The organism is Microbulbifer mixtoriginis (SeqCode) (assembly GCF_052466765.1).
Map to the genome: position 1 here is coordinate 3,534,901 of NZ_CP174289.1, position 57,671 is coordinate 3,592,571.

Annotated in this window: 49 protein-coding genes (2 of these 49 only partly in view); 33 read left to right on the top strand and 16 right to left on the bottom strand. The window is 50.5% G+C overall.

From position 1 onward, the window contains the following. Both ACJJIV_RS15410 and ACJJIV_RS15415 read right to left on the bottom strand, forming a co-directional pair. Positions 1-423, bottom strand: partial view of a hypothetical protein gene (locus ACJJIV_RS15410; protein ID WP_444889543.1) — the 5' portion only. 1,389 nt of this gene lie to the left of the window's left edge; the window shows 423 of its 1,812 coding nt (coding positions 1-423); the start codon lies at positions 421-423; the stop codon falls past the left edge of the window. A 707-nt stretch (positions 424-1,130) separates the two neighbouring features. Then, positions 1,131-2,393 (bottom strand): 6-phosphofructokinase, encoded by a 1,263-nt coding sequence (locus ACJJIV_RS15415; RefSeq protein WP_444889544.1) that lies wholly within the window; start codon positions 2,391-2,393, stop codon positions 1,131-1,133. Between the two features lie 280 nt (positions 2,394-2,673). Here ACJJIV_RS15415 and mpl point away from each other — a divergent pair, with 280 nt between their 5' ends. The 4 genes from mpl (at position 2,674) to ACJJIV_RS15435 (ending at position 7,689) form a co-directional block, all read left to right on the top strand. Continuing rightward, the gene (gene mpl, locus ACJJIV_RS15420; protein ID WP_444887055.1) at positions 2,674-4,062 is read left to right on the top strand and encodes a UDP-N-acetylmuramate:L-alanyl-gamma-D-glutamyl-meso-diaminopimelate ligase; all 1,389 of its coding nucleotides are present in this window, start codon (positions 2,674-2,676) and stop codon (positions 4,060-4,062) included. Between the two features lie 29 nt (positions 4,063-4,091). Continuing rightward, positions 4,092-4,718: a flavin prenyltransferase UbiX gene (locus tag ACJJIV_RS15425; protein ID WP_444891720.1), complete on the top strand. Its 627-nt coding sequence runs from the start codon at positions 4,092-4,094 to the stop codon at positions 4,716-4,718. A 21-nt stretch (positions 4,719-4,739) separates the two neighbouring features. Further along, entirely contained in the window at positions 4,740-5,015 is a 276-nt protein-coding gene (locus tag ACJJIV_RS15430) for an Rdx family protein (protein WP_286036977.1), read from the top strand. 118 nt (positions 5,016-5,133) lie between these two features. Further along, complete coding sequence (locus ACJJIV_RS15435) at positions 5,134-7,689, top strand: efflux RND transporter permease subunit (RefSeq protein ID WP_444889545.1); 2,556 nt, start codon at positions 5,134-5,136, stop codon at positions 7,687-7,689. A 77-nt stretch (positions 7,690-7,766) separates the two neighbouring features. Here ACJJIV_RS15435 and ACJJIV_RS15440 read toward each other — a convergent pair whose 3' ends face one another. Then, a complete protein-coding gene (locus tag ACJJIV_RS15440) occupies positions 7,767-8,069 on the bottom strand; it encodes a peptidylprolyl isomerase (protein WP_286037026.1) in 303 nt (100 codons plus the stop codon). Positions 8,070-8,243: 174 nt separating this feature from the next. Here ACJJIV_RS15440 and ACJJIV_RS15445 point away from each other — a divergent pair, with 174 nt between their 5' ends. The 14 genes from ACJJIV_RS15445 (at position 8,244) to ACJJIV_RS15510 (ending at position 23,161) form a co-directional block, all read left to right on the top strand. Continuing rightward, positions 8,244-8,819: an LON peptidase substrate-binding domain-containing protein gene (locus ACJJIV_RS15445; RefSeq protein WP_444887053.1), complete on the top strand. Its 576-nt coding sequence runs from the start codon at positions 8,244-8,246 to the stop codon at positions 8,817-8,819. An 88-nt stretch (positions 8,820-8,907) separates the two neighbouring features. Further along, positions 8,908-10,191 (top strand): glutamate-5-semialdehyde dehydrogenase, encoded by a 1,284-nt coding sequence (locus tag ACJJIV_RS15450; protein WP_444889546.1) that lies wholly within the window; start codon positions 8,908-8,910, stop codon positions 10,189-10,191. After that, positions 10,169-10,912 carry a nicotinate-nucleotide adenylyltransferase gene (nadD, locus tag ACJJIV_RS15455; RefSeq protein WP_444889547.1) on the top strand — a complete coding sequence of 248 codons (744 nt, stop codon included), beginning with the start codon at positions 10,169-10,171 and terminating at the stop codon, positions 10,910-10,912. Before ACJJIV_RS15450 ends, nadD begins: the two co-directional genes overlap by 23 nt. Beyond that, a complete protein-coding gene (gene rsfS / locus ACJJIV_RS15460; protein ID WP_252083125.1) occupies positions 10,912-11,289 on the top strand; it encodes a ribosome silencing factor in 378 nt (125 codons plus the stop codon). Before nadD ends, rsfS begins: the two co-directional genes overlap by 1 nt. Before the next feature lie 4 nt (positions 11,290-11,293). Next, a complete protein-coding gene (gene rlmH / locus ACJJIV_RS15465) occupies positions 11,294-11,770 on the top strand; it encodes a 23S rRNA (pseudouridine(1915)-N(3))-methyltransferase RlmH (RefSeq protein WP_252083124.1) in 477 nt (158 codons plus the stop codon). Positions 11,771-11,892: 122 nt separating this feature from the next. Next, positions 11,893-13,785, top strand: coding sequence for a penicillin-binding protein 2 (gene mrdA, locus ACJJIV_RS15470; protein ID WP_252083123.1), 1,893 nt, complete (start codon positions 11,893-11,895; stop codon positions 13,783-13,785). Then, a complete protein-coding gene (gene rodA, locus ACJJIV_RS15475) occupies positions 13,778-14,923 on the top strand; it encodes a rod shape-determining protein RodA (protein WP_444889548.1) in 1,146 nt (381 codons plus the stop codon). The genes mrdA and rodA overlap by 8 nt, the downstream gene beginning before the upstream one ends. Before the next feature lie 43 nt (positions 14,924-14,966). Continuing rightward, complete coding sequence (gene mltB, locus ACJJIV_RS15480) at positions 14,967-15,977, top strand: lytic murein transglycosylase B (RefSeq protein ID WP_252083121.1); 1,011 nt, start codon at positions 14,967-14,969, stop codon at positions 15,975-15,977. Positions 15,978-16,125: 148 nt separating this feature from the next. Beyond that, complete coding sequence (locus ACJJIV_RS15485) at positions 16,126-16,992, top strand: septal ring lytic transglycosylase RlpA family protein (RefSeq protein ID WP_444889549.1); 867 nt, start codon at positions 16,126-16,128, stop codon at positions 16,990-16,992. Between the two features lie 363 nt (positions 16,993-17,355). Next, complete coding sequence (locus tag ACJJIV_RS15490; RefSeq protein ID WP_252083120.1) at positions 17,356-18,501, top strand: D-alanyl-D-alanine carboxypeptidase family protein; 1,146 nt, start codon at positions 17,356-17,358, stop codon at positions 18,499-18,501. 176 nt (positions 18,502-18,677) lie between these two features. Further along, positions 18,678-18,959 carry an HP0495 family protein gene (locus tag ACJJIV_RS15495; protein ID WP_444889550.1) on the top strand — a complete coding sequence of 94 codons (282 nt, stop codon included), beginning with the start codon at positions 18,678-18,680 and terminating at the stop codon, positions 18,957-18,959. Beyond that, the gene (gene lipB, locus ACJJIV_RS15500; protein WP_444889551.1) at positions 18,959-19,660 is read left to right on the top strand and encodes a lipoyl(octanoyl) transferase LipB; all 702 of its coding nucleotides are present in this window, start codon (positions 18,959-18,961) and stop codon (positions 19,658-19,660) included. The genes ACJJIV_RS15495 and lipB overlap by 1 nt, the downstream gene beginning before the upstream one ends. Beyond that, positions 19,653-20,636: a lipoyl synthase gene (gene lipA, locus ACJJIV_RS15505; RefSeq protein WP_444883942.1), complete on the top strand. Its 984-nt coding sequence runs from the start codon at positions 19,653-19,655 to the stop codon at positions 20,634-20,636. The genes lipB and lipA overlap by 8 nt, the downstream gene beginning before the upstream one ends. A gap of 815 nt (positions 20,637-21,451) precedes the next feature. Further along, the gene (locus ACJJIV_RS15510; protein WP_444887049.1) at positions 21,452-23,161 is read left to right on the top strand and encodes an AMP-binding protein; all 1,710 of its coding nucleotides are present in this window, start codon (positions 21,452-21,454) and stop codon (positions 23,159-23,161) included. A gap of 88 nt (positions 23,162-23,249) precedes the next feature. Here the strand turns inward: ACJJIV_RS15510 and ACJJIV_RS15515 are convergent, their stop codons facing one another. Continuing rightward, the gene (locus ACJJIV_RS15515) at positions 23,250-23,540 is read right to left on the bottom strand and encodes a DUF1540 domain-containing protein (RefSeq protein ID WP_252083115.1); all 291 of its coding nucleotides are present in this window, start codon (positions 23,538-23,540) and stop codon (positions 23,250-23,252) included. A 611-nt stretch (positions 23,541-24,151) separates the two neighbouring features. Here ACJJIV_RS15515 and ACJJIV_RS15520 point away from each other — a divergent pair. Continuing rightward, positions 24,152-24,670, top strand: a complete 519-nt coding sequence (locus ACJJIV_RS15520) for a hypothetical protein (RefSeq protein WP_252083114.1) — start codon at positions 24,152-24,154, stop codon at positions 24,668-24,670. Between the two features lie 126 nt (positions 24,671-24,796). Here the strand turns inward: ACJJIV_RS15520 and ACJJIV_RS15525 are convergent, their stop codons facing one another. Together ACJJIV_RS15525 and ACJJIV_RS15530 are read right to left on the bottom strand one after the other, a co-directional pair. After that, a complete protein-coding gene (locus tag ACJJIV_RS15525; RefSeq protein WP_444889552.1) occupies positions 24,797-25,318 on the bottom strand; it encodes a GNAT family N-acetyltransferase in 522 nt (173 codons plus the stop codon). 134 nt (positions 25,319-25,452) lie between these two features. Next, positions 25,453-27,789, bottom strand: coding sequence for an autotransporter outer membrane beta-barrel domain-containing protein (locus ACJJIV_RS15530; RefSeq protein WP_444889553.1), 2,337 nt, complete (start codon positions 27,787-27,789; stop codon positions 25,453-25,455). A 433-nt stretch (positions 27,790-28,222) separates the two neighbouring features. On the opposite strand from ACJJIV_RS15530, the gene arfB reads away from it, so the two are divergent. Next, entirely contained in the window at positions 28,223-28,630 is a 408-nt protein-coding gene (gene arfB / locus ACJJIV_RS15535) for an alternative ribosome rescue aminoacyl-tRNA hydrolase ArfB (RefSeq protein ID WP_444889554.1), read from the top strand. A gap of 316 nt (positions 28,631-28,946) precedes the next feature. On the opposite strand, the gene ACJJIV_RS15540 is transcribed toward arfB, so the two are convergent. Beyond that, positions 28,947-29,576 carry a DUF2799 domain-containing protein gene (locus ACJJIV_RS15540; RefSeq protein WP_444889555.1) on the bottom strand — a complete coding sequence of 210 codons (630 nt, stop codon included), beginning with the start codon at positions 29,574-29,576 and terminating at the stop codon, positions 28,947-28,949. Between the two features lie 685 nt (positions 29,577-30,261). Between ACJJIV_RS15540 and ACJJIV_RS15545 the strand changes: the two genes are divergently transcribed. Further along, positions 30,262-31,818, top strand: coding sequence for a M20/M25/M40 family metallo-hydrolase (locus ACJJIV_RS15545; protein ID WP_444889556.1), 1,557 nt, complete (start codon positions 30,262-30,264; stop codon positions 31,816-31,818). 383 nt (positions 31,819-32,201) lie between these two features. Then, positions 32,202-34,799: a TonB-dependent receptor plug domain-containing protein gene (locus tag ACJJIV_RS15550; RefSeq protein WP_444889557.1), complete on the top strand. Its 2,598-nt coding sequence runs from the start codon at positions 32,202-32,204 to the stop codon at positions 34,797-34,799. Positions 34,800-34,950: 151 nt separating this feature from the next. On the opposite strand, the gene ACJJIV_RS15555 is transcribed toward ACJJIV_RS15550, so the two are convergent. From ACJJIV_RS15555 to can, 4 genes are all read right to left on the bottom strand, one after another. Continuing rightward, complete coding sequence (locus ACJJIV_RS15555; RefSeq protein WP_444889558.1) at positions 34,951-35,682, bottom strand: glycerophosphodiester phosphodiesterase; 732 nt, start codon at positions 35,680-35,682, stop codon at positions 34,951-34,953. Positions 35,683-35,861: 179 nt separating this feature from the next. Next, positions 35,862-36,374: a flavin reductase family protein gene (locus ACJJIV_RS15560; RefSeq protein WP_444889559.1), complete on the bottom strand. Its 513-nt coding sequence runs from the start codon at positions 36,372-36,374 to the stop codon at positions 35,862-35,864. A gap of 105 nt (positions 36,375-36,479) precedes the next feature. Next, a complete protein-coding gene (locus ACJJIV_RS15565; RefSeq protein ID WP_444889560.1) occupies positions 36,480-38,138 on the bottom strand; it encodes an FAD-dependent oxidoreductase in 1,659 nt (552 codons plus the stop codon). An 85-nt stretch (positions 38,139-38,223) separates the two neighbouring features. Next, positions 38,224-38,880: a carbonate dehydratase gene (gene can, locus ACJJIV_RS15570; protein ID WP_252083105.1), complete on the bottom strand. Its 657-nt coding sequence runs from the start codon at positions 38,878-38,880 to the stop codon at positions 38,224-38,226. A gap of 136 nt (positions 38,881-39,016) precedes the next feature. On the opposite strand from can, the gene ACJJIV_RS15575 reads away from it, so the two are divergent. Both ACJJIV_RS15575 and ACJJIV_RS15580 read left to right on the top strand, forming a co-directional pair. Then, on the top strand, positions 39,017-39,238 hold the full coding sequence (locus ACJJIV_RS15575) for a hypothetical protein (protein ID WP_444883952.1): 222 nt from the start codon (positions 39,017-39,019) through the stop codon (positions 39,236-39,238). A gap of 163 nt (positions 39,239-39,401) precedes the next feature. Further along, positions 39,402-39,911 carry a GNAT family N-acetyltransferase gene (locus tag ACJJIV_RS15580; RefSeq protein ID WP_444883953.1) on the top strand — a complete coding sequence of 170 codons (510 nt, stop codon included), beginning with the start codon at positions 39,402-39,404 and terminating at the stop codon, positions 39,909-39,911. A gap of 51 nt (positions 39,912-39,962) precedes the next feature. On the opposite strand, the gene ACJJIV_RS15585 is transcribed toward ACJJIV_RS15580, so the two are convergent. After that, entirely contained in the window at positions 39,963-41,183 is a 1,221-nt protein-coding gene (locus ACJJIV_RS15585) for an MFS transporter (RefSeq protein WP_444889561.1), read from the bottom strand. Positions 41,184-41,360: 177 nt separating this feature from the next. Here ACJJIV_RS15585 and ACJJIV_RS15590 point away from each other — a divergent pair, with 177 nt between their 5' ends. The 4 genes from ACJJIV_RS15590 to ACJJIV_RS15605 are packed head-to-tail and all read left to right on the top strand — an operon-like array spanning position 41,361 to position 47,368. Continuing rightward, on the top strand, positions 41,361-43,226 hold the full coding sequence (locus tag ACJJIV_RS15590; protein WP_444889562.1) for an IucA/IucC family protein: 1,866 nt from the start codon (positions 41,361-41,363) through the stop codon (positions 43,224-43,226). Between the two features lie 34 nt (positions 43,227-43,260). Continuing rightward, on the top strand, positions 43,261-44,241 hold the full coding sequence (locus ACJJIV_RS15595; protein ID WP_444889563.1) for a GNAT family N-acetyltransferase: 981 nt from the start codon (positions 43,261-43,263) through the stop codon (positions 44,239-44,241). Beyond that, a complete protein-coding gene (locus tag ACJJIV_RS15600; RefSeq protein WP_444889564.1) occupies positions 44,238-46,052 on the top strand; it encodes an IucA/IucC family protein in 1,815 nt (604 codons plus the stop codon). Before ACJJIV_RS15595 ends, ACJJIV_RS15600 begins: the two co-directional genes overlap by 4 nt. A 2-nt stretch (positions 46,053-46,054) precedes the next feature. After that, a complete protein-coding gene (locus ACJJIV_RS15605; protein ID WP_444889565.1) occupies positions 46,055-47,368 on the top strand; it encodes a lysine N(6)-hydroxylase/L-ornithine N(5)-oxygenase family protein in 1,314 nt (437 codons plus the stop codon). A gap of 104 nt (positions 47,369-47,472) precedes the next feature. On the opposite strand, the gene ACJJIV_RS15610 is transcribed toward ACJJIV_RS15605, so the two are convergent. Next, positions 47,473-48,411 carry a hypothetical protein gene (locus ACJJIV_RS15610; RefSeq protein ID WP_252083097.1) on the bottom strand — a complete coding sequence of 313 codons (939 nt, stop codon included), beginning with the start codon at positions 48,409-48,411 and terminating at the stop codon, positions 47,473-47,475. A gap of 621 nt (positions 48,412-49,032) precedes the next feature. Here ACJJIV_RS15610 and ACJJIV_RS15615 point away from each other — a divergent pair. The 5 genes from ACJJIV_RS15615 (at position 49,033) to ACJJIV_RS15635 (ending at position 54,685) form a co-directional block, all read left to right on the top strand. After that, entirely contained in the window at positions 49,033-49,758 is a 726-nt protein-coding gene (locus tag ACJJIV_RS15615; RefSeq protein WP_444889566.1) for a hypothetical protein, read from the top strand. Positions 49,759-50,067: 309 nt separating this feature from the next. Then, entirely contained in the window at positions 50,068-51,183 is a 1,116-nt protein-coding gene (locus ACJJIV_RS15620) for a phospholipase A (RefSeq protein ID WP_444889567.1), read from the top strand. A gap of 33 nt (positions 51,184-51,216) precedes the next feature. After that, entirely contained in the window at positions 51,217-51,621 is a 405-nt protein-coding gene (locus ACJJIV_RS15625; RefSeq protein ID WP_252083094.1) for an NUDIX hydrolase, read from the top strand. A 227-nt stretch (positions 51,622-51,848) separates the two neighbouring features. Then, positions 51,849-53,912, top strand: a complete 2,064-nt coding sequence (locus ACJJIV_RS15630) for an aminotransferase class I/II-fold pyridoxal phosphate-dependent enzyme (RefSeq protein WP_444887032.1) — start codon at positions 51,849-51,851, stop codon at positions 53,910-53,912. Positions 53,913-53,944: 32 nt separating this feature from the next. After that, a complete protein-coding gene (locus ACJJIV_RS15635; RefSeq protein ID WP_444889568.1) occupies positions 53,945-54,685 on the top strand; it encodes an SDR family NAD(P)-dependent oxidoreductase in 741 nt (246 codons plus the stop codon). Between the two features lie 4 nt (positions 54,686-54,689). Here the strand turns inward: ACJJIV_RS15635 and ACJJIV_RS15640 are convergent, their stop codons facing one another. From ACJJIV_RS15640 to phnX, 3 genes are all read right to left on the bottom strand, one after another. Continuing rightward, positions 54,690-56,450 carry a hemopexin repeat-containing protein gene (locus ACJJIV_RS15640; protein ID WP_444889569.1) on the bottom strand — a complete coding sequence of 587 codons (1,761 nt, stop codon included), beginning with the start codon at positions 56,448-56,450 and terminating at the stop codon, positions 54,690-54,692. A gap of 200 nt (positions 56,451-56,650) precedes the next feature. Continuing rightward, positions 56,651-57,352 carry a UTRA domain-containing protein gene (locus ACJJIV_RS15645; RefSeq protein ID WP_444889570.1) on the bottom strand — a complete coding sequence of 234 codons (702 nt, stop codon included), beginning with the start codon at positions 57,350-57,352 and terminating at the stop codon, positions 56,651-56,653. A gap of 80 nt (positions 57,353-57,432) precedes the next feature. Further along, positions 57,433-57,671, bottom strand: the 3' end of a protein-coding gene (phnX, locus tag ACJJIV_RS15650) for a phosphonoacetaldehyde hydrolase (RefSeq protein WP_020412495.1). The gene runs 571 nt beyond the window's last position; only the last 239 of its 810 coding nucleotides appear in the window; its start codon lies beyond the right edge, outside the window; its stop codon occupies positions 57,433-57,435.

Sequence of the window (57,671 nt, forward strand, 5' to 3'; positions counted from 1 at the left end):
GCAGGCCTGTAGAATATATTGCGCATTAGTTCGGGAATAGAGTGCTGTTTCTAGTTTGAGTGTTAGGGATTCATTACCTTGGGGAATATATTCAGCAACCCGTCTAAAACCGGAAACCCCATCGGGATTTTCCAGTAAATGATAGTGGCTGGCATTTTCAGCATCAATCCACGCGAAGCGGAACTTCTTTATTGCCTCAAAACTTAAAGCAATTAGCTTTACTTGCTCTGGTGCAATAGAGGTGTCACCTCCATTTGAGGGATCTTCTGTTGCCGGTGGAGTACCGTCTCCTGTCGAAGGGGCACTTGCTACCGGTGAATTTTTTTCAGCAGTATCGCCGGTGCTACTGCTACCAGATCCGCCACCGCTACAACCGGATAGGAGTAAGGCAATTAGGGAGATCTTTATAATTTTTCTCTTCATAACTTTTGACTGGTTATCTTTGGCGCCTGATTATGCAGTTTGTATCTATGGGAGTTCAAATATTACTTTCTATAATTTTATTTTTTCATAAAATTTTTTTAATTGGCGGGCTTCTATAGATTATGTTTTCGAGAATTGAAAATTTTGCACTCTGGTGCTACTTGCTGTTTGGAAGTTTTGTTAAGAATTCTGTACCAAATGGAAGGGTATGTTTTTGTTGTTTTCAGGATTTTTGATTTTATTTTTGTTTGGTGGGTGAGCTGGAGAGGCGATTTCTGCGGTTGTGGCTGATTTTTTTTAGTGGGTTGTGTCTACATGCTAGGGCCTGATTGAGATGAGAGTAAATATAAAGTTACAACAAAGAAAAGAGCATCTTGTTAGATGTTTTCAGCGGTAATTTTAGAGGGTTTAGGATGATGGTTTTTTCTGGCTTTAGTGGCAGGTTGGAGGTGTCAATAAGATATTTTGGATTTTAAAATGAGAATAAAAGGGGGGATCTGGTGGTATTTCAGCTCCAGGCAGTCAGAGTTGAAGATAGTAAGAGTCATATCAGGAACAGACGTTTCATTTGGCTAAATTGTATAGTAATGATTTTTTATTTTGATTGGGTGTAGAGTAGCAATAACAAGCGCTTAAACAATATTCAATAAAAAAGCCCCCGGTTTTAGTTGGGGGCTTTTTTAAATCTGGATGAAAGAGTTTTAAGATTACACCTTAAACTCTGTATCCAGCTTCTTTTCCACCAGCTGCTTTTTTAATTTTGCATACTGGGGTACGCCGTTTTTGTAGGGGGGGTAGTCCTCGCCCTGAATTAACGGTAACAGGTACTCGCGTCCCGCCTCGGTAATGCCGAAGCCGTCTTCGCTAATATATTCTTTCGGCATAAATTTTTCGACGTTGGCCACTTCAGACAGCGGTGCTTCTGCGATAGACCAGCTGTACTCTTCACCTTCCGCACGAATAATTGCCGGCATAATCGCATTCTTGCCGGCTGCCGCCATTTCCACGGCGGCGCGACCGACTGCGTAGGCCTGCTCCACATCGGTGGCGGAGGCGATATGGCGGGCGGCGCGTTGCAGGTAGTCGGCCAGTGCCCAGTGGTATTTCAGGCCCAGTTCGCTTTTGATCATATTGGCGAGGGTCGGTGCCACACCGCCCAGCTGCTTGTGACCAAAGGCATCGGTAGTACCGGCATCGGCGAGGAAGGTGCCGTCTTCGTACTGGGCGCCCTCGGAGGCGACGATTACGCAGTAGCCTTTCTCGTCCACGGTCTTCTGCACCTTGGCCAAAAACTTCTCTTTATCGAAGGCCACTTCCGGGAACAGGATGATGTGCGGTGCATCCCCTTCCTCTTCCTGGGCCAGGGCGCCGGCGGCGGCAATCCAACCTGCGTGACGACCCATCACTTCGAGGATAAAGACCTTGGTGGAAGTAGCGCACATGGAGGCTACGTCCATGGCCGCTTCCTTGGTTGAGACTGCAACGTATTTTGCTACGGAGCCGAAGCCGGGGCAGTTGTCGGTTAGCGGCAGATCGTTGTCGACTGTTTTGGGAATATGGATGGCCTGAATTGGGTAACCCATGGTCTCAGACAGTTGCGAGACTTTCAGGCAGGTGTCAGCGGAGTCGCCGCCGCCGTTATAGAAGAAGTAGCCGATGTCGTGGGCCTTGAATACTTCGATCAGGCGCTCGTACTCTGCGCGGTTCTCTTCCAGGCTCTTCAGCTTGTAGCGGCAGGAGCCAAAGGCGCCGGAGGGGGTGTGACGCAGTGCGGCGATGTCTTCCACACTTTCCTGGCTCACGTCGATCAGTTCCTCACGCAATGCGCCGAGGATGCCGTTCAGCCCCGCATAGACTTTACCAATTTTGTCCTGGTTTTCACGGGCAGCTTCTATTACGCCGCAGGCGGAGGCATTGATTACGGCAGTCACACCACCGGACTGCGCGTAAAAGGCGTTCTTCTTCGACATGGTTATCCTGTTTTCATAGAGATCTTGGGAAGTGACCCGATCCGGTTGTCCGCCGGACGCTCTTCGGCGGCGCCAGTGGGGAACTCCGGGAGCTCGTATCGGGTGTCGGCCGTAGCTGGAAAACTCCTACCACCCTATCGGGGGTGAGGCCGATCTGTGCGGGGGCGGAGTCTAATGGAATAGCGAGTAAATTGCATGGCAAACGGGGCATTTGGCAATTACTGGTCTGTTTTGCCGTGGTAAGCTTGCGCCGCAACCCCCAGGAGTACAGATTTTCGCCATGCATATCCATATTCTCGGTATTTGCGGCACCTTTATGGGCAGCCTAGCCCAATTGGCGGTGGCCGAAGGACACCGGGTCACCGGTAGCGATGCCAATGTTTACCCCCCCATGAGCACTCAATTACAGCAGGCGGGTATCCAGATCACCGAGGGCTATGACCCGGCTCAGTTGGAGCCGGCCCCAGACCTGGTCATTATCGGCAATGCCATGTCCCGCGGTAATCCCGCCGTGGAAGCGGTACTTGAACAGGGGCTGGCCTATACCTCCGGTGCCCAGTGGCTCTGTGACCACTTCCTCGGTGGGCGCTGGGTACTGGCAGTAGCGGGCACTCACGGCAAGACCACAACTGCCAGCATGTTGGCTTGGATTCTGGAAGCGGCGGATATGCAGCCCGGCTTCCTGATTGGCGGTGTACCCGGTAACTTCGGTGTTTCGGCGCGCCTGGGGGAGTCCCCTTTCTTTGTGGTGGAGGCAGATGAATACGATACCGCCTTCTTCGATAAGCGCTCTAAGTTTGTGCATTACCGCCCACGCACAGTGATTATCAACAATCTGGAGTTCGATCACGCCGATATCTTCGACGATTTGGCGGCGATCCAGCGGCAGTTTCATCATCTAGTTCGCACGGTGCCCGGCAACGGCCTGATTGTCAGCGCCGCAGAAGATAATGTGGAGCAGGTATTGCAGCAGGGTTGCTGGAGTGAAGTTCAGCGCTTTGCCAGTGAGGATCAGCCGGGAATCAGTGCCGGCGACTGGCGAGCGGTGGATATCGCCGCGGATGGCAGCAGTTTTACCGTGCTATTCGAGAGTGCCGAAGTGGCGCGCGTGGAGTGGGATCTCACCGGTATGCACAATGTGCGCAACGGTCTCGCCGCTATGGCTGCAGCTCGTCATGTTGGCGTGGTACCAGAGCTAAGCGCCTCTGCCCTTGGGCGTTTTCAAGGCGTAAAGCGCCGTATGGAATGCCTGGGCGAAGTGGCTGGTATCCGCGTTTACGATGATTTTGCCCACCACCCAACTGCGATCGAATCCACGCTTACGGGCCTCAGGGCCAAAGTGGGCAAGGACAAGATCATCGCCTTGATTGAACCCCGTTCCAACACCATGCGTATGGGCGTGCATCAGGGCCAGTTGGCCAGTGCCTGTAGCGGTGCGGATATGGTGTTGTGGTATCAGCCCCAAGGGATGAATTGGTCTCTGAATGAAGTTACTCACCACTCTCCGGTGCCGGCCAAGATTTTTGACACTATCGAGAATGGTGTGGAATCGGCACTGCAGCTCGCCGGCGAGGGCAGTCATATCGTGGTGATGAGTAACGGCGGCTTCGGTGGTATCCATCAGCGTTTGATTGGAGCCCTGGAGCAAAAATATAACTATTCGACCTGAAAAGAGTCAGCATTTTAGTGATCGGGGAAGTGATCTTGCAGCAAGCCACATTTAATAAAACCGTTACCCTGGCCATGACTGGGGCTTCCGGGGCCCAATACGGCCTGCGTTTGTTGCAGTGCCTGCTCGCTTCTGGCGTGCGCGTCTGGCTGTTGATGTCTGAGGCGGCCCAGGTAGTGATCAATACAGAGACCGACCTGCAACTGCCGGAGGGCGACGATGACACACTGCAGGCTTTTCTCGCCGATCGCTTCGGCGCGCAGGAGGGCCAGTTGAAATTGTTTGGCAAGCGCGACTGGTTTTCGCCGGTGGCATCCGGCACTGGAGCGTCGGCTAGCATGGTGATCTGCCCGGCTAGCGGCGGTACTTTGTCGGCCGTTGCCTGTGGAGCCTCCAACAATCTGATTGAGCGCGCTGCAGATGTGGCATTGAAGGAGCGCCGCCAATTGATTTTGGTTCCGCGCGAGGCGCCTTACTCGGAGATTCACCTGGAAAATATGCTCAAACTCACCCGCATGGGCGCGATGATTCTGCCGGCTAGCCCCGGTTTTTATCAGAAGCCGCGCACGGTCGAAGACATAATCGATTTTGTGGTGGCGAGACTGCTCGATCAGTTGGGCGTGGAACAAAAGTTGTTGCCGGCTTGGGGTGAGTAGGTCACAGGGAGATAAAAAATAGTGAAAGCGAGCATAACCATCCACTACTGTGTGCAGTGCAATTGGATGTTGCGGGCTACCTGGATGGCCCAGGAGTTGCTTCACACTTTTGCGGATGATCTACAACAGGTTGCATTACAACCCGGAACTGGAGGAGTATTCGAAATCCGCATTGGTGAAAATTTGATCTGGGAGCGCAAGCGCGATGGCGGTTTTCCCGGAGCAAAGGAACTCAAGCGGCGCGTGCGGGACCTATTGTTTCCCGAGCGTGATCTGGGACATATCGATACTCCCTGAAAATATTTCCAATAGCGCCGTGTAAACGCAAATTTTGTATTTGCACCAGCACTGCCGGGGCGATCAAAATATGCGCCGTACTGCGGCCCACTGATTTATTGGATAGAAGCAAAAACCTATGCTGTCAGCTTTCAAGAACTCGTATGAATACCTGGTAACCAAGCGGCCACTGGCTGTGTTGGTAGTTATCGGCCTGCTCACCCTGCTGGCAGCGATGGGCTTGCCCCGCTTCAAGATCGATGCCTCGGCGGACTCCCTCACCCTGGAGGCCGATGAGTCCCTGGATTATTTTCGTGAGATCGCTGAGCGCTACGCTAGCGGGGACTTCCTGGTGGTCACCTATCGCTATAAGGATGGCGACCTGTTTAGCGATAAATCTCTACAAACTCTGGCCAAGTTACGCGATGAGCTGGCCGGAGTAGATGGCGTTTCCAGTGTACAGACCATCCTCGATGTCCCTTTGCTGTACAGCCCCAAGCTGTCTTTAACCGATATCACCGATGAGATTCGCACCCTTTCCCAGGCAGATACTGATCGAGACCTGGCCCGACAGGAGTTTCTCTCCAGCCCTATTTACCGCGAATTGATTCTGAGCCCGGATGGCCAGACCACCGCACTGCTCGCCAATCTGACGCTGGATAGCCACGGTATAGAATTGGTACGCGAGCGCGATGCCCTGCGCCGCAAGCGCAATAGTGAGGGCCTGAGCCCGGAAGAGGCTACGCGCTTGGAAGAGGTGAGTGCCGTCTATTTGGAGCACCGCACTGCTCAGGAGTTGGAAGCGCGGGCTCGAGTTGATGAGGTGCGGGGGATTCTCGCCGGTTACAAAGGCGAGGCAGAGTTGTTCCTCGGCGGTGTGACCATGATCACTTCGGACATGATCACTTTTATCAAAAGTGATCTGGTAGTGTTTGGTGTGGGCATCCTCGTCTTCATTATTCTGACTCTGTTGCTGATCTTCCGTCAGCCCCGTTGGGTGCTGTTACCGCTGCTCACCTGTGTCACCACCGCAGTGATGATCCTGGGTCTGCTCAGCTGGCTCGACTGGCGCATGACTGTGATTTCCGCAAACTTTGTCGCGCTGCTGCTGATTATTACCCTGGCGATCACCATCCACCTGGCGGTGCGTTACCGCGAATATATTGCGCAAAACCCCGACTGGAGCCGTGAAACACTGGTGCTGCAGACAGTGCGCTTTATGGCCAAGCCCTGTCTGTACACGGCCCTGACCACTATCGTTGCGTTTGTATCGCTGGTGGTGAGTGGTATTCGCCCGGTTATCGACTTTGGTTGGATGATGACGATGGGGGTAACTCTAGCCCTGATGTTGTCCTTCCTGATTATCCCCAGTTTTCTGATGATCCTGCCCAAGCGCCAGGGCAAAGTGAGTGCGGATAATTCCCATGCATTTACCCTGCGTTTCTCTAGCTTTGCCGAGCGCCATAAGTTTGTGGTGTTGGGGGTGTCCCTGGCCGCTGCGGTGATCAGTGTGGCAGGAATGCTGCAGCTTAAAGTGGAAAACCGCTTTATCGATTACTTCGATGATTCCACCGAAATTTACCAGGGTATGCTGGTGATTGACCGCCGCCTGGGCGGCACTGTGACCCTGGATATTATCCTCGACAAGCCTTTGGAAGAGGAGCCTGCCTTCGAGGGTGAGGAAGATCCTTTTGCCATGGAAGCGGAGGAAGATCCTTTTGCCTCAGATGACCCTTTCGGCGGAGAAGAGGAGTCTCAGGAACAGAGTTATTGGTTTACCGTAGCTGGTCTCAATACCTTGGAACAGTTGCACGATTACCTGGAGGAACAGCCAGAGATCGGCAAGGTGCAGTCCCTCGCCACTCTGTACAAAGTGGCTCGTGACCTGAAAGGTGGTCAGCTCAATGACTTTGAGTTGGCGGTGGCCAATACCAGCCTGCCGCCGGAAATCCGCGGCGTATTGGTAGATCCCTATCTCTCGGTTGAGAACAACCAGGCCCGCATTACCCTGCGGGTGATGGAGACTGATCCGAATCTGCGCCGTGGCGAATTGATCGAGCGCATTTACGATTACGCGCATAATGAAATGGGTATAGCGCCGGAAAACATCCACCAGACAGGACTGCTGGTGCTTTACAACAATATGCTGCAGAGCTTGTTTAAGTCCCAAATCCTGACTCTGGGGGCGGTATTTGTGGGCATCCTGTTAATGTTCCTGGTGTTGTTCCGTTCTCTGTCGATTGCCATTATCGCGCTGGTACCGAATATGCTGGCGGCCTGTGTGGTACTCGGTGGTATGGGGCTCGCCGGTATTCCATTGGATATGATGACCATCACCATTGCGGCGATTACCGTGGGTATTGGGGTGGATCACGCGATTCACTATTTGTACCGCTTCCGCGCCGAGTTTGCCAAAGACGGCAATTACCTGGCTACCATGCATCGCAGCCATGCAACTATCGGACGTGCCATGTTCTACACGGCGATCACCATTATTGCCGGCTTCTCGATCCTGGCGCTGTCCAAATTTGTGCCTTCTATTTACTTTGGCCTCTTGACCGCCTCGGCGATGTCCGCGGCACTGCTGGGCTCACTGACTTTGTTGCCACTGTTATTGGTGATATTCAAGCCTTTGGGTGCCGGTTCTGTAGATAGAAGTGAGGTGGAAATTCCAGAGGGTGCAGCCAAGGCCTGAGGGAATATTTTTTAGAGCTAGCAATAAAAAGCCGGGCAATTGCCCGGCTTTTTATTAGCAGATTAATTCACGGAGAATTAATCCTGGCGGCTGGTGATTTCAAGAAGGTGGTAACCAAACTGGGTTTTTACCGGGCCGTGTACCTTGTTCAGTTCCTCAGAGAAAACGACTTTGTCGAACTCCGGCACCATCATACCCTTGCTGAACTCACCCAGGTCACCGCCGGAACGGCCGGAAGGGCATTGAGAGAACTGCTCCGCGATTTTGCCGAAATCGGCGCCATTTTCGATCTGATCTTTCAGTTCCAGGCACTTGTCTTCGGTCTGTACCAGGATATGGCGGGCTGTTGCTTTAGGCATGAATAGTCTCCATTCGTTAATAAACCGCAGCAGCTTAATGGCTGTGGGTCGTGCTTGCCACCGACAATTACCGGGATTCCGTGGAATATTGCACTCAAACAATTGGATTGGCGCTTAAAGGCTTCGCCAGTAATCTCGGTGATCCTATTGGCAGTGGTATCTTTAGTACTTCAACCCACCCAACGAGAGAGCATTTTGCAACAGATCCCCCTTTTTCCCCTGAGCGTGCCCCTCTACCCAGGTGTTGCGCTACCTCTACGTATCTTTGAACAGCGTTATCTGCATTTGGTTAGCGAATCTCTGAAAAATGAGAGCGGCTTTGGTGTTGTTTTGATTCGCTCTGGCGGCGAGGTGGGCAACGCCTCGGTTTGGCCCCTTGGGGTCTATGTGCATATTGTCGATTGGAGTCAGGGGGAGGAGGGCTTGCTGCATGTGCAGGTAGTAGGGCGGCGGCGCTTCCGCATCAGTCACACCGAGCGGGCTGAAGACGGCCTGTTACTGGGGGATGTTGAGTGGTTGCCAGATAATGCCCCCCGGCCGATACCTGCAGATTGCGATGGCCTAATGGCAGTGCTGGAAGAGTTAAAGGAGCGTGCCAAGGATCTTTCACTCAAGTTCGATAATGTCGACTCCGCCGATGCCCTGTCCTGGCAACTGGCCCAGTTGTTACCCCTGGAGGATAAAGCGAGAGTGGATTTGCTAGCCCTGGAAGACCCCTTGGCCCGTCTCGCCAATATTGCTGAGAACCTGGATCGTTGGAGCAGGGAGTAACCCGGCAGTAGGAATCCATTTATGCCGTTTAAACCCCTGGCTGCTGGGGTATACTGCGCGGCCGACCGGATTTCGCACGGAGAGCCAAGTGACCACGACAGCCAGCACTGATCAGCAATCTACCCGCGACAAACTCGAACAGATGGGGCGAGCCGCTCGAGAAGCTTCTCGCACAATGGCGCGCGCAGATACTGAGGTCAAGAACCGTGCCCTTGCAGCAATTGCTGCCGAGTTGGAAGCCAATCGGATCGAACTGGCCAAGGCCAATGCGGCTGATATGCAGGCCGGACGCGAGCGCGGTCTGGATGCGGCACTGCTCGACCGATTGGAACTCAATGATGAGCGCATCGACGGTATGATCAAAGGGCTGATGCAGGTGGCCGATCTACCGGACCCGGTGGGGGAAATTGAGGATTTGTGCTATCGCCCCAGCGGAATTCAGGTGGGTAAGATGCGTGTGCCCCTGGGAGTAGTGGGCATTATTTACGAGTCCCGTCCTAATGTGACTATCGATGCGGCCAGTCTCTGCCTGAAATCCGGTAATGCGACTATTTTACGTGGCGGTAGTGAGGCGTTGCAGTCCAACCGGGCTATCGCCGCCTGCATCAGTGCAGGGCTGCGCGAGGCCGGCTTGCCGCAAACGGCAGTACAGGTAGTGGGTACTAGCGACCGCGCTGCAGTGGGCGCCCTGATCACCATGCCCGATTATGTGGATGTCATAGTGCCACGTGGTGGCACCGGCTTGATCGAAAGGGTCAGCCGCGAGGCCAGTGTGCCGGTGATCAAACACCTGCACGGCGTTTGTCACGTCTATATCGATGACCTGGCTGACGAGCAGAAGGCCTTTGAGATCGCCTTGAATGCCAAGACCCACCGCTACGGCGTTTGTAACGCTATGGAAACGCTGTTGGTGGCCGAGGCAATTGCCGGGAAAATTCTGCCGCGCTTGGCTGAGGCCTATACGCTGAAAGGCGTAGAATTGCGCGGGTGTGAACGCAGCAGAGAGATATTGCCTCAGATTAATGTGGCCAGTGACAGCGACTGGAGTGAGGAGTACCTTGCGCCCATTCTCGCTATCCGCGTCGTGGCGGATATGGATGGCGCAATGGATCATATTGCCCGCTATGGCTCAGGCCACACCGAGGCTATTGTGACTCAGGATTACAGTCGCAGTCGTCGCTTCCTTGCCGAGGTGGATGCCAGCTCGGTGATTATTAATGCCTCCACGCGCTTTGCCGACGGGTTTGAATACGGCCTGGGGGCGGAAATCGGTATCAGTACTGATAAAATCCACGCCCGTGGACCGGTGGGGCTCGAAGGGCTCACCTCGCAAAAGTGGATTGTGCTCGGTGACGGGCATATCCGCCGATAGTTTTTCGGGCCCGGCAGCCAGTAAAGAGGTAATTTTGGCAACTAAGCGGCAGACCATCGCCTTATTCGGCGGCACTTTCGACCCGGTGCACTTCGGCCATCTGCGCATGGCGCTAGAGCTGCGCCAGGCTCTGGGTTTCGATGAAATGCGTCTGCTACCCAGCCATCAGCCTCGCCACCGTCAGAGTCCGGGAGTTTCTTCACGCCAGCGCAGTGAAATGTTGGCACTGGCATTGGCTGGTTGTGATGAATTGCAGCTGGATGAGCGGGAACTGCAGCGCGGTGGTGACACTTATACGGTAGATACCCTCGAAGCGCTGCGTGAGGAATTGGGGCCACAAGTGTCCATCAGTTTCTGTATGGGTACTGACTCCTTGTTGACCTTGCATCGCTGGCATCGTTGGCAACGCCTGTTGGAGCTGGCTCACCTGGTCGTTGTGACCAGACCCGGCTGGCACTTGCCGGAAGCGAGCGCAGCCACCGGCAATGCCGAGCTAGCGAAATTGCTGCAGCAGCATCGCGGCACCCTGGCCGATTTACATGAATATGCCTCAGGTCGCCTGGTCTTGCGCGAGCAAACCCTGCTGCCAATTTCCGCTACACAGATTCGCCAGTTGCTGGCCAGCGGTCAGTCTCCGCGTTTCTTACTGCCAGCAACGGTGTTGCAATATATTGAAGACCATCAACTCTACACAGAATCGGTTGCCACTGGTGACCCGTAATGAATCAAGGTGTTATGACAAATATTAAAGATATCGCGCTAAATGCTCTGGAAGATCTGAAAGGCAAAGACATTGTCGCTCTGGATGTTTCCGAATTTTCTGATGTGATGGATAACCTGGTGATCTGCACCGGTACCTCCAGCCGCCAGGTAAAATCGCTGGCGGAAAATGTGGTGGACGAACTCAAGAAAGAGGGTGTGCGCCCGATTGGCGTTGAGGGCAAAGAGCAGGGCGAGTGGGTACTGGTGGATTATGGGGATCTGGTAGTGCATGTAATGCTCGCGGATGTGCGCAATTTCTACGACTTGGAAAAACTCTGGTCTATGACTCCAAATACCCGCGACGAGGCGGATGGTAGCGATCCCCATCAGGGTTGATTAAGTGAAGGTTCGCATCCTCGCCGCCGGAGGCAAAATGCCGGCATGGGTCCAGGAGGGTTATGCCGAATACGCCAAGCGTCTGCCCCGTGAAATTGCTCTGGAAATGGTGGAGATTCCCCTGGGGCAGCGGGGCCAGAAAAGCTCTGCGGCACTGATTGATAAAGCGCGCAAGAAAGAGGGCGAGGCGATGCTCGCTGCTCTCGGCCCGCGCGATCATGTGGTGGCGCTGGATGTTAAGGGCAAGCCTTGGAGTACAGAGCAATTATCCGACCAGCTGCGCGATTGGCAGTTGCTAGGGGAAAATGTCAGCCTGTTGATTGGCGGCCCAGACGGGCTTTCGCAGGACTGCCTGAGCAGGGCGCGTCAGCGCTGGTCTCTGTCACCTTTGACCCTGCCGCACCCTCTGGTACGTGTGGTTTTGGCCGAGCAAATTTATCGCGCCTGGACCCTGCTTGCCGGCCACCCTTATCACAAATAAGACATTTGCGACCAAGTGCGGAGAGATTTGCCAACTGGAATTCTCTCTCCGTGCGTTCGCTGTGGTAATGTAGTCCGAATTAGTTTTTTCCCGCGCCAGTCATAATCGTTTAAAAAACGCCAATGCCCCACGATCATCACCTCAAGGACCCCCACACGGAGCAGCGACTGTTTCGCAACCGCATGTTGGTGGCCATTGTTGGTGTCATCGCGTTGCTAGGGGTTTTGATCGCGCGTTTTTATAATTTGCAGGTGGTTGATTACGATGACTACCGCACCCAATCCGATGATAACCGTATTCAGGTACGCCCCGTCGCTCCAACTCGCGGGCTGATTTACGATCGCAACGGTATATTACTCGCGGATAACCGCGCCAGTTATAACCTTTCCATTGTGCGTGAACGGGTGAAAGACCTGGACGCAACCCTCGAACTGGTCGGCCATCTGGTCCGTCTGGGTGACGGCGATGTGGCCAAATTTCGCAAACGCTTGCGTCGCCGCCGTCCATTTGAACCGGTGCCTCTGAGGTTTCGTCTGAGTGAGGAGGAAATCGCACGGATCAGCGTGAACCAGTTTCGCATGCCCGGAGTTTCCGTGGAGGCCGAGTTGGTGCGCTACTACGCCCTGGGAGACCTGTTTGCCCACAGTGTTGGTTACGTGGGGCGTATCAGTGATCGCGACCTGAGTAATTTCACTAAAGAGGACGTGCGCCTCTATCGCGGCACCCGCAGTATCGGCAAGGTGGGACTGGAGCGCTCCTATGAGAAAACCCTGCTCGGCGAAGTAGGTTATGAAAATGTGGAGATCAATGCACGCGGGCGAGTATTGAGGGTATTGGAGCGCCAGGACCCCAAGCCCGGTGCTGACCTTACCCTGCATCTGGATGCACACCTGCAACAGGTGGCCTCGGATGCCCTGGGCGATCGCCGCGGTGCAGTTGTCGCCATCGATGTGAACACCGGTGGGGTGCTGGCCTTCGTCAGCAAGCCCTCCTTCGACCCCAACCTGTTTGTAACCGGAATCAGCTTTGCTGATTATCGCGCCCTGAGTGATTCCCTCGATGTGCCGCTATTTAACCGTGCGGTACAGGGCCAATACCCGCCGGGTTCGACCCTGAAGCCGCTGATGGGGTTAGGCGGGCTCGAGGCTGGACTGATCACCCGTGAAACCAAAATTAAGGATCCGGGATTCTATAAGCTGCCAAATGATCCACGTCTATACCGCGACCATGTGCGCTGGGGCCATGGAGAAAAGGTGGATCTGATTCAGGCTATGGCGCAGAGCTGCGACGTCTATTTCTGGGATATGGCTCACCGCTGGGATATTGATGGCATGCACGATATGGCCGCTCACTTCGGCCTGGGTTCCAAGACCGGTATCGATCTGCCGATGGAACGCTCCGGCCTCTTCCCCTCGCGGGATTGGAAGCGCGGTGCGCGGGGTATGCCCTGGTTCCCTGGCGATAGTCTGAACGCCGTGCTGGGGCAGGGGTTTGTCCTGGCGACGCCACTGCAGCTGGCGGTGATGACCGCTACCATTGCCAATCGCGGTACCCACTATCGCCCGCAAATGGTGAAAACCATCAACGGGGTCGAACAGCCGGCGGAAATTCTGCATAACCTGGAGGCGCACCCTGATAATTGGGACCTGGTGTTCGAGGGCATGGAGGCGGTGGTCAATCGCAGCTATGGCACGGGCAAACGCGCGGGTAAAGACCTGAACTTTCGTGTCGCTGGAAAATCCGGCACCGCCCAGGTGGTGGGTATAGCCCAGGGTGCCCGTTACGACTCAGAGGCTCTTCAGGAGCGCCACCGCGATCACGCCCTGTTTGTCGCCTTTGCTCCTGTGGATAAACCGCGTATTGCTGTAGCGGTCTTGGTCGAGAATGGTGAAGCCGGTGGCGGCGTGGCGGCGCCTGTGGCGCGGGAATTATTTGCTGAGTGGGTGCCACGACCAGACACCCAAGAGAATACGGCACAGAAAACCAGATTGAGCAAAGGGGTGGATAATGGCTAGCCGCGATTTTTCTCACCGGCTGTCCGATGCTCACGGCAGTCTCCGAAAGCCAGTGAGTCTGGCGAGGCGCCTACACATTGATGTGCCACTGCTGGTGCTTTTATTGGTGCTTGCCTCTGTGGGGCTGGGGGTGCTTTACAGTGCTTCTGGCGGCGATATGAACTACGTGCGGCGCCAGTCTATATTTATGTGCCTGGCGTTCACCGGCATGTTTATTGTCGCGCAGATTCCGTTGGATTTTTATCGGCGTTGGTCTCCCTGGGCCTATTTGGGCGGCTGTGCTCTGCTGGTGGGGGTGTTGCTCTTTGGCACCGGTGCCAAGGGCGCCCAACGTTGGCTGGAGATTGCCGGCTTCCGCTTTCAGCCTTCGGAGGTGATGAAGTTGGGAGTGCCGATGATGGTGGCGGCTTTCCTGCACCAGCGCGCCCAGCCCCCATCCCTTGTGACTGTCATTGGGGCTCTGGCCATCGTGGCGGTTCCAGCTGCTTTAATTGTGCGCCAGCCAGATTTAGGGACCTCTATCCTGATCGCCGCTTCCGGCCTGTTCGCGCTGTATTTGGCCGGGTTGAGCTGGAAGATGATCGGAGCGGCGTCCATGGGCTTGGTGGTTTCTGCTTGGCCAATCTGGCAGTGGGGGCTCAGGGACTACCAGCGCCAGCGTATCCTGACACTTCTGAATCCTCACGATGATCGCTTTGGTGCTGGCTGGAACATTTTCAATTCCAAAGCCGCCATAGGTTCCGGGGGGGTGTATGGCAAAGGCTATTTGCAGGGCACCCAATCGCAGCTGGACTTTCTGCCGGAGAGCCATACCGACTTCATTATCGCGGTGTTGGCTGAGGAGTGGGGGATGCGCGGTGTCCTGTTACTGCTTTTACTTTATGTGCTGGTGATCGCCCGCGGCATCTATATTAGCTTTATGGCGCAACATCTATTTGGGCGCCTGCTGGCGGGGAGTATTACCCTCACTTTTTTTGTCTATGTGTTTGTAAACATTGGTATGGTTACGGGATTGTTGCCAGTGGTGGGGGTACCCTTGCCAATAATCAGTTACGGTGGAACCTCACTGATTACCTTAATGGCGGGATTCGGTATTCTCATGGCCGTAGGGACCGAGCGGCGCAGGGTACATTTTTGATGAACCAGCGGCGCAAATCAAAAACTGGATGTAGAGACGCGAGATGAAGACAGGAGCGGTGGTTTTGAAGTGGACCTCGGGACTATTGGTTGGTATGGGGCTAGCGCTGGCAGCTTGTGCGCAGGAGCCCGGCCACGGCGATAATGCCGACGCGCAAAAGTTCGTGGAATATATGGTGCAAGAGCATCAATTTGACCGCAACGAAATGCAGGAACTGATGCGCAATGCCAAGCGCAAGGACTCTATCCTCAAGGCGATCAAGCGCCCCGCAGAAAAAGCCAAGCCCTGGTATCAATACAAAAAGCTATTTTTAACTCCGCAAAGCATTGCCGGCGGTGTGGATTTTTGGGATAAGAATGCTGAGGCCCTGGCAGAAGCTGAGAAAAAGTATGGTGTCCCAGCTGAGGTTATTGTCGCGATCATCGGGGTTGAAACCCGCTACGGTGGCAATATGGGAGGCTACCGGGTACTGGATGCACTCTCCACCCTAGCCTTCAATTACCCGCGCCGATCTGAGTTCTTTACTAAGGAGTTGGAAAACTACCTGCTTTTAACCCGTGATCAAGGTATGGATCCTCTCGCGCTGAAGGGCTCCTATGCCGGTGCCATGGGTTACGGCCAGTTTATGCCTTCAAGCTACCGTGCGTATGCGGTGGATTTCAGTGAAGATGGCAAGGTGGACATCTGGACCAATACAACCGATGCGATCGGCAGTGTGGCTAACTATCTGGCCAGGCACGGCTGGAAGCCCGGCGAGCCAACGACTGTATTAGCCAACCCGCGCCCCAATGCAGATATGACCATCGTCAACGATACCCTACAGCCCGAGTGGACAGTGGGTGAGCTGGCGGAAAAAGGTTTTAATGCTACCAGCCAAGTGGCACCCGAAATGCCCGCGATTGTTTTCTCTCTGCAGACTGAGCAGGGCAAGCAGTACTGGTTAGGCCTGAATAACTTCTCCACTATTACGACTTACAACCGCAGCCGCCTCTACGCCATGGCAGTGAATGAACTTGCCCAGGAGATTGTTAAAGCGCGCGGTGGAAAGAGCTGAGTTGGAGATAAATAATTCCTGAGAATAATTGCCAAAGCCGGGAACTAATGGTGATGGTGGTAATCAATAATTTTCTGTTTTACTGAGCAGTTATAGATAACAGCGGCTTGGAGACGGCAGCCTGGGGTTGCCGCGCGCCGGGGGGATTATGTTTCAGCGCAATATACGGCGAGTGTTCCTACTCGCCGCTTTGTTTTTGGTCGCTTGTGGCGGCCCGCAAATTAAGCCGAATAAGCAGGGCGAGCAGGACTTCGATAGCCTTAAGGATAGCGGCCCAGCCAAACCGGTAAATATGCTCGCTACGCCGGAGCCCACACCCGTGCGGGAACCAATCGGACCGGCGGGCAATAAAAGCCCTTATAAAGTCAAAGGTGTAACCTATCACGTACGCCCTGCGGTTAAGGGCTACAAAGAGCAGGGTAAGGCCTCCTGGTATGGCACCAAATTTCATGGGCGACGCACTGCCAATGGCGAAATTTATAATATGTATGCCATGTCCGCCGCGCACAAAACCCTACCGCTACCCAGTTATGCCAAGGTAACTAACCTGGATAATGGGCGCAGTATTATTGTGCGCATTAACGACCGCGGCCCCTTTGTTCACGGCAGAATTATCGACCTGAGTTATACAGCAGCGCAAAAGTTGGACTATGTGAATCAGGGTGTTGCCCGTGTTGAGGTAGAAGCGCTGGACCCAAATACCCTGCCACCGGTGACGGAAACCCTTTTGGCTGGCGATGTAACTGGCGGCCTGCCCCAGGATGCCAGTATCCGCCTGCCGGAAAATACCTTCCTGCAAGTGGGAGCTTATAGCAGCCCAGCCCAGGCCGAGAAAATTCGGGCTCGCTTGGCTGCAGCAATTGACTATCCTGTTTCTGTCAGTCCGGTTGAGCGCAGTGGCAAGCAATTTTATCGGGTGCGCATAGGCCCAATCTCCCAACAGCGGGCCCTGGCCAATGCACGGGAAACTGTGCAGAAGAACCAGCTGGGAGAGCCCCAGGTTGTGTATGAATAAAACCCATCGGTAAAAGTGCGGTCCGAACGGTGAATATTCCAGTTTGTGGAGAAAGGTCACGGTTACCGGAGAACCGTAAATTCCTGACGATATTCTTTTCTCGAACTCGCTGAAAAACCCGTCATCAGCTGTGCCGGCAGCACAGGAGGGGATAGCTAGTCGTCAGTGATCACCAATGGAATTGACGGTCATAGGAACGACCGTTCACAAAATACTGCGCAATGGCGCGAATTTTCTTGTATTTTGTCTTTATTACTGGCTCACGGCATAAGGTGACAAGCCTTCGCTGTGAATTAATCGCTTAAAATAAGTAATAGGTTAACAGCCAGCCAACGAACACGAGGATTAACGAGACTCTCACCTATGATCACACGGATTATCGCCTGCTCTTTTCTGTTGCTTTGTGCGGGCCTAGCCCAGGCGCAATCACTTATTCCAGCGCCGCCCCAGCTGGCGGCTACCTCCTACTTGCTTGTGGATGCCAATACCGGTCAGGTATTGGTAGAACACGAGGCTGATAAGGAGGTTCCTCCTGCCAGTCTTACAAAAATGATGACGGCCTACATTGTCTCGGAAGAGATGATCAAAGGCAGCATTAAAGAAGATGACAAGGTACGTATCTCTGAGAAAGCCTGGCGCAAGGGCGGCTCTAAGATGTTCGTTAAGGTTGGCGACCAGGTACCGATTATGGACCTGATGCGGGGCGTTATTATCCAGTCTGGTAATGACGCCAGTATCGCCCTGGCTGAACATGTTTCAGGTAGTGAGGAGGTATTTGCTGAAGTGATGAACCAGCAAGCCGAACTGCTGGGGATGGAGAACACCAATTTTGTCAATGCTACCGGCTGGCCGGCTGAGGGGCATGTGACCACCGCCCGGGATTTGGGGGTTCTCGCACGTGCTCTGATTGCCAACCACCCGGAGCACTACGACATCTACTCCGAGAAGTATTTCAGTTATTCCGGTATCAACCAGCCCAACCGCAATCGCCTATTGTGGCGCGATTCCGCAGTAGACGGCATTAAAACGGGCCATACCGAAGAGGCTGGCTACTGTTTGGTGGCTTCTGCCATGAAGCGTGGTATGCGCCTGATAGCCATCGTGGTAGGCACCGATAGCGATGAAAAACGCGCTTCAGAGACCCAGAAGCTACTGGCTTATGGTTTCCGCTACTACCAGACCCACAAAGTATATGGGCAGGGCGAAGTACTGCAGACCGAGCGTGTCTGGGGTGGTAAAGAACCCAGTGTTGGCATAGCAGTTGAGAAGGATATTTTTGTAACTATCCCACGCGGTGGCGAAGAGGGTATTAAGGCCGACCTGATTGTGGATGGAGAGCTGGAAGCTCCCGTCGAGAAGGGTCAGTCTGTTGGTAAAGTTGTTGTGACTCTCGATGGTGAAACTGTCGCGGATGTTAAAGCGGTCGCCGCAGAAGAGGTAGACCGAGCCGGTTTCTTCAAGCGCATGTGGGATTCTATCAAGCGCTTTGTTATGGGCTTCTTCAATTAAATTTGCTCAGTTTTGACCAGCCAGGGGTGGCAATTTTGCCTCCCTGGCCGGCTCGCCCGGTTCCCTGACCAGTTCCTCTGTCATTCCCTGTCCACTGCCCTGCGCTCACTGTATAATCGCCGCCCGGCTGCACCTAAGCTTTTCTTAATGTCCAAAGGCCGGTCCCGGAGAGTGGTATGAGTCAAGATCCCAATCAGAAACCCCCGAAGATTGAATTCCCTTGCGAAGACTATATGGTCAAAGTGGTACGCGATGCCAATGAGGACGCGCATCAGTTCGTTCTGGAAGTTATGCGTCGCCATGCCCCCGGTTTGGATGAGGAGCGCATTACTCTGCGGGATAGTAGCAGTGGGAAGTTTACCTCCATGACCTTCTTTATCCTCGCTACAGGTGAGGACCAGCTCAAGGCCCTCTTTGAGGAGTTGAAAGTACATCCTGCGGTTCATATGGTGCTTTGATGACCATTGTCCGCAACCTAGCCCGGCGGGACTACGAGATCGTCTGGCGTGCCATGTCCCGATATACCGATCTTCGTGATGAAAGTAGCGCAGATGAAATTTGGTGTGTGGAGCATCAACCGGTATTTACCCAGGGGCAGGCGGGCAAGGCAGAGCATCTGTTGAATACCGGTGATATCCCAGTGGTGCAGGTGGACCGTGGTGGCCAGGTGACCTATCACGGCCCCGGCCAGCTTGTGGTTTATCCATTGCTGGATTTACGTCGCGCCCAAATCGGCGTGCGCGATCTGGTGACGGCCTTGGAGAAAGCTACGGTAGCAATGCTGGCAACATTGGGTATAGCGGCTGCGCCTCGTGCTGATGCACCAGGGGTCTATCTGACGGAAGGGCCTCGCAGTGGCAATAAAATTGCTTCCATAGGCCTGCGTGTGCGCCGCGGCTGCAGCTTCCACGGTATTGCCATCAATATCGATATGGATCTGGCCCCTTTCCTCCGAATTAACCCCTGTGGATATGCCGGCATGCAAATGGTGCAGATGGCCGAGTTATTGCCACAGGTACCCTCCTGGGAACAGGTGGCGGAAATTTTTGTGCGCGAATTACTGCGTACCTTGGAGCTGCCCTCGGCCAAGTGGCAGCCACTAGAAGAACATGTATTGGCGCAACTGAGCGCGGAACAGCAGGAATTGAGTAATGGCTGATAAACCCGATCTGGTGCCGGTAAAGCGCACCCGCCGCCTTCAACAGGGGGAGAAACTGCGTGATGGTGACAAAGTAGAGCGTATCCCAGTCAAGGTTATTGCCAGTGATACTGTGCTGCGCAAACCCGACTGGATCCGGGTGAAAGTGCCAGCCTCAAAAGAAGTGGATCGAATTAAGAGTATCTTGCGCTCGCAAAAACTCTCCACCGTATGTGAAGAAGCCAGCTGTCCGAACCTGGGTGAATGTTTTAGTGGCGGTACTGCCACTTTCATGATCATGGGGGAAATCTGTACCCGCCGCTGCCCCTTCTGCGATGTTGGCCACGGTAAGCCCAACCCTCTGGACCCGGAAGAGCCCAAGAATCTGGCGGAGGCCATTGCCGCCATGAGTCTGCGTTACGTGGTTATTACCTCGGTGGATAGGGATGACCTGCGCGATGGGGGGGCTCAGCATTTTGCCGAGTGTATCCGCGAAGCTCGCGAGCTCTCCCCGAACCTGCAAGTGGAAATCCTCACCCCCGACTTCCGCGGGCGCATGGATATTGCACTGGATATCCTTGAAAAGCAGGCACCGGATGTATTCAACCATAACCTGGAAACCGTACCGCGCCTTTATCGTGAGTCCCGCCCAGGTGCCAATTACAAGTGGTCCCTAAAGCTGCTGCAAGAGTACAAAAAGCGTCGCCCGGATGTACTAACCAAGTCAGGTTTGATGGTGGGCCTGGGTGAGGAAAAGGAAGAAATTTTCCAGGTAATGGACGATATGCGCGAGCATGATATCGATATGCTCACAATCGGTCAGTACCTGCAGCCGAGTAAAGAGCACCTGCCCGTGCAGCGCTATGTACATCCGGATGAGTTTGAGGAATATCGTCGTTATGCAGAACAAATCGGCTTTAAGCATGCCGCTTGTGGTCCGCTGGTGCGTTCTTCATACCATGCAGATAAGCAGGCTCATGGTGAGACAGTAAGCTAAAAATAAGTAAATAAAAGAGGGGAGAGTTGGATGAGCTTTCCTCTTTTTTAAGATACTTTAATTGTAACTTTTATCTTCCTCATCCTTTATCCTCTCAACTCTATTGCGCATAAAGTTCTTCGCAGCAGTGAGTTATTTAAAATAACTTTTAATTTAGTAAATATTTTTCACTGGTTGAGTGTTTCTAGCGAAGCTTTAGTCAGAGTCAGCGATGGTCTGCTAATTCGATTATAATTCCAGTTTTTATCTTTTAAAAAACGATACTGTTTAGCTCTTGTCATTTATGTGAACACACATTTGCTTTGACGGTTTAGGCTGGAAAGTAATTAGATTTTTTAAAGTGTGAAAGTATAAGAATATAAGTATTCACAATTATGACTACCGTGATTATAGTTGGTACTAGCTAGTCATCTCTTGCGCCGTAAGCTTTTCTAAGTTTTTTCATTAACTCAAGCTTTTGCCTTTCCACAAAAAGTGCACCAGATACTATCTTATTGCAACCTCATTGCAACGGACTGGGTAGTCTACACTCTTGCTGAAGTGGTACATCCTTTCCTAGTGCTTAGTAATTGCACTAAGCGAGCATATTCAGTAACTTTAAGTTAAATAATAACGATAAGCTGACGTTGACCTATATATTTGTGACTGCACCTCTTAGAAAGCTGCTAGTCAGAGTGCACTAAAATGGTGATTTAGGTGCGCGGTCAATTGAATTGGCGATCTGGAATTTAAGTCGCTGCTAGTACCCAAATGCAGGGTCTAACAGTGCTATCCAATATCAAACCATAATAAACACAATAATGAGAGAGAAAGCGATGACTCCAGAAGAGCGATACGAAAAAGTGAAGGGCCTGCAGCCATTGGAGCTTCTCTACAAGAGAGAGGCGGAAGAACCGGAAACGGTATTTCTTCGTCAGATGCAGCGCCGCGAGTGGCAGGACTACACCTGGCGTGAGGTAATGGATCGGGCCAGACGTATCGCGGGCTACCTGCGCAGCCGATTCGAACCAGGCGATCGAATTGCAATTCACGGTAAAAACTGTGCTGACTGGATCATTGTTGATGTAGGTATCCTGCTTGCTGGTATGGTTAGCGTGCCTCTGTATCCTGGGCAATCCGCATCCTCTATGTCTTATGTTTTGCAGCACTCCGAGTCGAAATTGCTTTTTTGTGGAGCTACAGATAACAATGCCGCTCTTCAGGAAGTGGCGGACACTCTACCTTCGGTAGCGATTCAGCGCTGTGAAATACACTGCGATGAAGAGTTGGGAGCTGTTATCGCCTCTAATGAACGCTATGAGGAAAGTCCCGTTTTTAATGAGGATGACCTCTTCACCATTATGTACACCTCTGGCACTACCGGTAATCCCAAAGGCGTGATGCATACATGGTCGTCGGTAGTCTTTGTAGTACCCAATATGATTCGTGGTTATGGCTTTAATGAGAGCGACCGCGTGCTTTCCTATCTGCCTTTGGCCCATGCCGCAGAGCGAATCTTGGTGGAATTCCACTGTCTCTATTCAGGTACGCCGGTACATTTTCCGGAGTCCCTGGATACTTTCCTCGAAGACTTACAGCGCACCAAGCCAACTATGTTCTTCTCGGTTCCCAGATTGTGGACCAAGTTTAAGGAGGGAATTGACGAGAAGATTCCGCCTGCGTTGCAAAATGTACTGCTCAGAATTCCGGGCCTGAATAGTTGGTTAAAAAATAAGGTACGTGCCGGGCTTGGACTGGATCAGGCACGAATGCTGGTAAGCGGTGCCTCACCAATTTCCATCGAGCTATTGCGCTGGTATGAGCGTATGGGGATGCAGATAGCTGATGGCTATGGGATGACGGAAAACTTTATCTATGGCTGTTTTGTGATGCCGGGTGAGGACCCAGTGCCTGGTACGGTGGGTAAACCTTACCACGGTTGCGAGGTGAAAATTTCTGATGAGGGTGAAATCCTTTTCAAAAGCGGCTCTCTGATGAAAGGGTATTACTTAGAGCCAGAGAAAACTGCAGAAGCCATTCGGGATGGTTATTACCATACCGGGGATTCTGGTTTTATCGATGAGAGGGGCTTACTGCATATTACAGGCAGGATCTCTGAAACTTTTAAAACGAGTAAAGGAAAATTTATTCAGCCTAGCTTACTGGAGGGACACTTCGGTAATGAGACCCTTTTGGCACAACTTTGTGTGTTGGGGCATGGTATGGATCAACCTGTGATGTTGGCGACCATATCGGAATCTGCGGAAAAGCTTCCTCGTACTGAGGTCAATGAACAGTTGCGACGTATACTGGAGTCAGTTAATGAGCGTTTACCGTACCATGAACGTATCCGGGCAATTTTTATCTGTAAGGAGGAGTGGACTCCGTTAAATGAATTTCTGACTCCCACTCTAAAAATTAAACGCAAAGTGCTGGAATCCCATTATCAACCACTCTTTAAGCAGCATGCGACTACTCAAGGGGTAGTTTGGGAGCCCCGGGATATCAAAGAGAAGTCTCAACGGGATTTACAAGCTGTAGATTAAGATCGTGTAATGCCTTAAAAGAAAAAGCCCGATAGCGGATAGCTTTCGGGCTTTATTATTGGGGAGGAACTTGCCAGCTGATCCAGGCTCAGTGGGTATAGCTTAGGCAATTTGTTGAGTTGCCATTGCGCCCAACCTCTATACGGTCCGCTGAACATTCGAAGTCATCGTTAAATTTACAGTCTTCCATTTTACAAGCGCCAACACCCGCGGTGCGGGAACTGCGGGTGTGCCTGGAATTAGTGAAGAAAGTGTCGCAATCTGGGTCCGCGCCTTCACCTATAGTTATCGCCCTGGCGTGGCAGGCATCATTAGCATTATAGGCACACTGAGTTGCGGCACATTTGCTCACTTCAGGCATATCTGTCGCGATTATCATGGCTTTCTTCTCCTAGATTAATAAGTTGGAGACTAGCTTAGCGCCGTGGCATGTCAATAAAGAAACCATGATTTTTGTAAGGCATTAAAGCTTTATCATATTTGTCTTGAATTGATAGTGTAATTACTCAATGGAAATGATTTAAATAGATGATTATGATTCAAAATTAGTTGTTTATATTCATTTTCGAAATTTCACGATTCTTGACCGTGTCGGCTATATCTTCAGATGCAATGTTTCTACAAATAAATACTATTTAATATTTTGGCCTGGATGCCAGCCCTAGATGTTGACTAATCGAAAAGCTCAAGAGTAAAAATTTATTTTTTAATTGTATTTTTATTGGATTTGTAGGAGCGATATCTGGTAAAGATTGGACTTGTCTCTGGTGATAAGCTACCAATCAACGCAGTTCATAACTTGGTTTGGAGTTCTGATATAAAGAGAAGGGACTTCTGGGTTCAAATGAAGAATAGCAATCTTGAAGTTTTACTGCTGTAGTCAATCAGTGTCATTACGTGTGATTACTGTCAGCATAAAATCTCTTGATTGGTATTGTTCTCATGCCTACTATCCGCCCCCTGTTCATGGTCTTTAGATTGAGGGGATAAATGAAAAAAATAGCTGTGCTGGTATTATCTGTCATATTTCTAGCCTCCTGTGGAGAAAACTCAACACCAGAGGATTTGGCAGAGGATCTTGTAGATGCGCTAACCTCCCAGGATCAGGAAGGCTACAACGATTTATTTATGACAGCGGAAGATCATGAAGGTTTGATTGAGTTGGCTCTAAATGCTGATATTCGTGAATCCAGTAAAAAAGGTTTTATGAAGCGAACCAATGAGTTGGTAGAGAAGATGCAGGGTGCAGATTATATACGTACCCAGAAAAGTAGAATTCAAACCGCTTACAAGAAAATCCTATTGAAAAGTAAAAATCATTCCTTTGATTGGGATGAGGCTGATCTGGAGTCTATTGACTACTCTATCGAAACTAAGTTTGGCGTTGAGCGGGCAAAACTTGTTATTACGATGGAGTACATGGATATGAAATATAAAATCAATGCCCCCAGAATAATAAAAAGCCAAGATGGTTGGAAGTTGGACCTGATGCCAAGCTGGAGAGGCTAAGCTTAGGCCGCTGAGTCGGTGGTTGAAACTGTCGGCTCAGAAGAGGCACTCTATCCAGTCACTTTTTACGAGTTGGTCATTATTGGTTGCAGTATTTTGGGATACCAAATGACTTCTGTCATTCTGTTAAGCTTCCCATGCCATTAGGAGAAGCTCTTCTGTTTCCCCTGGTAAAACAATCTTTTTCTCTACTTGAAGCCCAATTTTATTCAGCAGCTTTATTGAGGATGTGTTTTCGGGTAGCGTGATCGCGACAATTCGCTCTAGGTTTAATTGGTGTTGAGCATATTCCAGCACGGCTTGTGCTGCCTCTAACGCGTAGCCTCTGCCTCTATATTTTGCTAAGAAAGCGAAGCCAATATCTACATCATCGAGACAGTCCCGCTTGATTAAGCCGCATATACCGATGCCGATACCATTGCCAAGTTCAACTTTATAGAGACCAAAGTTGTACTTGCGGTACATGGCTATTGGCCCTTTTTTAATGTAATCACTAGCCTGCTCAAGAGTGCGCACTCCGCGATCGCCAATATATCTCACGAAGTCCTCATCATTGAGTAGGTTGAGCATCAGTTTCGAGTCACTTTCACAGAGCTCACTGATCACTAAATTAGGTGTTGTGATTTGAAACATACCGGCTTTTTTCACAATGAGGGGTGGCTTTGTATTGTGCCGGTAAGCTGTTTATATAGCGAGAAGGAGGCTCGGGAGGAACTTAATTGTTAGGAGAGGGAAGAGAGTCGCGCCCCCTGAGGGGCGCGAGTGTTAGCCCTATAGCTGGATTAGAAGCGGTAGGTAACATTGACCGATGCTTGCTCAGCCGCTGGGCGTGAGGTCACATTGGCACTTAAAGCGAGGGAGTCAGCCGCTTGCCAGCGAATACCAGCAATCAGGCCCATACCATCGTCGAAGAGGCCTTGGTCCACGCTGGAATAGCTGGGCATAGCGTTCATGTTACCAGCCATAGACTTAACACCTACCTCAAGGGTATCTGTGTCAGTACCGTTGGTATCTTCATACCAAACCTGCGCGTAGGCATTGATGGTGTTCCAGCTCTTATTGGCAAAAGCACCGAAGCGCAAGGTGTTGTAGTCTCGCTCTTGGTCACCGTAATTCATGCCCAGGGGATCGTACTCATTACCCATGGAGTCGGTGTAAGTAAAGCCCTCGATGGCCTTTTCGGTATAGCCGTCAACTTCCATGGTCGCTCGGGTTACGCCGATGAAGGGCCCTAGCTGGAAGCTTGATTCGCTAAACAGGTTGGCACCAACCGTCAGGCTCAGGGTGGTATTTTCACCGGAGGTATCGCCTTCCAGCTCGGAAGCAAAATTATTGCCGAGGGTCAGGGCGCGGTTTGCCTGGTCGAAGTCTACATCGGTCAGGGTCATGCTACCTTCAACGAAGAATACATCGTGATGGAAGCGGCCAAACAAGCTGTAGTTGGTAGAGGTGGACTCGATATCGGAGCGGGCGTTATCCACATCGATATCAGAGCGGCTCACCGCGAAGCCCAGTTCCAGGTTGTCGCGAAGGGCGTAGGTCATACCGATCAGGTTGGCATTACTATCGCCGCTCATATCGGCGGCAAAGCCGTTGTCGTAATCGATATCACCGAAAATGCCGCCAGCAAATACTGAGGTTTGGGCCTGGCTATAGCGAACACCAGCCAGGTTTTCATCCAGGCTGTTAATGTGTGTGCGAGCAGCCTGAGCGCCGATGTCAGGCAGCTGACCGGCGACCTGAGCGGCATTCACAATAGCGGTGTAGTAGTCGGCAAGAACCTGCTGACCAACTTGGGTGGGATGAACGGTATCGTTGAAGATCAGCTTGGAAGCATCGGGGTTAGTGCCATTTGCACCGTATACTTCATGCTCGATACACTCACCGCCGCTGCCGTCATAGCAATATTGGCCCTGTTCGAATTCAGTAGACAGGCCCAGTTGACCGGCATTATTCAGGGCCACCTTGAGCAGGCCGGCTTGGTCGACCATCAGTACGCCGTCGATATCTTTGGCTTGAGCCAGCAGATTGGCATTAAAGTCTTCGGAAGCCTTGCTAGCTTGTTCCAGGGTGGATGCAAGTTGAGCGCTCGCCTGCTCCTGAGTTAATTGCCCTGCTTCTACAGCTTTTTTGAGGTCAGAAGAAACTTTTGCGAAAACTACTGGGGTCTTACTGATATCCGGCACATTGGATACCAGAATATAGTTAGCCCCTGCGTTGGATAAAGCGCCGGCAGCGCTCGCGAGCATCACGGATGCCAGACCTGCATTTGCAGTGGCTTCCTCAATGCTCATTTCACCTTTAGCGACACTTGTAAAGCCGCTCAGCAAGTCATTGCCGCCACCATTTACCCAGTAAAGGGCGTTGGCATCAACAGTACCAAGTGTGGTTTCCAAGTAACCGCGTCCAGTGGGGTGAGGGTTACCGGTAGTGCCTGAATCCGCAATAATAGCGGCGGGTGCGGCATCAATCATTGCTTGTAGGCCATCTGCCATGGCCTTGTACGTTGCCGCATTTACAGCATCACCAGCGGCCTCATATTGCTCTGCGGCTGCAAGGAACTCTGCAACCTTAGTAGGTCCTTGGAGCAATAATCCCAATTGATCTAAGTCCGCATACAGTCCAGTCGCAGTTTCGCGTGTGGGGTCTGGCAGTAGAACGCTAGCGAAACTATGCATGTTGGGGTTGTAGGTCAGCCCATTAGCTTCCAAGTAAGCCAGGTAATTTTCGGTACCAACAATATTAAGAAGAACATCAGCTGCCTTATGGCCCCCTACGGCCCAGCCAGTGCCAACATTAGGCAAAGCATTGGCTACTTGTGCTTTAGCCGAGGCCAGTAGTTCTTCTTGGCTTAAATTCTCATTGACCTCAGGGAGGCACAGCGATAGGCCTGCGCAAGAGGGAGTAACAGGACCCAGCCCCAAATTCTGGGACATGATATTGATAGCGATATCATTTGCATCGCCACCATTAGTGAATACATCGTAGTTGCCTACGTCGGTGAGGCTGTCACCAAAAGCAATAACCTGGCTGAAGGCCGATTCTTCTGCAATTGCAGAAACGCTGGTAAGGGATGCAAGTGCAATAGCCGCCGCAAGGCTGCGCTTGGCGTTAGGCATGGTTTTCTCCTAGTCGCGGTAATGGCACACCCGCGGAGACATCGGGAGGAATCCAGAGGAAACAACTGGGCGTGCATCTTTATTGTTTTTTGTTCCTGTACCTCAAGGAAGCTTGGCAATACTAGCGGATTTGACCCAGACAATAAAATAAGTCACGGGTTAAGTGGCTGGCTGCTTGGTCATCCCAAAATTGGGGGCCTTGAGGCACGCACAAAGTGGCGCAATAGTACTGAATGATTCTTTTTAGGTAAATGCGCTATGGCTTTTTAATCGTTCGATTCATGGTGCGTCTGATTACTGGGAAGGGCAAGTGTTTTTCTAAGAATGAGGGGTACCAGGGTACCGAAAGGAGAGTGTCCTAAAGAGTGATGAATTTCAGTAAAATATAAGTTCTCACCCTGATGGTCATCGAGTTGGTTTTGGATTTGAAATTATGTTTAGTGCCCGTTTAAAGATTAACCTGGCTGATGTGCAGTTCAGCGCTGTCCGCGCCCAGGGGGCGGGTGGTCAGAATGTAAATAAAGTCTCCAGTGCAATTCACCTAAGGTTTGATATTAGTAGCTCCTCTCTGCCTGAGGCGGTTAAGTCCCGGCTACTACAATTACGTGATCAGAGAGTTTCAGCTGATGGTATTGTGGTTATTAAGGCGCAGCGCTTTCGGACCCAGGAGAAAAATCGGGCAGATGCTTTGGAGCGTTTACAGCAATTGGTCGAGCAGGTATCCAGGGTGGATAAGCCACGTATAGCGACGAAACCCAGTCGAGGCTCAAAGGAGCGGCGCCTGAAAAATAAAAATCGCCGCTCTCAAGTAAAGGCGATGCGGGGAAAAATTAGGGACTAAGTAAGCAATTTCTTTAGTCTTCTTTTTATAATGACTGTTTTTATAGAAGCTAGATAGACAGAACCCAGAGAATTTAGTGTTAGCTAGATACGGTTAGAGTTTTGTTTTAGCCGTTTATTTTAGAAAAAAATAAAATAAAACTATACTGCCAGTAAATTATATTGGATTCTGCATTAGAAACTTATTTAAAGACGGAAGATAATAACTCTTTACAGTTAGGGCTATTTAAAGAGTGGCGTTAATAACTAATTTGTCCATGCTCCAGGTCGTTTAATGAACAGTTTCTCTTCTCCTCTGCCCGGGTTTACCCTGTTACTTATTGTGGGTAGGGAGATATAGCCAATAAATCCTGATATTCCAATTGTCTTTGTGTCAGCTCGAATAGTAGGTCGTCAATCTCTAGTCCCAGCTCTGTATGGCGCACCTTAAGGCGTGCGATGTCGGCCAACAGGGTAACCCGCTCTTCGCGTGTCGCTTCATCTTCAACCAGTTGGGCACCTATTTCAGTCATGTCATCTAGGAGGTGCTCACGTTCCAGCTCCCGGTCGTGAATAGCCGCTTCAATTTCTTCAACTGCAGTTTTGGCAATGAAAAGATTCCGGCCGGTTTCATAGCCTTTCAGAAAGAGCCCTTCAAGGCCCGCGGGACAAACGCCGGCGTAGTTTTCCCCTGAACGCCCTTCAGAAAAGCCGCGTAGCTCTGTACAAAAAAGTTCTAACCCCTCATCCCGCCCGTTGCGGTAGGAACTGGTATTGAGCTGAACGCCATACTTTGCACAGGACTCCCGTCGTTTGCCCATGTAACTCAATCCTCTTCCTTCGGCGCCGTCTTCATAACCCAGTGCCTGCCAGTCGGCTACTTGGCATTCATCTTTGCTCATGGTGGCGCAACCGCTGCTTAAGAGCGTGATGGCGACCAAAGAAAGGGTTCCAAATCTTAGCTTCACTGCTGTTTCCTATGATCGGGATAAAAGGGCAACTTACCTGGGCCAACCTGACTGTAAGCTGAAGAGAATGGGTTAAAGGCTCATAAACCTTGTGCGATACCAAAGTGTCTCTGCACTCTCTACATAAGGTGAAAAAGAAGAGGGGTAAGAGTTGAGGCATAGAGTTAAGAAGACAGTGTAATTCATTGCTCGATAGGCCCTGTCTAATCCAACAGAGTTTATTATGTTGAGTGATTTCGATCGTTTTCTAATAGCCCTTTATTGGATTTAATTCGCCTGGTGTTTGTCCTTCTCTATTCACAATAGCGAAACTTTTTATATTCAGAATTTTTTAAGTTCTCTTCAGTCTTAAAAATTATTATTTGTTTTTTGGTGAGTGGTGCTAAATTGTTCAAGTACCATTTTTCTGTTGGTACTTGTTTCTTTGATTTTTATTGAGTTTTTCTATCTGTTAACCCCAGCGTTTATCAAAGTTTAAATAATAAAAATAAATCCATATGTCGTACAGTATTTCTTCTTGAGTCAGGTTGCGTATTTAAGAACGTTTTTTATGGGTTTTTTTAACTTCGTCGGCATCGAAGCATGCTGTTTGTGCAAGGATTTTGCATGAGCCTCCAGTGCCTCCCAGCGTTTTTTGGGAAATTGCCGACTTACGCTGGGGGAATCAATCAATGTGGAGAAGATAATGAAAAAAATGATTTGTACATCGCTACTAGGGTTACTGGTGGTACCCGGTGTAACTTTAGCTGAGGACTTGTGGATAACGATCGGCAGTGACGGTTATCAATCCCTGAAAAAAAGCAGTGCGTTAATGGCTAAGGAGCCCCTGAATGCACTAGGAGAGCGCAATGGTATAACCATATTGAAGGTGAATGAGGATAATTTATCCGAAATTTCTACGATAATGCATAATAGCCACAATCGTTGTGGTGGCTTTATGGTGCATGATTCCCTGCAGGAGGCCCAAACTGCGCAGCTCTCTCCACTGGCTAACACCGTGTCGAGTATTGCCAGCTATACCATTGATAATGCAAATGTGGTGAATGCCCTACAGGCGGAAATCTCTGAGGCAAATATTCGCTCGACAATCACCAGCCTTTCCAATTTCACCAATCGCTATTACACCACTACTACAGGCGTAGCTGGTGCTGAATGGATTCGGGATAAATGGCAAGCATTGACTAGCTCTCGCAGCGATGCATCTGTGCAGCTCTATAGCCATAGTTGGGCTCAGCCTTCGGTCATTCTCACTATTCAGGGGCAAACAAACCCTGATGAAATCGTGGTATTGGGGGCGCATTTGGATTCCACCGTTGGCTGGGGTACCGGGGAAGGCACCAGGGCACCGGGTGCCGATGATGATGCCTCGGGTATCGCCACTCTGACCGATGTGGTGAATGCCATAGTGGCAACAGGTTACAAGCCTGCAAAAACTCTGGCTTTTATGGGGTATGCGGCAGAGGAGGTTGGCTTGCGTGGTTCCGATGATATTGCTACGGATTACAAGAACCAAAATAAAAATGTGGTTGGTGTTCTACAACTGGATATGACCAATTATTATGGTTCAAACAGTGATATCTATATTATTGGTGATTACACCAACAGCTCACAGAATGCCTTCCTGAAAGATCTTGCTCAGACCTATCTGGGGAACCTTAGTGTCGGCACAACTACCTGTGGCTATGCTTGTTCGGATCATGCCTCCTGGCACAACCAGGGCTTCGCGGCCTCTTTCCCTTTCGAGGCCACATTTAATGGCTCTAATCCTTATATCCACACTGTCAATGACACTTTAGCCAACAGTGGTGGCGATGCAAATCACGCTGTGAAGTTCGGCAAACTGGCTGCCGCTTATGTGGCAGAGCTGGCCAAGGGATCCATTGGTGATGATCCAGGTCCTGATCCCGACCCGGATCCCGATCCCGATCCAGGTCAGGAGAAAACGGAAAGTTTCTCTGGCAGTGTGACTCGTGGTGGAGAGGAGCATTACGGGCCATTTAGCGTGACACCGGCAACCAATTTTGTTGCGGATATGACCGGCACCAATGACGCTGATCTATACGTGCGGTTTGGAGCAGCCCCGACCTGGCGCTACTACGATTGCCGGCCCTACGAGAATGGTTCAGCTGAAAATTGTTCGCTACAAGTGCCGAGCGGTGATAGTCAAGCGTTCATCATGGTTCGCGGATACAGCCGTCAAACTTCCAACTTTGAGCTGGATGTCACCTATACCCCGCAATAAAAAAAGAGGGCCCAGGGAATTTTCTTCCCTGGGCCTATTATCTCCATCCTCGATTTTAAAATATCAGCAAAAAAATGACATGATTGGCAGTTAAGGCTGGCAGTCGGCTCTGACAGTCATTGCTATAAATTAATTTAAACGCCATGGATTTTGGTTTCCAGAGTAACTGTTGTCTAATCGAACGAGGGAAAATGCCAAAAAGTGAAAGTCTTTTAGCACTGACGCCAAAATTTGCAGCTATCTTGGCGAACTGACATATTCCCACAGAAATAAGTCGCGCACAGTTATTGAAATTGTGCGCATGAAAATTACTGTGCATCACTTATCAGGGGTAACCTGTGGTGTGCTGTCCGAATTAATAATGAGAAGAGAGGACGGGCAATATGCAAACCCATTTGCTAAAACCTTTATCGTTGGCAATCGCCATCGCGCTGACTGCTCCAAGTGCTTTTGCGCAGGATCGAAATGAAAAATCTTCGACAGCCGATGATCGTACTATGGAAGAGGTGATTACTACCGGTACCCGTAAGGAAGGTGTTTCCCCAACAGAAACTCTTTCACCGGTTGACGTAGTTGGCGGAGAGGAGTTGGCAGATCAAGCAGGCTTTGACCTCACTGAGTCTCTGGCAAAAATTGCTCCCTCGTTTAATACCCAGCGCTTTCCCATCGCGGATGGTACGGCATTTATTCGTCCAGTAACCCTGCGTAATTTGTCCCCGGACCAAACATTGGTACTGGTCAATGGCACTCGTCGGCATCGTTCTGCCTTGGTAAATTTACAGCTCGCTCCTCTGGGTACGGTAAATCAGGGGGCTCAGGCGGTGGACTTTTCCACGTTGCCTTCACTGGCTATCGAAAGAGTCGAGGTGCTGCGTGATGGTGCTTCGGCCCAGTATGGCTCCGATGCTATTGCCGGCGTGGTTAATATTATCTTAAAGGATGATGCTGAAGGTTTTGCTCTTTCTGCTCAGACCGGTGAATATTTTGAGGGGGATGGAACTCGTAATTCTTTTGCCGCTAATGCTGGTTTCAACCTTTTTGATCAGGGGTTTGTTAATGCCACTGTAGAATATTCCAAAGCTGATAAAACTTGGCGTGGTGTCACTCACAATCAAGCAGAAGTAGTAGGTTCTATTCTGGGTAGTAATCTGGTGCCTCTAGATGGACTTGGTCAACGCTGGGGTGATCCGGATGTGGAGGCTCTGAAATTTTTTGTCAATAGTGGCCTGGATATTAATGAGAATGTAGAGCTATATGGTAATTTTGGGTATTCCAGTAATGAAACGATTTCTGATTTTTTCTATCGCGAACCCGTGCTGGATCCGGAATATGAATTTGCAGCTGAGCCTACTCTACAGAAGGATGATGATGGCGATTTTCTTCCCGATGCCGCCCCTCAGTCACTGATTGATTATATTGTTGCTCAAGGCTTAAATCCTTCTGATTACCTGGTAGCGGATGACTCCAGCCCCAGTGGCTATGTATTGCGCAATCCGATTTATACCCAATTCCCGGGTGGTTACAATCCACAATTTGGTGCGGAAATTCAGGATATCTCCGCTGTAATAGGTGCTCGTGGAGAATTTCAAAATGGTTTGACCTGGGATCTGCGTGCTCGTGTTGCAGAGAATGAGGTGGAATATGTATTGAAAAACTCTATTAATCCCAGCCTCGGGGTTTTGTCACCCACTAGCTTCAAACCGGGCACCCTCACCCAGGAAGAGTCCAGTCTAAATGCAGATTTTGTGAAACCTATTGATGTTGCTGCCTTTGCCTCCCCACTGAATGTTGCTTTTGGCGCTGAATGGCGTGAGGAAACCTATTCAATTGGAGCTGGTGATACTGCATCTACTGAGGTTGGCCCAACGGCGGTGTATTTTGGTGTGGGCTCAGATGGTTTTCAGGGGTTCTCCAAAGACTCAGACGGTAGTTTCAGTATTGAGAGTATTGCCGCTTATATCGACCTCGAAGCGGATGTTACTGATGCACTAACCCTTGGCGTGGCGTTGCGCTTAGAAGAATATGATGAGTTTGGTTCCACCTCCGACTGGAAGCTTTCAGCTCGTTACGATGTCAATGAGAACCTTGCTCTGCGCGGGACAGTGAATACGGGCTTCCGTGCGCCAACCCCTGGGCAAGTGAATACCCTTAATGTCACTACCACTGCAGATTCCAATGGTAATCTGATTCCGAGTGGTACCTATCCGGTGGACCATCCGGTAGCAATGGCCCTGGGGGCGAAAGAGTTGACGCCAGAGGAGTCGACCAGCTTTACCTTAGGGGCAGTGTTTACACCGTTTAGCAATACCAGCGTCACTCTTGATTACTACAACATTGACATCGAAGACCGCCTTGCATTGCGCAACAATAAAATCGGCGCAGAAGAAATCGAGCTGCTACAGAATGCAGGGGTAGAGGATGCTGCCTTATTGAAAGACAGCAATGCCAACTATTTTGTCAATGCATACGATTCAGAAGTTTCAGGTATCGACTTGGCCATTACCAGTGATTTTGAAGTGGCAGGTAATTTACTGGTTGTGGATTTACGTCACAACCACAATAAGCAAGAAGTGAGTAAAGTAGAAACTAATACGATTAATGCCTCCAGAGTCTTCGACCTGGAAAATCAGGTGCCCAGTGATCGCACAACTCTGACTTTTGATTTTGATACAGGTGATTTGTTTAGCGGCTACTTAAGATTCAATCGCTACAGTGATTGGGAGTCTACTGGTGGTTTGTTTGGTCCTGGTGATGCTACGGATACCTACAGTTATGGTAGTGAAATTTTGGTGGACTTGGAGGCGACCTTTACTCTCTATGAAAATTATAAATTATCCATAGGTGGTGAAAATATTTTTGATGTGCAGCCCGATGATGAACAAGACGGTACTCTGCAATATTTAGGCGTTCGCCATGCTCTGACATCACCGTTTGGTTTTAACGGCGGCTTTTGGTATCTCCGTGCGAGTGCAGAGTTTTAGTGGATTGTTTTTTTTGATTGGGGACTGGCACCAAGCTTTCATTAATTGATAGCCGTTGCCAATCAAAATTTACTCTGAAGTACTTATTGCGAGCAATAAAAAACCCGGTATTTGCCGGGTTTTTTATTCATGGGCTAATCTCTATGAAGACTCAGATCGATTTTCCACCCGTAAGAACCTGCATATTGAAGTCCAGTACTATCTTTGGTTGATCAGTAAAAACACCGTCCACACCTTGTGAGGCTAGGAGTATCAGGTCATCAGGGCTGTTAACCGTGAAGACATAGTTTTTTAAGCCTCTCTGTTTTGCATCGGCAATCAAATCAGCACTGATAAAATCCAAGCTGGTATGCAGGGAATAAGCCTTCAAAGGCACTGTGCTCGCGGCTAAGTCGAGGGGAATACCACTGAATAAAACTCCGCGGCGCACATTGGGTATCAGTTGTAAGCACTCGTGGAGCTGTCGGTGATCAAAAGAGGAAACAATATATTGATCAAAGCTTACGCCCTTGTCGCTGACAAATGTTTGTATTTCTTTGGCTACTAGGGCAGCTGAATTTGGACCCTTGATCTCTATATTGAGTTGGGCGTTACTACCGATTAACTCCAGTACTTCACGCAGGGTTGGAATCTTATTACCGCAGGGTAGGGGACGTTGGCGCAGGGCGTCTGGGTGTAGATCAGTTATTAGCTCGTTGCCGGAAAGTAGTCTACCCAGGCGCCTATCGTGTGTTACCAAGAGTTGCCCACCAATATTCCAGACATCGATTTCAATACCATCAACATCCAACGCCAATGCTTGGCTGATGGCCTGTAAAGTGTTTTCACTGGCCTGGCGTTGGTACCCCCGGTGGGCAAAACAGAAAAGTGTGCTTGGGCCCATTGTTGCTTAACTCCCCCCGATAATTTTTAAAAGCTTATTATTAAATGATGAGGCAAGGGTGATTTAAGTCTATCGGTTGTTAACCCAGTCAGACAGGCAAATACCTTTATAGGTTTGGAAAATTTAAAAGGGGGCAGAGTGCCCCCTTAAAAGTCTTGATGGTGGAGCCTATGGGTTTTTTATTCTCCAGACAAGGCGCGGTAGCGTCCGCGGTGGAATATTAGGGGTTCGCCGCCGAAAGCACTGAACTCCAAAACTTCTCCCAGCAGGATGGTGTGATCCCCACCTTCAATACACTGGACACGGCGACAGTGGAAATAGGCGGCGCACTCTTTCAGGCGAGGTATTCCATCTGGGCCCTCGCTCCACTGAATCTGCCCAAACTTATCGGCACCGCGACCGGCAAACAGGTTGGAAACGTGTTGCTGATCTGCGCGCAGTACGTGTACTGCAAAGTGTTCGCGGCTGGTGAAGGCCTCGTAGCCCAGTGATTGTTTGTCGATACTCCATAGAACTAGTGCGGGGTCCAGAGATACTGAATTAAAGCTGTTGGCGGTCATCCCCGCAGGCTGTCCCTCAGAGTCCTGCGTGGTAATAACGGTGACCCCAGTAGCGAACTGGCCCAGAGTATCGCGCAGCAGGCGACTTTGCTGGGGGGAGGGACTGATAATGGAGCTTCTTTCTGTCGACATACGATGGTTGCTTGTACAAAAACTGTGCTAGCCAGCCATTTTACGGCAAAAGCGTACTGATTGCGCGTCTTGCCTCGCAAGCTAGTAAAAGAAGCTCGAATATCGTTATTCGAAAGACTTATTGTCCATAAGCGGCATGCACTCACTCATCAGTCGCTCCCTTTCTGTAATTGCGGCGCCAGTCAGTGCGAAACCGAGCAGTTCTCCCCTACTGTTGCGAAACTCGGCACAGACGCCTTTTGTGTCTTGAGATACTTGCCAGCTGCCCTCGGCGCCTGGATGGGGAGGGCAGAGGGTTGTGGGGCGCAGGGTTGTTTTAACCGCAACCGGTATAACGCCGTAGTGTACGGGACTGGGATTACCGCTAAGGGTTTGAGCCAGGGCGCGGGCACAAGTCATTAGGGGAGCGACGTAAAACAGTTGGTGCCCCTCTACCTCCGCACAGTCGCCAATGGCAAATATATGCGGATTGTTACTCTGTAATTTCCGGTCTACGGCAATTCCCTGCTGAATTTTCAGTCCCGCAGTTTCAGCCAGGGCAGTATTAGCTTCAAGACCCAGTGCCGCCAGGGCGATATCTGCCACTAGCGTCTCACCGTTATCCAGCAGGGCTTCAATGCCTTTAGGATTCTGATTCAGGGAACGAATGGATTTTCCCAGATAAAAACGAACGCCACTGTTACTTAGGACTTCCTGGAGATCGCGACCGGCAGCTTCTGGCAAGAGAGAGGCGAGCGGCCACTCCTGAGGATCTACCACAGCCACTTCATATCCGGCTTGCACCAAATCATTGGCAAACTCACAACCAATCAGACCTGCACCGATCAGGAGGACCCGCTGGCAGCCAACGAGCGCGGTGCGAAAGCGGTGGTAGTCTGTCAGGTTGTTAATTCTAAATAGCCTTGCGTGGGCATTGCCCGCGATAGCCGGCAATTTGCGGCAGTGGGCACCAGTCGCCAATATCAACCTGTCGTAAGGAATATCTGTTACGTGGTTATCAACATCCTGCTGCAACTGTAATGTTTTGCTGTGGGGGGAAATTGAAGTAACACGGGTATGTACGAGAATCTGTGCGTCCAATTTACGCGCCATTTCTTCGGCACTGGTTTGGCATAACTGCTGGGCTGTTTTTCCATGGGAAAGGGAGGCTGATAGAAGGGGTTTAGAGTAAAAGGCCCCGTCATCACTGGAAATCAGAACCAGGGGGGTTACAGAATCGAGCTTGCGAAACTCCAAGGCTAGGTGATAGCCGGCCAGGCCTGTGCCGACAATCACTAGTGGGGCTTGATTCTCGTTGGAGACTTCACCGCCACTTAGCTCAGTGTCATTTTCTATAGGTTTTGATGCCGGAGTCACCAGCACCATGTCGAAGTCTTCCTTACCCACTCCGCATTGCGGGCAGCTCCAGTCCTCGGGGATATCCTCCCAGCGGGTGCCGGGAGCAATGCCTTCCTCTGGACACCCCCTGGCTTCGTCGTAGACCCACCCGCACACCATGCACTCCCAGAGGCGAAAAGTAGCTGTGCCCTGATGAGTTGGTAACGGGGAGTCAAGCTCGGTATCAAGTGGAGAAGGGGGGGGTTCTTTTTTATCCAACTCACACATTGCAAAGTCTTGCTTGTGTGCTCCGCACTGGGGACAGCACCAGTCTTCGGGGATATCTTCCCAACGGGTACCAGGGGCTATCCCATCCTCAGGCCAGCCCTTGGCTTCATCGTAGATCCAGCCGCAGATTTGACATTCCCACTGGCGATAGTCTGGCATGGTGCCCCCGTGCTAGCTAGACAGTAGCCGGCTGTAGGGCAACCGGCTTTAGGGCAAATATAAGGGAGATCGTCGGAGGGTGCTGCTAATCGTGTTTGCCTTGGGAAATATTTGTCAGAGCATTTTGATAGACGTCTGCAATCTCTCCTGGGTGGCGAATGGAAATCCCCAAATCGTGTACGAGCCCGTCTTTTAGCCCGTAGACCCAACCGTTAATGGAGAGTGACTGACCTGAGCGCCATGCGTCGCGTACTATTGTCGTTTGGCAAATATGGATTACTTGCTCCAAGACATTGAGCTCGCACAGTAGGTCTGTACGCTGTTGTTCCTGGAATAAGTCAACCAGAGTGTGGTGCTTGTCGCGAACATCTTGGATATGGCGCAGCCAGTTATCAATTAGACCAAGCTGTTCGTTGTGTAGTGCCGCCTGTACGCCACCACAGCCGTAATGCCCACACACGATAATATGCTTGACCTTCAAAATCTCTACCGCGTACTGCAAAACGGATAAGCAGTTGAGGTCAGAATGCACCACCACATTGGCGACATTGCGGTGTACGAACAGCTCACCGGGTAAAAGCCCGACAATTTCATTCGCGGGCACACGGCTGTCTGCGCAGCCAATCCAAAGGTATTCCGGTGACTGCTGCTTTGAAAGCTTTAAGAAAAAGTCCGGGTTGTCCTTGTGGGTGGCCTCGGACCAGTTCTGATTATTTTTTAATAGATGATCTAGCGGGTGCAATGGGTTTGTATCCTGATATGACTAATTGGACATAATGTTGGGAGGATAGCGGCTTTATTCCTGCGGGCCAAGAGGGTATGGGCTAACCTGAAAGATGACTATTTTTTAGCATTGGGTCTCAATTTAAGGAGAAATGATGGCGAGAAGGAATCACTCCGGTCCCGGTAGGCGACAGCGCACATCCTTGCGCTCTGGATTTGCTGATCGGCACCGTTTGCGTATGCGCCAGCTACAGGCGCGGCGGACTCGGCTGCGTGGATACACCTCTAACTCTGATGAAGAGGAAGGAGCTATTGAACCAATGAATGGTGGAGAGGACCCCTTTAGTCGAGAACTGGAAAGGGAGCCCTTGGCTTGAGTTTTGCTGTTTCCGATAAATTAACCAGGAAATGAAAAGAGCGCTTAAAAGCGGTATGGATTTTATTTGACAGTAATAATCGTCAAATTAGCAAAAGTTTGTTTACATACTCGCTTTTCAATACTTTTGCATTTCCCAGGTGGAAAAAGTCGGAGGAATAATAATGGCCTTGGTTACCCCGGAGACTTCCAGCGCATTGCGTGTGGTTTTGGCGAATTATACGGACTGCCATCAGGCTGAGGATATTATCCATTTAATGGATGAGTACTCCCGCCATCCTTTTGGTGGAGGGGGGCCATTGCCAGAGCCTTGTCGCAATGAGCTGGTGTCTAAATTGGCAAATTTTCCCGGTGCTTTCAGCGTGCTCGCCTATGGCGATAATGAGGCCTTGGGTTTGGTTAATTGTTTCACCGGTTTTTCCACATTTTCCTGTATGCCGCTGATTAATATTCACGATGTTATCGTCAGTGAGCGCGCCCGGGGGCAGGGCGTTTGCGCTGCCATGATGGACTTTGTGGCGTTAGAGGCAAAAAAGAGAGGGGGCTGTAAGCTGACTATGGAAGTACTGGAAAAAAACTTTGCCGCGAAGAATGCCTATCGCAAGTCGGGGTTCAAGCCTTATACGCTGGATGAAGAGTTTGGGCAGGCCGAATTCTGGCAGCGGTATCTCTGAATCTTCAGGGGTGGCACAGGCCACCCTTTTTCAAATTAAGCAATAACTTTGTTACCTGGCAGTGTATTGGGTCTGTCCCACTTTCTTTTTCTTGCTGATTATGCTGCTGAGTAGTGCAAAAAGCGCGATAAGTGAGACGCTGACCAGTAATCCCAATAAGGGTTGCTGCGGATCCCTTTCATAAAGCCAGCCACCGATGGCAAAACCGATAGTGTAACCGCCGGTGTGCATCAGTGATAGAAATCCAAATAGCCGGCCACCGCGTCGATTCGCTTGGCTCAAAAGTGCGCTGTAGCCCGGTACCAAAAAGGCAATCCCCACCACAAAGATCAGCAGGCCGGCAGCTGCGAGCAGGCTGCCTAGGGTACTGGAGAGTAAGATGGTGCCTGTGCATAGGGAGCTTACGCCCAACATAAAACTCATCTGCGGCACCTTGAGTTTGCGCACCAGACCAATCTGAACCAGGAACCCACAAATCGCCACTGCAGCCAACAATACGGCAGTAGCTGATGAGGCGCCCATGGCGCTGAGACCGTAGAGATCTTTAAGAGCAGGTCCCATGACAACCTGCAGCTGACCAACACTAACGGTACCGAGCAGAGCGGTGGCAAAAAGGGCCAGAGCACCAGGAGGGAGGGAGGAATTTCCAGAGGATTCTGTTTCTGCAATATGGCTCTTTCCCTTCGGCAGACCGGCGGTTAAAACGAGGGTGATGAATGGTAGCAATATCAGCCACGCCAGAGGCCAAAGAGCGCCAGCGAGGAGAGCCGGCAAGGCAAGTAGTGGCCCGAGTCCTCGTCCCAGATTAGCCGCCGCACTCAAGCCTGAAAGAATTGATAAACGCTTTTCCGGCTCCCCCAGGTCAATAGCCCAAGCCTGGCAACAGGGGTAGATGGCTGCAGCGTTCAACCCATAAATGACACGACTGATTGCCAGAGCTATTAGGGCATTACTTTCCGCCAGGTACCCCTGGGACATGGCCACCAACAGGGCCACAAAGAGGCACTGGGCCAGCAGTGCTCCAGTCAGCCCTGCGAGTAGTACTGGCTTGCGGCCAACCCTGTCCCCCATTTCACCCCAGAGTGGTCCGGCAATCATCAGGCAAAAAGTACCCAGGGCCACTAACCCCCCGATGCTGGCCAGACTCAGTCCACAGCGCTCAACGATGAGTGGAATTTGAGTCAGTAGAACAACCTGGGCAGCTCCCTGGCTGGCCACCACCATATTGATTTTACGCAGGTGATGTTTGGGGTGATTCAGGGATCTCCGCATCCGGGACTCCACAACAAATTCATAAAAAATCACAGGAAAACGCGACCCTTTCCTGTGCAAGAGTTCACAGCCAGATAATTTCTCTGGCAATGGGCTTGAAGTGCGAGAAATTTACCTGCATCATAAGGCTAATGCAAACCATTCTCACTTAGATTTAGCCGATAAAGAATCACCACCATGAATAATCCTCAATCCGATGCAGCCAGCACTGGCGGCGTCGACGGCGATGCTTTTGCTCAAAATCCAGTTATGACCGCCGGGGATACGGAGGTCAATATGGCTGCGGAAAGAATGTCAGCCAACTGCTTCTTCAATGCGCTACTGCGGGAGACAGATAGCGGTATTTGGCACGAACGAGCTGGCGAGCAACTTCCACAAGGGATCAGTGTACCGGCGGTGCATATTCCTCTACCGGCCAGTGGTGCCGAACTCTGGCTGAGTGTCTCCTATCGCAGTGAGTGTGGCAGGCACCAGTTTACCCTGCCGATGATATTGCGTAACTCAGAGGGTGCCAGCAAAACTATTGGGTTTGCCGATGCGGCGCAGCAGGTTGCACAGGAGCCTGCTTTTTTCCCTGGCGCCACAGCAGAATCCAGAGCGCAATTTACTTGCAGGGTCTCGGCCAGCGTGAAAAATATGGCTCAGGCACTGAATGCTCGTCACGCAGATACAGAGAAACTATTTACTCAGCCCCTCACTTTTGTCGAGTCGGAACAGGCACTTTTATGCGGACACTCTATCCATCCGACTCCTAAAAGCCGCGATCCATTTACCGATAAGGATGCCGAATGTTACGCCCCGGAATTTGGCAATAGTTTTGCCCTGATGTGGCTGGGGGTGGACCCACAATATTTGCTTGGAGCCAGTGGGGCGGAAATTAGCGAGGCGCAGTTTGCCGATCTGGTGCGTGCAACGGATGGTGCTCCGGTGGCACCGAAAGGATTTATTGCTATCCCGGCACATCCCTGGCAGTGGCGTCAGCTAGGGCAAGACCCACGTGTGGCCGAATTACTTGAGAGTGGAAAAATTATTGAGTTGGGTGAGGGCAGGGAACCGTGGCGGGCAACCTCTTCACTGCGCGCAATTTACAGCGCTCAAAGCCCTTATATGCTCAAGTTTTCTCTCAGCCTGAGGCTGACTAATTCGGTGCGTACTCTGCAACCAAAAGAAATGGTGCGTGGTCTCGAAGTCTTAAAAGTAAGAGATACGCCTCTGGGGCAGGAGTTTGCCAGCCGCTACCCGCGCTTCCAGGTGTTGGCGGAACCGGCCTACCTGATGCTTGCCGATAGTAGAGGTGAGCAGATTATAGAAAGCCTGGTTATGTTTCGGGAAAATCCTTTCTTGGAAACAGCCGCAAAAAATACCTGCCTGTTGGCAACATTGACTCAGGATCATCCTAATGGTGCTCCCTGCCGGGCTGCGCAATTGGTACAGCGCCTCGCGGGAGAGGAAAATATTTCCATTGAGGCTGCTAGCAAACGCTGGTTTAAGGCTTTTCTCGATGCAGTTATTGAGCCCTTGCTAATTGCCCAAGCCGATTTTGGAATTTTATTTGGCGCCCATCAACAAAATCTGATTTTGAGCTTCGAGGGTGATCTGCCTGTGGCTGGTTTCTTCAGAGATTGTCAAGGCAGTGGTTATAGTCGCCTGGGCGAGGAATTACTCAAACCTTATCTGCCTAATCTGGCCCAGGACAGTGAGAATGTCATTGACGAAGAAATGGCCAACCGCCTTTTTGTGTATTACCTGATCGTTAATAGCTGTTTTGGTTTGATCTGTGCGCTTTCCGCTGCAGGTTTAATTTCCGAGCAGGAGTTGTTGCGCCAGCTGCGCGAGCGCCTGCAATTGCTGTACGAAGGCCAGCGACGTGACTTTAGCTGTTTGGCGTATTTGCTCAATGCCGATGAAATTTGGGCTAAGGGCAATTTTCAATGTGCGGTGATTGGTATGAATGAAACCACCACCGAAGACCCGCTTTCCATCTATCACACTATGGCGAACCCCCTGCGAACGGTAGTAGACGCTGAAGTTGCCGAAGCTTGATCACCGTGACGATAAAAATTGAAAGGAAAGAATTATGACCAGCTCAACAGCTGCGCTTGAAATATCTTTAGGGGAACAGGGTCAGCTTCCCGATGGGCGCTCTTGGCAAGTTGCTGTGGGAGGATATCGTTGCCAGTTAAATGGCGATAACTATTTTCAAATTGAATATGTTCCCGGACAGGAAATAGCAATTTTCATCCTGTCGTCTGGTGAAATTTCGTTAGAAGCGTTAGATCTCTGGTTCGACTGGCTTTTTGCGCTGAATCCAGCATTGCAAAATACGGATATTGTCGATGCGGATACTGTGGTAAGCCGATTTTCCCGCAGCAATTTTTATCAACGTACAGAGCTCTGGTATCGGGGTAACAATGCCGGTGAGTTTCCTTTGCAGTGGGTAGAGAATACGCAGGGAGTTCGCCACCCTCTCCGTGCGGAACCACCTAAAGGGGAAGTTTATCACCGTCATTTCCACGCGCTGGGAATAGATTTCAGTTTACGTCACCTGGATCCAGAGAAAGATTTGGAGCGCTTTACCAACTGGATGAACCAGGAGCGTGTAGCAAAATTTTGGGAAGAAGAAGGTGATAAAGAAAAGCAGAGACAGTTTATTGACTCTGTTATTCAAGATCCCCATAAGCATCCATTGATCGCCTGTATTGATGGTGAGCCCTTTGCCTATTTTGAAATTTATTGGGCGCTTGAAGATCGTATTGCACCTTACTATGACTGCCAGCCATTTGATCGCGGTGCACATATGTTGGTTGGCGACCAACGCTTCCTGGGAGGCCGTTTTGCTCAGGCTTGGTTTAATGGTGTTACCCATTTTATGTTTCTGGATGACGCTCGCACAGAAACTTTGGTTGGAGAGCCGCGCGCGGATAATCGCGCATTGCTTAAATACATCAACGGCACTTTTGGCTGGAAAAAAGTTAAAGAATTTGATTTTCCCCACAAAAGAGCTGCTTTGATTATGTGCAAGCGAGACGAATTCTTTCAGAGTATGGGGGGAATATGAGCGGCGATAAATATTGGAAGCAGGCGAATAGAAACCTGCTGGTGAAATCGCTGGCTGAGCTTTGTTATGAACAGGCTCTGACGGCAAAGTTAGAAACGGGTGCCCGTTACTTTGTGGAACTTGCTTCTGGTGTTATCTATCGTTTCCAAGCTCAGTTAACTGTGTGGGATTGGTTATTAATTGATGCGCAAAGTATTGAGCGGGAAGGTGATGGGCAAGTAATACCTGCGGATGACGCAGCACAGTTTTTTATTGATGCTGCTCTGGACCTTGAAGCCTCCCCCAGTACTTTGGGCAATTTATTACACGAACTGGCCAATACCCTGGTTGCGGATGTTACTTTGCTGCAAAAGCGTGAATCGCTCACAGCGCATACCCTAGGCACACTAGCTGATGAAAAATTGCAGTGCCTACTGGATGGGCATCCTAAGGCTATGGTGAATAAAGGCCGTATCGGTTGGGGCGCACAAGAGTTTAACGCCTATGGTACAGAGGCCGCTCAGGGGGTCAGGCTGTTATGGCTTGCTGTTCGCCGGGATCTCGCTGTGAGTGGCAATAGCGACCTGTGGGATTGGCCTCAGCTATTGGCAGAAAGCCTGAGTGAATCACAGTTACAGCAGCTGGACGATAAATGTCGTGAGAAAGGGGTTAACTGGCAAGAGTTTTTGCCCTTGCCGGTGCATCCATGGCAATGGCAGCATCATATTAGTCAGCATTATGCACAACAGATTTTTAGTGGTGACTTGGTTTTACTCGGTGAGTTTGGCGATGAATATTTGCCGCAGGTTTCACTACGTACCTTGTCCAACTTGAAGCGCCCGCAGGCTCTCCATGTGAAGTTGCCATTAACGGTATTGAATACTTCCTGCTACCGTGGAATTCCAGGCAAGTTTATGCGCTGCGGACCGGCGTTATCTGAATGGATGCAGTTACTCTGTGAGCGTGATGAGCAATTACAATCGCGGGGCACCGGTGTTCTTCAAGAAGTAGCTGGCCTGCATGTACCGCACTTACACCAAGAGTCGATAAAGGGCGCGCCCTATCGTTACCGTGAATTACTGGGAGCTACCTGGAGGCAGAGCCCGGCAAGCTTGTGTGCTGAGGGCGAGCGCCATCTTTTAATGGCCGCGTTATTACAGAAAGATAGCAGCGGTAAGTCTGTAATTTCTGCTCTGATTGAAGCCTCCGGCCTTTCAGTAGAAGCCTGGCTTGAGCAGCTATTCGACGCTACGGTGGTGCCTCTTTATCACCTGCTTAGCCGTTATGGCATAGGTTTGGTAGCTCACTCGCAAAACCTAACGCTGGTATTACGCGACAACAAAGTTGTTCGTGTTCTTCTGAAGGATTTCCAGGGAGATCTGCGTCTCGCTCAGGGTGATTTCCCTGATCGTGCGGACCTACCGGAATCGGCGGCACAAGTTCTCGATCAATTGCCTGCTAATTACATTATTCACGACCTGTTTACCGGTCACTTTGTCACAGTGCTGCGCTATCTGTCCGCCCAATTAATGACAGAGATTGGCCTAGAGGAAAGGAAATTCTACGGAGTCTTAGCCAAGGTCCTACGCCGATATCAAGAATCCGCACAGCGAGATAATGGCGGTATGGCGGAGCGTTTCCAGCAGTTTAATTTGTTCCGTCCCCATATCGAGCGCGTTTGTATTAATCGCGTGCGCCTGCGTCAAGGTTACGATGACAGCGCTGAACGCCCGGTCCCCATTGTCGGTGGAGACCTGACTAATCCCCTTTGGCTCGCAGAGCAAGAGTCACAGCAACACCAACCAGCAACCGCTTCCGCTTTAGAGGCATAATCATGAGCAATTTCCTAGATCTCGCCGGTATCGGAGCCGGTCCTTTTAATTTGGCTGTGGCCGCTCTAATGCGGGACACATCTTTGAGACATCGCTTTTTTGATGCTAAAGCGGAATTCTCTTGGCATCCTGGTTTAATGTTGCCGGGGGCTATGATGCAGACTTCTTACCTGAAAGACCTGGTAACGCCGGTTGATCCAACCAATCCCTGTAGCTTTATGGCGTACCTGGTAGAAAATAAACGTTTCTATGACTTTCTGCACGCAGAACAGCGTACCGTAACCCGTCGCGAGTTTGCCGATTACCTGGCGTGGGCTGCCCGTCGCTTGGACTCTATCCAAATGAGCAGCCGTGTACAGAGCGTGGTGGATAATGGGGAGTTTTTTGAGCTGGACGTGCACGGCCCTAATGGTTGCGAACAGGTACTCACCAAAAACCTGTGTGTTGCTGCGGGTAAAAAACCAAATATTCCAGAGTGCAGTCGCCCATTCCTGTCTGATAATTGCTTCCATGCGCTGGAAATTGCCCTGCGTAATCCGGATGTAAGTGGTAAGCGCGTCGCCGTGGTCGGTGGAGGCCAGACTGGTGCGGAAGTGGTTATTAATCTTTTGAGTAAACACTGGGGCCGCCCACAGCAGGTAACCTGGGTATCCCGCCGCAGCAATTATTTGCCATTGGATGAGACCCCCTTCACCAATGATTGGTTTACCCCAGAGTATGTCGACGTGTTCCGTCAGTTGAGCCCTCAGCGTCGTGAGGAAGTGGTTTCAGAGCAGAAGCTGGCTTCTGATGGTATATCTCCTGATACCCTCAAGGAACTTTACCAGTTGTTCTACCGTCTTGTGCACCTGGAAAAGGATGCTGAACGAGTAGCATTATTGCCCAATCGCGAACTGGTGGAGATGTCTCACCGCGGTGACTATCAACTGCAGCTGGAAAATCACTTGCTGGGTGAGGCAGATGGTACCGAGTGGGTTAATGCGGATATCGTTATTCTATGCACTGGCCTGTGTGAGGCTCTACCTCCTTGTCTGGCGCCTTTACAAGAGCGCATTGCACGCGATGCAGAGGGTCGCTTGCTGTTGGATGATGCTTTTGCGGCAAGACTTAGCGGCGATGAGAGTGGTCGACGTTTGTATTTCCTTGGTACTGGCCGGACAAGTCACGGCATTGCGGAGCCACAGCTGAGCTTATCGGCCTGGCGTGCGGCACAAGTAGTGAATGATTTACACGGTAATGCGCTCTATGACAATCAGCAAACCGGCAATTTTATGAAATGGATTACCCCGCAAGCTCAGCAGGCAGCGGTTGCTTAAATAGAGGGAAAAATCATGATCGACCTCCAGGTGTCCACCAATAAGGTCGATCATGGATATACAAGTTTTTGCAATCCTATCTATAGCCGAAGTGGCTGCCAGCCTTACTTGGTTACGTCAACAAAAATACCCATGTGGTCAGTGACAGCTGCAGCCATATTGACACCGTCAATATTGACTGCAGTACTCTGTGATAAGTAGTCCACATTTACGATATTGATAGTCGCAGTATTGTAAACCGCTACATCATATTTTTTACTGGCAGTACTATTGGTGCCAGAAAAACTGCGTTGATGGGAATCTGAGGGTGTTACCTCGCTTGCAGGGTGTGCGTCGTGAAAGATCATGTTTGTTGCCCGGCTTATTACTGAAGGGGTAAAACTGTTGCTGCCTTGGTTGGTATCTCCCATCACGAGGTCAATTGCACCGTGGCCCTGCTGCAACAGGTATTTATTAATATTCTGATAAAACAATGTTGCTTGCCCTTCACTCTTGGCAATGCTATTGGGGACATGCACAAATACAGCATTGACATTGCCTGTTTTCACCGCGATCCAGCCCATACCTGACCCCAGGACTTGGTGTTGGGTAGTTTTTGCGGCATGGACACTAAAACTGTTGCAGGCCTTGCCTGTGGAGCTTGATCCCACCAGCGCTCCGGCATGTTGCTGCATGGAGCTCCATTCGCTATTAGCCCCATCCATTTCACCATATACCAATAGATCGCAAGTTTTTCTTAGCGAGCGATAGAGATGTTGGTGAGTCTGTCGCGCCTTGCCCTCAACCATAGTGAGAAATTGGCTGTTGCTGTGTTGGCCCTTGGCCATATAACCCACAGGTGCCTGGGAGACCAGCTGGGCGGGGCCGTAAAGCGGAGTGTGGGGGTCCAGTCCTTTGGCGGTTGGCATTACCAAAAGCCAGGGACTTTGATTGGCGGCTTGGTGGTTATGGGTAACACGAGTGAAATGCTGGCTGTTGGAAGCACCAACATCATGATTGGTACTGGCGTTTGAATTTATGGATTGATAGGCAAAGGTTGGCATGTCGGTTACTCATTTTTATTGAATCTTCCAATGAATCACGAGGTTTAATACCTTTTGTTAATAATAAAAGCCAGATCTTTTTTGCGATTGTGGTCTTTTAGAGCAGGTGCTTGTCGCTGCATTTTGGCGTCAATTTTATTTTCCTGGCTGTGTTTTTGTAGGGTGATTAAAAGTTTTTATTTGCCCGAATTAATTTTCAGTTTATGTAAGGTGAATTGGTTTTAAATTCCGTGCTGGAGCAATGAATAATTTGCCTTAAAAATAAATGACTTGCGAATTTTTCGATCTGGATTTCACTTTTATTAAGCATTGTGTCTAACCGATAGGTGTTATCAAAGATTAACGAGTCGGATTTGTCAGTCGCTGTTTCTTTATTTTTCTTAATAACTAGTCTATGACAGCATGGAATAGTGCTAGTAAATGCTTGCCTTACTTGTTTTGATAGCGATGAGATATATCCATTTTTCTCCTCTTATTTCCGCTCAGAAATCCCCGTACAAGCGCATAAATATATAGTTAATTTTCGCGCCAAAGCCCGGGTGCTCAAGCCACCTTGTGCAATACTTTTTGGGTACTGAACCATCGGTCTGGTGCATGCAGTGAGCAGGGAGGAAATCTGTAATGCGTTTGAACTCAACCCTTGCACAAGGGCGTTATCATTACAGCTGTGACGGGCGTGAGATGCCTGTTCAAGATAGCTGGCAGTTGGGCTTTGATGCCTTTGGACGCCGCTCTCTGGTCAGCCAGAGACTGGTGGGTGATCGAGGCTTCGGCATAGAGGTCTTTGCGCTGCTAAATAATGGCTTGGTGAGTGAATGCCAAGTGAATTGGCGCGATGAGGTTGATGAGGTCAGTGCGCATTATCATTTGTGTTTCCCTGAAGGTCAGCCTCCCCGATTAGGAGATGAAATAGAGGCAAACTGGAGTGGACCTAACGGCCCTCAAGAGTTGCGTTTGGGGGGAGAAAACCGTCTGCTATTCCCTCTAATGCGCGTTTTTATGGGGCCGCTATTGAAAACACTGGTAAAACACCAAGCGGGTTTGGAAGTGGTTTCTCCAGATATTGTCGACCCCTCTCAACGAGGAAAACTATTGGCCCCGAGAGTAAGCCATCGCACGGCGCGAATTATGGCGGGTGATCAGGCTAGTCAGCGCTCTCAGGATCTGGGCCCAGATATCAGTGGTTATATTTATCAGGGGGACGAGGCTGAGCGGGATGCGCACTGTTATGTGGATAACCGCAGCCTATTAGTCGGTTATGATTGGCCTTCCAGTACCGGGCGTTTGTGGCAGGTTCGCCTCAGAGACCTGGAGTGGTCTCCTAGTCTCACCAGTCTCCTTTTTTAATTTTTATCTCGATATTGTGTTCACCGGACTTATGCCCTGTGAACACAACTGGTTTTATCAGTCTAGTGAATAATGATGATTATTTGACGCATCATTCACTCTGCCGGAGGCTTATAGCCTTTCCAGCCTGGTAAGAATTTCCTCAAAATATCTTTTCTCCCACATTTTGAACTTTTTGTGTCTGATGCACATCGTAGTCAACCGCCGGTAACAGGACTTTGAGAGAGTGCCGGGGGAATTTATACCGCGGGATTTTTTCAGTACCGCAGTGTAAGATTTCGTCACTTATGTGCTAATGGGGGAGCCATTTTGCCTTTATCCAAAACCAATTCGCGCTGGGGTATGCCGCTGGCGGTCATCTTATTTGTGACTTCACAGTTACCGCTTAATGTCGCTTTGGCAAGTATTGATGGTGAGACCGAAATAGAGCTTAAGGAGTTAGACACAACCCCGGAGCAACAACAGGAGCAGTGCTTGCACGAGCAGCTGCTGATTTCCTCCGCCGATACAACACTGAGGGATATTCGCCTGCTCTGTGCCGATCGGGTGAGAGCCCAGCTAGGTCTGGAGGAGGATTTCTTCGAAGTCGACCCTGTGGTGGAGGAGTACTCTGAGGAATTGCCTACGGATGAGGTCTTACTTGGTGGCCGGGCCCAGGCCATTCGCGATGCCGCCAGCAACCCCTTTACACTTGCCTCCCACAAGACCAACTACATATTGCCATTTACCTATAACCCAACTCCGGAGAAGGGGGGGCTCTCGGATTACGAAGGCGAAGGGAAAGACCTTGATAATATCGAGGTGCAATTCCAATTATCAGTACAAGTACCGGTATGGCGGGGTTTTCTTGGCAGCGCTTCATTTATGAGCGTGGCTTACACCAACCGGAGTTTTTGGCAAGCCTATAACTCTGATAACTCGGCACCATTTCGTGAGACCAACCACGAGCCAGAGCTGATTCTCACCTGGCTCAATAACTGGAGCCTGTTTGGCTGGCAGAATGTCGCTAACCAGATCGCTTTCAACCACCAGTCCAATGGACGCAGCGAACCCTTCTCCCGCAGTTGGAATCGGGTATACGCCAATTTTATTTTTGAGCGGGATAATTTCTCGGTTGGTATAAAGCCCTGGTATCGCCTCAAGGAGGATCGTGAGGATGATGACAATCCGGATATAGAGCATTATTTAGGGCACTTTGAGTTGGGTGGCCGCTACCGCGATGGCGATCACACCATAGCCGTTATGGTGCGCAATAACCTGCGCTCGGAAAATCACGGTGCGTTTGAACTGACCTGGGGTTTTCCCCTGGGGGACCGGGTGGATGGCTACATTCGCTACTTTAATGGTTACGGAGAAAGCCTGATTGACTACGATGAGTCAGTGCAGACTCTTGGCTTCGGCTTCACCCTGGCACAGGGGTTCTAACTCCTATTGGGCAAAGATTCAGGGATGGAATCGATGGGATTTGAAGATAGCTACCGGCTCAGTGCGCATGCGGTGATTACCAATGACTCTGGTGAGGTCCTGCAGCTGCTGGCGACCTATGCCAACCGCAGTTGGGGGTTACCCGGTGGTGCACTCGATCCCGGAGAGACCATTCACGAGGCTCTGCGGCGGGAGTGTCATGAAGAGTTAGGGCGTGAAGTGCGTATCGAATACTTGAGCGGCGTCTATTACCATAAGATCTACAACTCTCATGCATTCATATTCCGCGCCCACTTTACCGACAGAAGACATATCACCCTCTCTAGTGAGCACTCAGAGGTAGCTTATTTTCCCCTTGAGCGCCTCTCCGAAGTGCAACGGCAGAGGGTCAGGGACTGCCTCGAATTCGACGGCGTTGTTCGCAGCGCAAAGTTCTAACTTTACCCCCTTCTTTGGCAATAGATCTGGTCGGTCAGCACGCTTTTGGCGATTTTCGCCAAAAGCACTGACATCGCGGAATTCCCCGGTCCGCTCCATTAATATTTGCGTCCTGGTTTTTTACCCAAGAACTCCAGATTCTCCGCTTTTGCCGGGGGACTAAATAAAAGTTAATAAAATCAAATAGTTGAATAATTAAGGCAGCGGCCCTCAGCAAGTTGCGGGCTATGCTGGTGGATAAGAATATGGGTTTGGAAATGAAGATGCCTGAACTGGGCAACCTGAAGCACAGCGTACAGAAGCTGGAATGCCATGTCGCGCTAGTGAGCGCAGACAGCAAATTAGCGGGAGACTGGGTTAGCGCCCTCAATAACACCGCGACTCTGCATGAAAACCCCTTTGGCCTGGTGTTTGAGGCGGTGTTACCGGCAGATGTGGAACAACTGGCACTGGAGGAGTCTCGTCTTCAGGCGATTATCGTAGATGGTGGCACCGATACACAGGGGTTGGAAGCTGCCGATCTGCTTGCTGACCAGATACATGCACTTCGTTCTCAACTCAATATTTTTTTGGTGGCACAAAGTGATGTCGCCGGTGGTACTCCTCTTGCCGGTAAGAGTGGGGTCAAGTCACTGACCAACCTGCGCCGCCGCTTTGACGAGTTGTTTGATCGCCGAGAGGGCAATTTCAACCATATGTTCCGCCTGGTACAGGCGTTTATTGCCCGCCGCGCCTCCACGCCTTTTGCCGATACCCTGAAGGAATATGTATTCTCCGCACGTGACGCTTGGCATACTCCTGGTCACTCCGGTGGCGACAGCCTGCGCAACAGCCCCTGGGTAGGGGACTTTTACCGTTTTATGGGCGAGCATGTATTCAATACGGATTTGTCTGTTTCCGTACAGATACTCGACAGCCTGCTGGAACCGCACTCGGTAATTCAGGAAGCACAGGATCTTGCCGCCCAGGCGTTTGGTTCGCGCCATACCTTTTTCCTGACCAATGGCACTTCTACTGCTAACAAGGTAGTGATTCAGCAGATACTCGGTGGCGGCGGCAAGATTATCGTCGACCAGGCCTGCCACAAATCGGTTCACCATGCGATAGTGATGAATCGCTGTGAGCCGGTTTATCTGAAGTCGGTACTGCACCCTGAATTCGGCATTTATGGCCCGGTGAAGCGCTCGGATATCGAGGCGGCGCTTGATGAACATAGCGATGCGCGCTTATTGGTTATCACTTCCTGTACCTACGATGGTCTGCGCTACGATTTGAAACCTATTATCGATTATGCCCATGAGCGCGGTGTCAAGGTGCTGGTCGATGAGGCCTGGTTTGCCCACGGTTTCTTCCATCCAGAGCTGCGCCCGACCGCGCTCGAGTGTGGCGCCGACTATGTGACCCAGAGTACCCATAAGATGTTGTCGGCTTTCTCCCAGGCCAGCATGATTCATGTGCAGGACCCGGACTTCGACGAATTCCGTTTCCGCGAAAACCTGAACATGCATGCGTCTACCAGCCCGCAATACGCCATGATCGCCAGTCTCGATGTGGCGCGTAAGCAAATGGCGATGGAGGGTTATGGACGTCTCAAGCAGTGTCTGCAGATGGTGGAAACCCTTCGCCGTGCAGTCAATGAAACCGGAGTATTCCGAGCCCTGACCCGCGACGACCTGATTGCTGAGCCTCTAGCGGGTGACAATATCGGCCTGGACCCCACCAAGGTAACCATCGATATTTCCCGCAGCGGTTACTCGGGCAACGAGATGCAGATCAAGCTGTTTGATCAATACGGTATTCAAGTGGAAAAGACCACCTACAATACCATCACAGTACTGGTAACCCTGGGCAGTACTGAGAGTAAATTGTTGCGCTTGATTCATGCGCTGAAGCAGCTGGCGGGGAATACTCACAAGCGTATTCATGTCGGTACTCCGCGCCGCCTGCCTGAGTTTACCCGCTTCACCTGTCTGCCGGCGGATGCCTACTTTGCCGATACGGAAGAGTTGCCGTTGATGGACAATGGGGTGGACGCTACACAGAATCTTATCGGTCGCACCAGCGCCGATGAGATAGTGCCTTATCCGCCGGGCATCCCTGTTCTGGTACCTGGCCAGGAGATTTCTGAGCAGATAGTGCAGTACTTGCAGCAGTTGTTGCAGGGGCAGAATACTACGGAGATTCACGGCCTGATTTTCCGCTCAGATGAACCTATGCTGCGTGTAGTCAAGGAAGTCGCTGAGAAATCAGAAAACAAAGACAAAAAGTCCGGCGGCAAAAAGGCAAAATAAAGCCACACGAGCTATCCGGCATGGAGGCCGGTATGTTTGATCAACCAAGGATGGTATTACTGGCTGGTGCCTCGGGCGGTTTGGCTCGCGCGATCGGCGCCGAAATCGTTCGGCGCTATCCCGATATTACTTTGGTGACTTTGAGCCGTGGTACAGTAGATCGGGTACCTGGACACGCCGGCGAGCGTCGTCACCTGACAGTCTCTCTCGCGGACGAGCACTCTATCAGGGCTGTCGAGACTTTCCTTTCTGAATTTTCCTCTCCGCCTGACTGGGTAATTAACTGTTGTGGATTGTTGCACGATGAATTCCATGGCCCGGAAAAATCTCTAGCGCAATGTGAGGATGATTGGTTGATACAGTCTATGCGTATCAACCTCCTTACTCATATGCATCTGGCCCAGGCGCTGGATAGAAAATTACAACGCAAGCAGCCGCTGCTATGGGTATCCCTGTCTGCCAAGGTGGGTAGTATCGGCGATAATGAGTTGGGGGGCTGGTATAGCTATCGTATCAGCAAGGCGTCACTCAATATGTTGGTAAAAAACCTGTCTATTGAATGGGGGCGCCGATTGGAAAACAGTTGTGTGGTGGCCATTCATCCGGGCACTACGGATACAGCACTTTCCAAACCCTTCCAGGGTAATCTGGCGCCGGGAAAATTATACAGCCCGGCACTGAGTGCCCGGCGTATTGTGGATGTACTACAACAACTGGCGCCCGCCGATAGTGGTAATCTGTTTTTTTGGGATGGTAGCCGTTTGCCCTGGTAGTGAATCAGGGGGTCATCAAGCCTGGCCAGGTTTCATTATCTGTTGTTCTCGGATACCCACTGTATGCTTGATCAGATGTGATGGAGTAGCGTATATAGCGCTGGTTTTTGAGGAAAAAATATGCACGAAATGTGTTCCATTGGTGGGCTGCGGTAATCTCCGTAGCATAAGGACCGAGTCCTGGCCAATTGCTGTCATTGATAGGTTGGGGGTAGCCGCTGTCAAGTTGGTCTTCTTCCAGGTCGTAGCGTAAATAATTCCCGTCTTTGAGAAAGAAATAAACTTTGCTATTAGGCCATTTCAGGACAGCGCGAATTTTTGTCGCGTAGGTAGCCAAACCTGGCCAAGTAATGTTGTCCACCAATTTGGGATAGCCGGAATCGACCCGATCTTCATTGAGGTCATAGCGCAGGTAACGCCCGTCATTTAAGAAGAAATAGCCTTTGTCACTGTTGGCTTTAAATGCAGCAACAATCAGGTGGGCATAGTCGCCCAAGCCAGGCCATGTACTGTTATTGGTTGTGCGCGGATAACCGCTAGAGGCTTTGTCCAGGGTTTTATTGTAGCGTACATATTGATCGTCACCGCGAAAATAGTAAGCACGTGCACTGCCCCAGTCCAGGCCAGCAGTAATTTCCAGGGCCGATTTACGCAAAGCAACTGGGGTATCGTTATGTACGAATACATAGTCCAGGACTCCCTGTGCTTCTGTATAGTCGGTCCAGCTTTGTGAGCTAGCGTCGACGACATCAATGAACTGGTCATTCTGGTGAATCTCCACGGGTCCGCTATCTATGGAATACCATTTAATTGTCTTATTGTCAGCAGCCATCATTTTACGTATTCCAGGGCTGCCAATCAGTGGGTTACCATCCAGCTTCCAATTCGTTTGCAGCTCAATATCCATAAAACGCAACACCGTTGGTGCAATGGAGGTTTGGGCTGCATAGCCATAAATTCCATTGAAATCTCCATTGTGGATATCTCCAATAAACTCGCTGTGCTCAGCATTTAACGGCAAATTACTGCCAATAAAAATTGTTTTCTCGCTGGCAGTTTGTGCCCCATGCCCGCAGCCGCGAGAATCACGGCCGTGGTCTGTAGTTACAAGCACTAACCATTCTTCACCTTTTGCAATACGTGTATCTACGGCATCTAACAGAGCGCCCAGCTGAGTGTCGCTTGTGCGAATGCTTTCGTTATAGTGATTGCCAAAACAGGAGCTGTGACCGACACCATCGGGGTCATCCAGGTGCAGGAAAAGGAAATCCACATGACCTGAGGATATTTCCTGCACGCCGCGTGTGGTGACATCCGCATCGGAGAGGCCACTTAAAACCAGGTTAGCCTGTGCCAGGTCGGTAGTAAAAAAGTTGGTATTTATAGGACTCCAATGGGATATGCTGCCCACCCAAAGGCTATTATCAGCCTCCTTTATCCGTTTGAACAAACTGGGGAATTCTGCATTTGCCAGGCCTGAGTCATTGGACGTGACTTGGTGCTTGTCAACCCAAACTCCTGTAAGGATAGTGGACCAGCCGGGGCCACTTTTAGTGTCCTGTTGACTTTGAGAGCCACTGATACCACCGGTATAAGCCCTGTGTAGAATTAATCGATCATAATTGGGGGTGTCTATATCCTTGAGCTTTTCGTACTGCAGCCCATCAACGCCAATTAGAAGTACCTTTTTATTATTCTGGGCAAAAACGAATTGGTTACTGGAAACAAACGAAATTAACAACAGGCAGGAGATAAGTGTCTTCATATCGAATATCCCGTATTTTCAATGGTTTTCTGGTCTAGACCAGTAATGATAGAATAGACGATAGCTATTAAATCCCAATGAAGGGATTTTTACAGCGATACTGCAAAGAAAAGACAGCTATTTAAAAGCTAACAACTAACCAATCTCCCTCATTAAAATTAAAGAGCAAGGAATTTTTTAGGTGCGGTAAAAAATAAGTACTATCTAGTGGCTACTTCCATTTCTATGGCGTGGGGTAGCCAGTATTCAATATTATAATCAATCAGATATTCAGCAGAATCATAGCGAAGTCTTAAGATTCTCAGGCCTGGAGCACCAGCGGGTATACCCAATGGCTCTGCATATTGCAACTCCAGGTTCGCAACCTGAATATTACAGCGCTCGTGAGTGATATTTACCCTATAATTATCTTGCAATATTTCGGTAATAGATCCGGATAAATCGAAGTCAGATAATTCAGGAAAACACTCTGATGAGAGATAACTCTCTTCTACCATGACTGGCCTTTGGTCCAGGTAGCGGACTCTTCGGATTTCAAAGTACCTGGTACTTTTAGTGGCGTTAAAGGCGGAATAAATATCGTGTCTTACGGTCAGCTTACGGACCCCAAGTACTTTGGTGGTTGCTCTAAAACCCTGTTGTCGGGTCATGGAGTTGAAATTTACCTTTTGTGTCGGGTTCATCACAAATCGATCTGGTGCAACAAACCAACCTCTGCGATTTTGTCGGTACACCAGTCCCTCACCTTCAAGGCGGTTTAAACCATCTCGTAAAGTAATACGTGTGACTTGCAGCTGCTCCGCCAGCTCGCGCTCAGCGGGCAGCTTGTGATTGGCGGCCAGGCGACCATTACCGATCAACAGTTGGATATGTGATTTAATTTCTACGTAACTGGAGGACACAGTATTTCTCTTGGGTTTGATCTAAAACTCGGTCTCAGGCCTGGGCTACCAAACTGGTATTCCTGAAGTTTGATAGCCTATCAGGGGCGTTGTCCAAGAGCCAGTCGGCGATTGATATCGACCAGTACGGGTTCAAGCTTATTGATATCGTCTATCAAATAATGAGCGCCGCAATTCTCAAGTTTTTGATAAGCGCCAATACTGTGATTTCTTTTTTCTTCCTCCGAGAGTGCTTGCCAACTTCCCAGGGATAATCCCGAAGCATTTCCTGAAAGTACTACTGCAACTGTCCACATGCCGGCATTGCGCCCCTCATAAA

What these genes read in the sequence shown, in the direction of transcription:
- ACJJIV_RS15415 (WP_444889544.1), bottom strand. Translation starts at nt 2,393, where the DNA reads ATGTCGAAGAAGAACGCCTTTTACGCGCAGTCCGGTGGTGTGACTGCC.
- mpl (WP_444887055.1), top strand. Translation starts at nt 2,674, where the DNA reads ATGCATATCCATATTCTCGGTATTTGCGGCACCTTTATGGGCAGCCTA.
- ACJJIV_RS15435 (WP_444889545.1), top strand. Translation starts at nt 5,134, where the DNA reads ATGCTGTCAGCTTTCAAGAACTCGTATGAATACCTGGTAACCAAGCGG.
- rsfS (WP_252083125.1), top strand. Translation starts at nt 10,912, where the DNA reads ATGAATCAAGGTGTTATGACAAATATTAAAGATATCGCGCTAAATGCT.
- mrdA (WP_252083123.1), top strand. Translation starts at nt 11,893, where the DNA reads ATGCCCCACGATCATCACCTCAAGGACCCCCACACGGAGCAGCGACTG.
- rodA (WP_444889548.1), top strand. Translation starts at nt 13,778, where the DNA reads ATGGCTAGCCGCGATTTTTCTCACCGGCTGTCCGATGCTCACGGCAGT.
- mltB (WP_252083121.1), top strand. Translation starts at nt 14,967, where the DNA reads ATGAAGACAGGAGCGGTGGTTTTGAAGTGGACCTCGGGACTATTGGTT.
- ACJJIV_RS15485 (WP_444889549.1), top strand. Translation starts at nt 16,126, where the DNA reads ATGTTTCAGCGCAATATACGGCGAGTGTTCCTACTCGCCGCTTTGTTT.
- ACJJIV_RS15490 (WP_252083120.1), top strand. Translation starts at nt 17,356, where the DNA reads ATGATCACACGGATTATCGCCTGCTCTTTTCTGTTGCTTTGTGCGGGC.
- ACJJIV_RS15495 (WP_444889550.1), top strand. Translation starts at nt 18,678, where the DNA reads ATGAGTCAAGATCCCAATCAGAAACCCCCGAAGATTGAATTCCCTTGC.
- lipB (WP_444889551.1), top strand. Translation starts at nt 18,959, where the DNA reads ATGACCATTGTCCGCAACCTAGCCCGGCGGGACTACGAGATCGTCTGG.
- lipA (WP_444883942.1), top strand. Translation starts at nt 19,653, where the DNA reads ATGGCTGATAAACCCGATCTGGTGCCGGTAAAGCGCACCCGCCGCCTT.
- ACJJIV_RS15510 (WP_444887049.1), top strand. Translation starts at nt 21,452, where the DNA reads ATGACTCCAGAAGAGCGATACGAAAAAGTGAAGGGCCTGCAGCCATTG.
- ACJJIV_RS15515 (WP_252083115.1), bottom strand. Translation starts at nt 23,540, where the DNA reads ATGATAATCGCGACAGATATGCCTGAAGTGAGCAAATGTGCCGCAACT.
- ACJJIV_RS15520 (WP_252083114.1), top strand. Translation starts at nt 24,152, where the DNA reads ATGAAAAAAATAGCTGTGCTGGTATTATCTGTCATATTTCTAGCCTCC.
- ACJJIV_RS15530 (WP_444889553.1), bottom strand. Translation starts at nt 27,789, where the DNA reads ATGCCTAACGCCAAGCGCAGCCTTGCGGCGGCTATTGCACTTGCATCC.
- arfB (WP_444889554.1), top strand. Translation starts at nt 28,223, where the DNA reads ATGTTTAGTGCCCGTTTAAAGATTAACCTGGCTGATGTGCAGTTCAGC.
- ACJJIV_RS15545 (WP_444889556.1), top strand. Translation starts at nt 30,262, where the DNA reads ATGAAAAAAATGATTTGTACATCGCTACTAGGGTTACTGGTGGTACCC.
- ACJJIV_RS15550 (WP_444889557.1), top strand. Translation starts at nt 32,202, where the DNA reads ATGCAAACCCATTTGCTAAAACCTTTATCGTTGGCAATCGCCATCGCG.
- ACJJIV_RS15555 (WP_444889558.1), bottom strand. Translation starts at nt 35,682, where the DNA reads ATGGGCCCAAGCACACTTTTCTGTTTTGCCCACCGGGGGTACCAACGC.
- ACJJIV_RS15560 (WP_444889559.1), bottom strand. Translation starts at nt 36,374, where the DNA reads ATGTCGACAGAAAGAAGCTCCATTATCAGTCCCTCCCCCCAGCAAAGT.
- ACJJIV_RS15565 (WP_444889560.1), bottom strand. Translation starts at nt 38,138, where the DNA reads ATGCCAGACTATCGCCAGTGGGAATGTCAAATCTGCGGCTGGATCTAC.
- ACJJIV_RS15575 (WP_444883952.1), top strand. Translation starts at nt 39,017, where the DNA reads ATGGCGAGAAGGAATCACTCCGGTCCCGGTAGGCGACAGCGCACATCC.
- ACJJIV_RS15580 (WP_444883953.1), top strand. Translation starts at nt 39,402, where the DNA reads ATGGCCTTGGTTACCCCGGAGACTTCCAGCGCATTGCGTGTGGTTTTG.
- ACJJIV_RS15585 (WP_444889561.1), bottom strand. Translation starts at nt 41,183, where the DNA reads ATGCGGAGATCCCTGAATCACCCCAAACATCACCTGCGTAAAATCAAT.
- ACJJIV_RS15590 (WP_444889562.1), top strand. Translation starts at nt 41,361, where the DNA reads ATGAATAATCCTCAATCCGATGCAGCCAGCACTGGCGGCGTCGACGGC.
- ACJJIV_RS15595 (WP_444889563.1), top strand. Translation starts at nt 43,261, where the DNA reads ATGACCAGCTCAACAGCTGCGCTTGAAATATCTTTAGGGGAACAGGGT.
- ACJJIV_RS15600 (WP_444889564.1), top strand. Translation starts at nt 44,238, where the DNA reads ATGAGCGGCGATAAATATTGGAAGCAGGCGAATAGAAACCTGCTGGTG.
- ACJJIV_RS15605 (WP_444889565.1), top strand. Translation starts at nt 46,055, where the DNA reads ATGAGCAATTTCCTAGATCTCGCCGGTATCGGAGCCGGTCCTTTTAAT.
- ACJJIV_RS15610 (WP_252083097.1), bottom strand. Translation starts at nt 48,411, where the DNA reads ATGCCAACCTTTGCCTATCAATCCATAAATTCAAACGCCAGTACCAAT.
- ACJJIV_RS15615 (WP_444889566.1), top strand. Translation starts at nt 49,033, where the DNA reads ATGCGTTTGAACTCAACCCTTGCACAAGGGCGTTATCATTACAGCTGT.
- ACJJIV_RS15625 (WP_252083094.1), top strand. Translation starts at nt 51,217, where the DNA reads ATGGGATTTGAAGATAGCTACCGGCTCAGTGCGCATGCGGTGATTACC.
- ACJJIV_RS15630 (WP_444887032.1), top strand. Translation starts at nt 51,849, where the DNA reads ATGCTGGTGGATAAGAATATGGGTTTGGAAATGAAGATGCCTGAACTG.
- ACJJIV_RS15635 (WP_444889568.1), top strand. Translation starts at nt 53,945, where the DNA reads ATGTTTGATCAACCAAGGATGGTATTACTGGCTGGTGCCTCGGGCGGT.
- ACJJIV_RS15640 (WP_444889569.1), bottom strand. Translation starts at nt 56,450, where the DNA reads ATGAAGACACTTATCTCCTGCCTGTTGTTAATTTCGTTTGTTTCCAGT.